The sequence below is a fragment of the Pseudomonas sp. 1152_12 genome, from assembly GCF_052850675.1.
In genome coordinates this window covers 1-52,836 of sequence record NZ_VXCW01000021.1, presented here as the reverse complement: position 1 = coordinate 52,836, position 52,836 = coordinate 1, and the positions used below count along the sequence as shown (strand labels likewise).

At 59.9% G+C, this 52,836-nt stretch carries 47 protein-coding genes and 1 pseudogene; 28 read left to right on the top strand and 20 right to left on the bottom strand.

Annotated elements, in window-relative coordinates:
- The first annotated feature begins 66 nt into the window (after positions 1-66).
- The 4 genes from FW764_RS26415 (at position 67) to codA (ending at position 4,626) form a co-directional block, all read left to right on the top strand.
- Positions 67-690, top strand: a complete 624-nt coding sequence (locus FW764_RS26415) for an NUDIX hydrolase (protein WP_446436454.1) — start codon at positions 67-69, stop codon at positions 688-690.
- Between the two features lie 190 nt (positions 691-880).
- Positions 881-2,149, top strand: coding sequence for a cytosine permease (gene codB / locus FW764_RS26410; protein WP_446436453.1), 1,269 nt, complete (start codon positions 881-883; stop codon positions 2,147-2,149).
- Positions 2,146-3,363, top strand: coding sequence for a PucR family transcriptional regulator (locus FW764_RS26405; protein ID WP_446436452.1), 1,218 nt, complete (start codon positions 2,146-2,148; stop codon positions 3,361-3,363). Before codB ends, FW764_RS26405 begins: the two co-directional genes overlap by 4 nt.
- Before the next feature lie 27 nt (positions 3,364-3,390).
- Positions 3,391-4,626, top strand: a complete 1,236-nt coding sequence (gene codA, locus FW764_RS26400) for a cytosine deaminase (protein ID WP_446436451.1) — start codon at positions 3,391-3,393, stop codon at positions 4,624-4,626.
- A gap of 9 nt (positions 4,627-4,635) precedes the next feature.
- Here codA and FW764_RS26395 read toward each other — a convergent pair whose 3' ends face one another.
- From FW764_RS26395 to FW764_RS26375, 5 genes and pseudogenes are all read right to left on the bottom strand, one after another.
- The gene (locus FW764_RS26395) at positions 4,636-6,792 is read right to left on the bottom strand and encodes a lipase family protein (protein WP_446436450.1); all 2,157 of its coding nucleotides are present in this window, start codon (positions 6,790-6,792) and stop codon (positions 4,636-4,638) included.
- A 14-nt stretch (positions 6,793-6,806) separates the two neighbouring features.
- On the bottom strand, positions 6,807-7,589 hold the full coding sequence (locus FW764_RS26390) for a hypothetical protein (protein ID WP_446436449.1): 783 nt from the start codon (positions 7,587-7,589) through the stop codon (positions 6,807-6,809).
- Complete coding sequence (locus FW764_RS26385; RefSeq protein WP_446436448.1) at positions 7,582-8,418, bottom strand: DUF4123 domain-containing protein; 837 nt, start codon at positions 8,416-8,418, stop codon at positions 7,582-7,584. The genes FW764_RS26390 and FW764_RS26385 overlap by 8 nt, the downstream gene beginning before the upstream one ends.
- A complete protein-coding gene (gene tssI, locus FW764_RS26380) occupies positions 8,418-10,451 on the bottom strand; it encodes a type VI secretion system tip protein TssI/VgrG (RefSeq protein ID WP_446436447.1) in 2,034 nt (677 codons plus the stop codon). The genes FW764_RS26385 and tssI overlap by 1 nt, the downstream gene beginning before the upstream one ends.
- 301 nt (positions 10,452-10,752) lie before the next feature.
- A pseudogene (locus FW764_RS26375) lies at positions 10,753-11,022 on the bottom strand (diaminopimelate epimerase); the annotation flags it as partial.
- A gap of 501 nt (positions 11,023-11,523) precedes the next feature.
- On the opposite strand from FW764_RS26375, the gene FW764_RS26370 reads away from it, so the two are divergent.
- Complete coding sequence (locus tag FW764_RS26370; protein WP_446436446.1) at positions 11,524-12,675, top strand: MFS transporter; 1,152 nt, start codon at positions 11,524-11,526, stop codon at positions 12,673-12,675.
- A 27-nt stretch (positions 12,676-12,702) separates the two neighbouring features.
- Here FW764_RS26370 and FW764_RS26365 read toward each other — a convergent pair whose 3' ends face one another.
- From FW764_RS26365 to FW764_RS26335, 7 genes are all read right to left on the bottom strand, one after another.
- Positions 12,703-13,251, bottom strand: coding sequence for a type III secretion effector protein (locus FW764_RS26365; RefSeq protein ID WP_446436445.1), 549 nt, complete (start codon positions 13,249-13,251; stop codon positions 12,703-12,705).
- Position 13,252: 1 nt separating this feature from the next.
- Positions 13,253-13,615: a hypothetical protein gene (locus FW764_RS26360; protein WP_446436444.1), complete on the bottom strand. Its 363-nt coding sequence runs from the start codon at positions 13,613-13,615 to the stop codon at positions 13,253-13,255.
- A 177-nt stretch (positions 13,616-13,792) separates the two neighbouring features.
- Positions 13,793-13,975: a type III secretion effector protein gene (locus FW764_RS26355; RefSeq protein WP_446436443.1), complete on the bottom strand. Its 183-nt coding sequence runs from the start codon at positions 13,973-13,975 to the stop codon at positions 13,793-13,795.
- A 312-nt stretch (positions 13,976-14,287) separates the two neighbouring features.
- The gene (locus tag FW764_RS26350) at positions 14,288-15,241 is read right to left on the bottom strand and encodes a hypothetical protein (protein WP_446436442.1); all 954 of its coding nucleotides are present in this window, start codon (positions 15,239-15,241) and stop codon (positions 14,288-14,290) included.
- 194 nt (positions 15,242-15,435) lie between these two features.
- Positions 15,436-17,832, bottom strand: coding sequence for a TonB-dependent siderophore receptor (locus FW764_RS26345; protein WP_446436455.1), 2,397 nt, complete (start codon positions 17,830-17,832; stop codon positions 15,436-15,438).
- Between the two features lie 121 nt (positions 17,833-17,953).
- Positions 17,954-18,907 (bottom strand): FecR family protein, encoded by a 954-nt coding sequence (locus FW764_RS26340; protein WP_446436441.1) that lies wholly within the window; start codon positions 18,905-18,907, stop codon positions 17,954-17,956.
- A 26-nt stretch (positions 18,908-18,933) separates the two neighbouring features.
- A complete protein-coding gene (locus tag FW764_RS26335) occupies positions 18,934-19,434 on the bottom strand; it encodes a sigma-70 family RNA polymerase sigma factor (RefSeq protein ID WP_446436440.1) in 501 nt (166 codons plus the stop codon).
- Positions 19,435-19,716: 282 nt separating this feature from the next.
- On the opposite strand from FW764_RS26335, the gene FW764_RS26330 reads away from it, so the two are divergent.
- The 8 genes from FW764_RS26330 to FW764_RS26295 all read left to right on the top strand — a co-directional run bounded on the left by FW764_RS26330 (position 19,717) and on the right by FW764_RS26295 (position 26,057).
- A complete protein-coding gene (locus tag FW764_RS26330) occupies positions 19,717-20,355 on the top strand; it encodes a cytochrome b/b6 domain-containing protein (RefSeq protein WP_446436439.1) in 639 nt (212 codons plus the stop codon).
- Positions 20,352-21,137: a molybdopterin-dependent oxidoreductase gene (locus FW764_RS26325; RefSeq protein ID WP_446436438.1), complete on the top strand. Its 786-nt coding sequence runs from the start codon at positions 20,352-20,354 to the stop codon at positions 21,135-21,137. Before FW764_RS26330 ends, FW764_RS26325 begins: the two co-directional genes overlap by 4 nt.
- A gap of 69 nt (positions 21,138-21,206) precedes the next feature.
- Positions 21,207-21,488, top strand: coding sequence for a pentapeptide MXKDX repeat protein (locus FW764_RS26320; RefSeq protein ID WP_446436437.1), 282 nt, complete (start codon positions 21,207-21,209; stop codon positions 21,486-21,488).
- 242 nt (positions 21,489-21,730) lie between these two features.
- A complete protein-coding gene (locus FW764_RS26315) occupies positions 21,731-22,531 on the top strand; it encodes a glucose 1-dehydrogenase (protein ID WP_446436436.1) in 801 nt (266 codons plus the stop codon).
- Positions 22,524-24,347, top strand: coding sequence for a glycoside hydrolase family 15 protein (locus FW764_RS26310; protein WP_446436435.1), 1,824 nt, complete (start codon positions 22,524-22,526; stop codon positions 24,345-24,347). The genes FW764_RS26315 and FW764_RS26310 overlap by 8 nt, the downstream gene beginning before the upstream one ends.
- A 49-nt stretch (positions 24,348-24,396) precedes the next feature.
- Complete coding sequence (locus FW764_RS26305; RefSeq protein WP_446436434.1) at positions 24,397-24,525, top strand: hypothetical protein; 129 nt, start codon at positions 24,397-24,399, stop codon at positions 24,523-24,525.
- On the top strand, positions 24,522-25,067 hold the full coding sequence (locus FW764_RS26300) for a GNAT family N-acetyltransferase (protein ID WP_446436433.1): 546 nt from the start codon (positions 24,522-24,524) through the stop codon (positions 25,065-25,067). Before FW764_RS26305 ends, FW764_RS26300 begins: the two co-directional genes overlap by 4 nt.
- 84 nt (positions 25,068-25,151) lie before the next feature.
- Positions 25,152-26,057, top strand: coding sequence for an alpha/beta fold hydrolase (locus tag FW764_RS26295; protein ID WP_446436432.1), 906 nt, complete (start codon positions 25,152-25,154; stop codon positions 26,055-26,057).
- Positions 26,058-26,142: 85 nt separating this feature from the next.
- Here FW764_RS26295 and FW764_RS26290 read toward each other — a convergent pair whose 3' ends face one another.
- Entirely contained in the window at positions 26,143-27,111 is a 969-nt protein-coding gene (locus tag FW764_RS26290; protein ID WP_446436431.1) for a GlxA family transcriptional regulator, read from the bottom strand.
- 90 nt (positions 27,112-27,201) lie between these two features.
- Between FW764_RS26290 and inhA the strand changes: the two genes are divergently transcribed.
- Positions 27,202-27,882, top strand: coding sequence for an isonitrile hydratase (inhA, locus tag FW764_RS26285; RefSeq protein ID WP_446436430.1), 681 nt, complete (start codon positions 27,202-27,204; stop codon positions 27,880-27,882).
- Positions 27,883-27,961: 79 nt separating this feature from the next.
- Here inhA and FW764_RS26280 read toward each other — a convergent pair whose 3' ends face one another.
- Positions 27,962-28,591 carry a LysE family translocator gene (locus FW764_RS26280; protein ID WP_446436429.1) on the bottom strand — a complete coding sequence of 210 codons (630 nt, stop codon included), beginning with the start codon at positions 28,589-28,591 and terminating at the stop codon, positions 27,962-27,964.
- Between the two features lie 524 nt (positions 28,592-29,115).
- On the opposite strand from FW764_RS26280, the gene FW764_RS26275 reads away from it, so the two are divergent.
- The 12 genes from FW764_RS26275 to FW764_RS26220 are packed head-to-tail and all read left to right on the top strand — an operon-like array spanning position 29,116 to position 44,494.
- Positions 29,116-30,555 (top strand): undecaprenyl-phosphate glucose phosphotransferase, encoded by a 1,440-nt coding sequence (locus FW764_RS26275; RefSeq protein WP_446436428.1) that lies wholly within the window; start codon positions 29,116-29,118, stop codon positions 30,553-30,555.
- Complete coding sequence (locus FW764_RS26270; protein WP_446436427.1) at positions 30,555-32,018, top strand: mannose-1-phosphate guanylyltransferase/mannose-6-phosphate isomerase; 1,464 nt, start codon at positions 30,555-30,557, stop codon at positions 32,016-32,018. The genes FW764_RS26275 and FW764_RS26270 overlap by 1 nt, the downstream gene beginning before the upstream one ends.
- A 1-nt stretch (position 32,019) precedes the next feature.
- Entirely contained in the window at positions 32,020-32,931 is a 912-nt protein-coding gene (locus tag FW764_RS26265) for a glycosyltransferase family 2 protein (protein ID WP_446436426.1), read from the top strand.
- A 29-nt stretch (positions 32,932-32,960) separates the two neighbouring features.
- Positions 32,961-33,740, top strand: coding sequence for a polysaccharide biosynthesis/export family protein (locus tag FW764_RS26260; protein WP_446436425.1), 780 nt, complete (start codon positions 32,961-32,963; stop codon positions 33,738-33,740).
- Positions 33,741-33,754: 14 nt separating this feature from the next.
- Positions 33,755-35,746 carry a GumC family protein gene (locus FW764_RS26255; RefSeq protein ID WP_446436424.1) on the top strand — a complete coding sequence of 664 codons (1,992 nt, stop codon included), beginning with the start codon at positions 33,755-33,757 and terminating at the stop codon, positions 35,744-35,746.
- Entirely contained in the window at positions 35,746-36,936 is a 1,191-nt protein-coding gene (locus FW764_RS26250) for a glycosyltransferase (protein ID WP_446436423.1), read from the top strand. Before FW764_RS26255 ends, FW764_RS26250 begins: the two co-directional genes overlap by 1 nt.
- Entirely contained in the window at positions 36,926-38,254 is a 1,329-nt protein-coding gene (locus FW764_RS26245; protein ID WP_446436422.1) for a GH39 family glycosyl hydrolase, read from the top strand. Before FW764_RS26250 ends, FW764_RS26245 begins: the two co-directional genes overlap by 11 nt.
- A gap of 8 nt (positions 38,255-38,262) precedes the next feature.
- Positions 38,263-39,480, top strand: coding sequence for a glycosyltransferase family 4 protein (locus FW764_RS26240; RefSeq protein WP_446436421.1), 1,218 nt, complete (start codon positions 38,263-38,265; stop codon positions 39,478-39,480).
- Positions 39,471-40,574 carry a glycosyltransferase family 4 protein gene (locus FW764_RS26235; protein ID WP_446436420.1) on the top strand — a complete coding sequence of 368 codons (1,104 nt, stop codon included), beginning with the start codon at positions 39,471-39,473 and terminating at the stop codon, positions 40,572-40,574. Before FW764_RS26240 ends, FW764_RS26235 begins: the two co-directional genes overlap by 10 nt.
- The gene (locus FW764_RS26230) at positions 40,571-42,004 is read left to right on the top strand and encodes an O-antigen ligase family protein (protein WP_446436419.1); all 1,434 of its coding nucleotides are present in this window, start codon (positions 40,571-40,573) and stop codon (positions 42,002-42,004) included. Before FW764_RS26235 ends, FW764_RS26230 begins: the two co-directional genes overlap by 4 nt.
- A 2-nt stretch (positions 42,005-42,006) precedes the next feature.
- Positions 42,007-43,416: a murein biosynthesis integral membrane protein MurJ gene (gene murJ, locus FW764_RS26225; protein WP_446436418.1), complete on the top strand. Its 1,410-nt coding sequence runs from the start codon at positions 42,007-42,009 to the stop codon at positions 43,414-43,416.
- Between the two features lie 43 nt (positions 43,417-43,459).
- Positions 43,460-44,494, top strand: coding sequence for an acyltransferase family protein (locus FW764_RS26220; protein ID WP_446436417.1), 1,035 nt, complete (start codon positions 43,460-43,462; stop codon positions 44,492-44,494).
- 107 nt (positions 44,495-44,601) lie between these two features.
- On the opposite strand, the gene FW764_RS26215 is transcribed toward FW764_RS26220, so the two are convergent.
- From FW764_RS26215 to FW764_RS26200, 4 genes are all read right to left on the bottom strand, one after another.
- Positions 44,602-45,183: a DUF4174 domain-containing protein gene (locus FW764_RS26215; RefSeq protein ID WP_446436416.1), complete on the bottom strand. Its 582-nt coding sequence runs from the start codon at positions 45,181-45,183 to the stop codon at positions 44,602-44,604.
- Positions 45,184-45,347: 164 nt separating this feature from the next.
- Entirely contained in the window at positions 45,348-45,980 is a 633-nt protein-coding gene (locus FW764_RS26210; RefSeq protein WP_446436415.1) for a glutathione S-transferase N-terminal domain-containing protein, read from the bottom strand.
- A 13-nt stretch (positions 45,981-45,993) separates the two neighbouring features.
- Positions 45,994-46,572, bottom strand: a complete 579-nt coding sequence (locus FW764_RS26205; RefSeq protein ID WP_446436414.1) for a GNAT family N-acetyltransferase — start codon at positions 46,570-46,572, stop codon at positions 45,994-45,996.
- Positions 46,573-46,645: 73 nt separating this feature from the next.
- Entirely contained in the window at positions 46,646-49,003 is a 2,358-nt protein-coding gene (locus tag FW764_RS26200; protein WP_446436413.1) for a DNA polymerase II, read from the bottom strand.
- 115 nt (positions 49,004-49,118) lie between these two features.
- On the opposite strand from FW764_RS26200, the gene FW764_RS26195 reads away from it, so the two are divergent.
- Positions 49,119-49,301 carry a hypothetical protein gene (locus tag FW764_RS26195; RefSeq protein ID WP_446436456.1) on the top strand — a complete coding sequence of 61 codons (183 nt, stop codon included), beginning with the start codon at positions 49,119-49,121 and terminating at the stop codon, positions 49,299-49,301.
- Between the two features lie 118 nt (positions 49,302-49,419).
- On the opposite strand, the gene FW764_RS26190 is transcribed toward FW764_RS26195, so the two are convergent.
- A complete protein-coding gene (locus FW764_RS26190) occupies positions 49,420-49,887 on the bottom strand; it encodes an SRPBCC family protein (protein WP_446436412.1) in 468 nt (155 codons plus the stop codon).
- A 96-nt stretch (positions 49,888-49,983) separates the two neighbouring features.
- Here FW764_RS26190 and FW764_RS26185 point away from each other — a divergent pair, with 96 nt between their 5' ends.
- Positions 49,984-50,385, top strand: a complete 402-nt coding sequence (locus FW764_RS26185) for a GFA family protein (RefSeq protein ID WP_446436411.1) — start codon at positions 49,984-49,986, stop codon at positions 50,383-50,385.
- A 1-nt stretch (position 50,386) separates the two neighbouring features.
- Here FW764_RS26185 and mrdA read toward each other — a convergent pair whose 3' ends face one another.
- Positions 50,387-52,279, bottom strand: a complete 1,893-nt coding sequence (gene mrdA, locus FW764_RS26180; protein WP_446436410.1) for a penicillin-binding protein 2 — start codon at positions 52,277-52,279, stop codon at positions 50,387-50,389.
- Positions 52,280-52,836 lie beyond the last annotated feature (557 nt).

Genomic DNA, 52,836 nt, shown 5'->3' with positions numbered 1-52,836 from the left:
CCCTCGCGGTGGTTTTTTTATGGCTGGCTACCTTAGAATCAGGGCTCCCGGCCGAAACGAGCACGCATGGAAAATATCTGGCTGGCCCAGGCCAAACGCCTGCAAGCATTGGCGTCCACGGGGCTGCACTTTTGCACCGACGCCTTTGAGCGCGAGCGCCTCGAGCAAATCGCCGAAATTGCCCACAGCATGCTGGCGCAACTGGCTGATGTGCCGCTGGCGCGCATCACCGGGCTGGTGCCGGATTTCGCCCAGCGCTATTCAACCCCCATGATTGATGTGCGCGGCGCGGTGATCGAGGGCGACCGTATTCTGCTGGTGCGCGAGTTAACCGATGGCTGCTGGGCGTTGCCGGGTGGTTACGCGGATATCGGTTTGTCGGCGTCGGAAAATATCGTCAAAGAAATCCACGAGGAAGCCGGGCTAAGCGTTACGGTACGGGCGCTGTACAGCGTCACTCACAAGGCCAAGGGTTTGTATCGCCCAGATGTGCGGGACTTCTACAAACTGTACTTCCTGTGTGAACGCGTGGACCAAGTCGCGCCTATGGCAGGGCTCGAAACCACTGAAGTGGGCTTTTTTACTTTGAACGACCTGCCGCCACTGTCCCGTGGGCGCACCATCGAAAGCGATCTTGAAGCGGCGTTTGCGTTCCATCGCGGCGAGACTACCCAGACGCTGTTCGACTGATCCAATTTGTATCACTGCTGCACCGCTATCGTGCCCGACTGGGCACAAAGACCACTTCTTGCGACGACTCGCCCCTCAATGGCTATAAATACTGTGCACGCTGCACAGCGCCCACCGTGCGCCCGTCACTGCCGCTGATTTGGCACGTCCGGTGCAATAGGCTTGCGTCACTCATTCAGGGAGCAGGGCCATGACGCAGCAAGAACCGGGCAACGATTATCCCCTCAGCGAAGTGCCGATGCATGCCCGCAAGGGCCTGGCGTCTACCGCCATGGTGCTGCTGGGATTTACGTTTTTTACCGCGACCATGTTTGCCGGCGGCAAGCTGGGCGTAGCATTCAGTTTCACCGACATGCTCGGCGTCGTGGCCTTGGGTAACTTGCTGCTGGGCATTTACGCCGCAGGCCTGGGTTACATCGCGTTCAAGAGCGGCCTGAACTCGGTGTTGATGGGCCGTTTCTGCTTTGGCGAAGTCGGCAGCAAGCTCAGTGACTTGATCTTAGGTTTCACTCAGATCGGCTGGTACGCCTGGGGCACCGCCACCGCCGCCGTAGTGCTGGGCAAGTATTTCGAGCTGAGCCAGAGCAGCGTGCTGGCATTGATGGTGTTGTTCGGCATGGTGTTCTGCGCCACGGCCTATGTGGGGTATCGCGGGTTGGAAATCTTGTCCTACATCGCCGTGCCGGCCATGGGCATTTTGCTGTTTCTGTCGATGTGGGTGTCCAGCGTAAAAATCGGCGGGCTCGATGGCCTGCTGGCCGTGGTGCCGACGGCAGAGCTGGACCTGTCCACCGCGATCACCCTGGTGTTCGGCACGTTTGTCAGCGGCGCGACCCAGGCGACCAACTGGACGCGGTTTTCCCGCTCGGCCAAAGTCGCGGTGCTGGCCAGCCTGATCGGTTTTTTTATCGGCAATGGCTTGATGGTGTTGATCGGCGCCTATGGCGCCATCGTTTATCAGCAGCCGGACGTCGTGGAAGTATTGCTGCTGCAAGGCTTCGCCATGGCGGCGATGGCCATGTTACTGCTCAATATCTGGAGTACCCAGGACAACACCATCTACAACTTCGCCGTCGCCGGCTGCAATTTGCTGCGCACGCAGCGGCGTAAAACCGTGACCCTGGCCGGGGCGGTGATCGGCACCCTGCTGGCACTGCTCGGCATGTACGACATGTTGGTGCCCTATCTGATTCTGCTGGGCACCGTGATCCCGCCAATTGGCGGGGTGATCATGGCCGACTTCTTCTACCGCTATCGCGGCCAGTACCCGCGCTTGGCCGAGACACGTCTGCCCGCCTTCAATTGCCCAGGGTTGGTGGCCTATACGGTAGGCACCGTGCTGGCGTTCCACTCGCCCTGGGTGGCGCCGTTGGTGGGGATTGTGGCGGCGGCGTTGACCTACATCGTGCTGACGTTAGTGCTGCGCGTACGCGCGCCATCGGCCGACGCCCCGGCATGAGCCTGACAGTCGCGGATGTGCTGGCCTTGCCGGGCCTGGAATCGATACGCCTGCGCGCGGGTGACGCAGGTCTCGATAACACCGTGCGCTGGCCCTATGTCGCGGAAAACAGTGGGATTGCCGAATGGGTACTGGGCGGCGAACTGGTGTTCGTTACCGGTATCAATCACCCACGCGATGACGCCAACTTGCTGCGTTTGCTGGATGAAGCCTGTCAGCGCCAGGTTGCCGGGCTGGTGATCCTCACGGGGCCAGCCTATATCCAGGCGATCCCCCAACGGTTATTGGAGGCCGCCGAAGCCGCCGGCATGCCGTTGATCGAACAGCCCTACTCGCTGAAAATGGTATTGGTGACCCAGACGATTGGCTCGGCGCTGATCCAGTCAGAGCAATTGGGCCGTTCACGGCGTGATGTGCTGGAGCGCTTGCTGGCCGGTGATTATCAATCCCTGGATGTGTTGCTGCACCGGGCGGCGCAGCTGGGGATGCCGCTGGCAGGGCATTGGCAGGTCGTCCATCTCCAACTGGAAGGTGACGAGGCGTTATTTGCGCAAAGTGACACGGCACAGGTGGAAACGCAGCTGGCCCGTCAGCACGACAGCATCGGCCGGCGATTGCGCCAGTTTTCGACACAGCATCGTGCGGTGCTGCCGGTGCTGGGGCGGGCTGGGCAATGGACAGTGTTGCTGCTGGCTACTGACGCGGCTGCGGCGCTGGTCAATCGTCAGCAATTGGCCGCGTGGCTTAACCCGTTGAACCTGCGCCTGGCGCCCTTGAAGCTGTTTATCGGCATGAGCGCCGCCGCGCACCCGCCTTCGCGCCTGGCCCAGGCACACGATGAAGCACGCCAGGCGCTGACGGCTGCGCGACGCTTCAGCGACCGCGCCGGGCTTTGTGTGTATGACGAACTGGGCGTGTTAAAGCTGCTCAGCGGCGTACGTGATCGTGCCCTGCTCGACCAGTTCCTCAACGAACGCCTGGGCCCGCTGCTGCGCCACGACCTGCACCATGGTCCGAGCCTGATGCCGACCCTGGAAGCCTGGTTTCACGAGAATGGTAACCTGGTAGCCGCCGCCCAGCGTCTGGCCGTGCATCGCAACACCCTGACACACCGTGTCCAGCGCATTGAAGCCCTGTGCGGGCTGAGGCTGGACAACTCATATGACCGCCTGGACATCGGCATCGCCCTGATGATCTGGCGGCTGTCTGCCTGACTGTCTTTAGCCAAGAGGAACTTGCCCATGCATATCATCAACGCCCGCCTGCGCAACCGTGAAGGCCTGCATGATCTGCACCTGGAACACGGCCGGATCGCCAGCATCACCCCACAAGCGGTGGTGCCTGTTTTAACGGCCGAAGACCTGGATGCCGCTGGCAACCTGGTCATACCGCCTTTTGTAGAACCGCATATTCACCTCGACGCCACCCTGACCGCCGGCGAACCGCGCTGGAACATGAGCGGCACGCTGTTCGAGGGCATCGAGTGCTGGGGCGAACGTAAAGCCACGATCACCCAGGAAGATACCAAGACCCGCGCCAAGAAAACCATCCAGGCCCTGGCCGCCCACGGTATCCAACATGTGCGCACCCACGTCGACGTCACCGACCCCGACCTCACAGCCCTCAAAGCTATGCTGGAAGTGCGCGAAGAAAGCACGCACCTGATCGACCTGCAAATCGTCGCGTTTCCCCAGGAAGGCATCGAGTCCTACCGCAATGGCCGCGAATTGATGGAAGAAGCCATCCGCCTGGGTGCCGACGTGGTAGGTGGCATTCCCCACTTCGAATACACCCGCGACCAAGGGGTGAGTTCGCTGAAGTTTCTCATGGACCTGGCCGAGCGCACTGGCTGCCTGGTGGACGTGCACTGCGACGAAACCGATGACCCGCACTCGCGCTTTCTCGAGGTGCTCGCCGAAGAAGCCCGCAGCCGCGACATGGGCGCACGAGTTACCGCCAGCCACACCACGGCCATGGGCTCTTACGACAATGCCTACTGCGCCAAACTGTTCCGCCTGTTGGGGCACTCGGGCATCAGCTTCGTCTCTTGCCCCACCGAAAGCATCCACCTGCAAGGGCGTTTCGACAGCTTCCCGAAACGCCGCGGCGTGACCCGCGTCAACGAACTGCTCGAAGCAGGCATGAACGTATGCTTCGGCCAGGACTCGATTGTCGACCCCTGGTATCCACTGGGTAACGGCAATATTCTGCGCGTGCTGGAGGCCGGTCTACACATCTGCCACATGCTCGGCTACCGTAACCTGCAAAGTGCCCTGGACCTGGTCACCGACAACAGCGCCAAGGCCATGGCCCTGGGCGAGCGTTATGGCCTGGAGCCCGGGCGCCCGGCCAACCTGGTGATCTTGTCTGCAGACAGCGACTACGAAGTCATCCGCAGCCAAGGTCTGCCGCTGTACTCGATCCGCAATGGCAAGGTACTGATGAAACGGCAACCGGCGCAGGTGGCATTTCTGTAAGCGCTGCGGTTAAACAATCGAATCGATATCCAGGGGTTGTGCCCTCCCATGGTCACTCTGGGAGGGTGGCGGGATACTGGCGAGTTGGGATATCTCACGATTTTCACGGTGGCTGAACCAACGCTTGAGGCAGGGTTGCAAATCGGTGGACTGGGCTTGGCTGCCGTATACATCACGCACGTCCAGGCGACGCCAGCGTAAGGACTCCAAGCGCTGGCGACTGGTGCGCAAGCGGTCGATTTCAGCGTTCAACGCCTGGGTATGTTCGTGCCCGTAGCTGCGCTGGTTCGTGGGGCGACGCCGATCAAGCTCACGGTTCTTGTCACGCAGTTGCTCGGTCATGGTCTGCAACGCATGGTCAATCAACTCAAACTCCCTGGGTGTGACCAAAGGCCCTTGGCTATCCACGGTCTGTTGCCAGCGACGCAACGTAGCCCACGCCGCAGGAATGTAGCTGGCAGTCATGAAGTGCTGGCTGGCCTGGAACAGTTGTTTGAGCAGGTTGGCGCGGTCAGGCATATCGCCGTGGAGTTGCAACGCACGATTGCAACCGGCCTCGAGGATAGACTCACAACCGGGCTTCCATAACACCGAGGAAAGGCTGCCGTCCGCGAGCTGGATCGGCATGAAGTGCTGCTGTTCGCCGTGATGCTGATAGGGGTTGCCAGCAACGCGTACCAGGCCTGCGGCGAATAACAAGCCGCCCGGAGCGGGAGCGCTGAATAACATCACCGCCCCCGGAACCCAGAGTTTGGTGGTGGTGTTCATCCACGGGGCGGGGACGCTGGGGACTGGGTCGTTGTGATTGACGATGCGGTGATGGACTAGAGACGAGGCGCCTTCAGAGAACTCGGAGTCGGCGGCGCGAGGGGCGCCGTAGGTGTAGACGAGAATGTTGTAGTCAGCGCTGGGGATTCGACGCAGCCCTTCTGCCAGGAGCAAGGCGATGGCGCCACCGAGGCTGTGGCCGCAAATGACAATGCGTTGGCCATCGTGGAATTGCCCGAGGTACTGCAGAACGAAATCGCGCATCGCTCGATACGCCTGGTAAAAGCCCTCATGGGCTTTACCTGCGCCTTCAGCAAAGGGCACTTGGTGGGCATTAGCGTCGCGCAGTGCGTCGATGCCACTGGCGGTGCCTCGCACCGAAATCAGAATGACTTGATCGTGATGAGTGATAAACGCCTGCGTATCAGTGCCGAACTGTTCATCGTCGAAAAAGTGCACGCGAGCAGGATGTTCCTGTTTCTCTGCGAGTTCCGAACGGTTCTGCGGATACAACTCAGGATCGAAGGGCACAATTTCAAAGCGCTGGGAGTATGGAACTTCCTCATAAAGCGGATAAAAGCGTTGAACCTGCTCACCGTCCACCTTCCAGGCTTCCTGATACCCCGACAGTTTTTCGGCGAACACATTCCCCACGCTTGGAGACAGGGGAAAACTGACTTGATCCACGGGACGCGTTGGAGGCTCCTGGCCAAAGTCGCAGTAACTCAAGGTGGACATCAACGCCAGTTGATACAGGTTCAAGGCACAAAACCGATCATCGCCGGAGAGCATCGGGCGCAACGCACGCAGCGGTCGTACTTCCAGTAACGTGTGCAGGTTAGGGAACAGCACAACACCTGACAAGGCTGGCTGAGGCGGACCGAATCCCAGTTCAGCCATCATTCTTAGCGCATGCCTTTGAGGTCGATAAGCCCGAGGCGTCAACGGTGGCAGATGAGCAACATGTCGGACCAGGTCGCGTACTTCAACCTGATAAAACCGGTCCGCTTGGTGCTGGGCAGGGTTACTCTCAGTACGTTGACCATCAGCGGCGACAAAGCGGGTTTGTTCGGCACGAATCTGAAGCTCGGTGATAGGTAGCTTGTAAGTCTCGCGCGTGCTCAATCCAAAATACGGCGCCTCTTTCCCAGAATACAGATCCTCCAGAGCAAGAACGACGGGGCCGCAGTAAAACCCTCGTAGCTTGGCGAACCCCTCTCCAGTCAGTCTTCCGCTGTACTGCTGCCCTGTACTGTCCTGGATCGTGTACGCAAGCCCGCCATATGCCTTACCGCTGCCCGTTTCATCAACTAGACAAAAGCTCGCCCAATGCCCTTTCACCGCGCAAGCAGGCATCTTGCTACTGAAAAAAGGTTGCTTCCATGCTTCCTGGTTCATGACTCAGCTCCTTGTTATTTGCACGTGGGGTAGACATCACAGGTGCGTCCATCCGGCATCGTTATCGGTTTAAAATCAGTTGTATCGCTGTCGCAAGCGCCCTGCAGGTCTTCAAAACTTTTCCCTCGACAGCGTTTCCAACCGCCGGGTACAGCTATCCACCGTCGATCAAAAGCCGGCGCCTCCTCATCGGTAAGTGCCAGCACCAGCCTGAGTGTCTTTCCAGACAGCAGATCTCGTTGTGCAACCCCACCCGCTCGCATTTTTTGCCGCTGCTCCATCGCGTCCAAAGCCTTGCATTTCAGAAGTTTCCTGATCGTATGCAACCGCCCGACCGTCCGAAAAAGCCACATACATTGCCCCGGCAACACCTGTACACCTGAGTCTGGCATCCCTTCCACCCCCTCAGACTCAATAGGATCTGTAAAATAGATACCCCCCAGATCCCCACCGACATCAGTGTCGCGCACGCCCCACTTCGCATAAAAGTTGAACTCCACACTGCGCAGCACCGTGGGGCAGCCCTCAATGGTTTCAGTCAACGGCAGGTCATAGCTGACCCGCCCGGCGACGGGTTTGTAATCAGCAATAATAATTTTCCGCTCAGGCCTTTTGCCGCGTCGCCGCGGCAGGTTGCAGAGTTGCTCTCTGGCGGGACGGTAATTCGCCGCGCCAATAAATCGAAATTGCGCCGGCAAATCCACCTCCAACGTGAAGTGGTCAACCGGCCCTACCGAACACCCCGAAAGCCATCCCATTCCAAGCACAGCTAAAGCGCCACGCATGCACCTATTCATGCTTTTCCCTCAACCCTCGCCACTGCTGCTGCACCCGTTCGAAATGATCGCCGGGCACCTCGTCTTCTATCGGTTGCCAGCGAATCACGCTGGCTCGCGTCGCCTCCTCCAACCTGCGCACGACCAGGAATTCAAGTTGCTGAGGCCCGAGCCATTGCCAGGCTCGGGCTTGTTCCAGCACCTGGGTCAGCCAGATACTGGGGTCTTGAAATTCGACTAGAGCGGCGAGGCCTTCGCTGTGTTCGATCAGCAGGTAGCGCAGGACATTGGCGTGCAAGATGGCCTCAGCCTGCGGGTTGGGTGTGCTCAACCAAGGCGCTGGCACAGGCACCGGGTAATCGCCGGGCGCCGGGTTCTCGCCCTCGCACCAGCGGCCCTCGTGCCAGTAGTACACGTTGATCAGCGGGCCGAGAAAGACCGGCCAATGATCGATCGGCAGGTGGGCCAACGCGCGAGCCAAGGTCCGGTTGTCGTGAAAGCGATACAGGGCTTGGCTTCCTGCAGGGCCGACCAACAGACGCTCGCGCCAGTGTCGAACCACGCCTTCGAGGTCATCATCGGGCAGGCTGCCCAACCAGCCCCAGTTCGTCTGCGGGTGTTGCAGCAACTCGACCAGTGCCGGTTCACCTGGCTGGTCCACTAGCAGGATCACCGGGCCGACAGTGGCCAACTCGGCCACGGCAGTCTCACCGTAGAGACGGCAATACTGCGCAAGATTGCGCACCACCACTAGCGGCTCCCGAATGGCGTGGTTGCCGTCAAGGATCAAGCACACTCGGCGTCCCGCCTGATGTTGCAGAGCCATCCAGCGGCCTGGCATGCTCTCCATCAAGCCGCCCTCCCCGGGGTGTTACACAGGCCTTCGCGGCATTGCTCACACACAGGGCAGTAGTCAGCGTCCAACTGCTGGGCCACCTCCATTATTACGCCCTGCAGCGCTGAAACCTTCGGAGCATTCGTTACAACAAAAGGGCTCGCCGACCTGCCAACAGGCGGAAGGCCACCGACAGTAATGGGCCTGCTGCTGAAAATACCACCCGCCTGGATCAGCAAATGCTCTCCGCCAGCCTGGAGGCTCAGTTGTGCACCGGCATTGATGACCAGGCTGACACCGGCTTTAAGGTGGACCTGCTGCCCGGCTTCGATGACCAGGGTCTCACGCACATGGGTTTCGCTGCGGCCTTGAACATCCAGGCGATCATTCGCCTTCAGTACGACATGGCGATCACCCGCAGTGTGACGGTGCTCTGCGCTTTCCAGGTGAACGGTGCTTAGCCCCCGAATGATTTCACGCCGCTCTCCGGCCACCTCCAAACGACTGTCGTGACCGACCTGCTGCTCCAGATCGCGTTGGGCACGCAGGTAGATGAGCTCCTCGCCGTGGCGGTCTTCAAGGTACAACTCGTTGGCCCCACCGCCGCCCGTGGAACTGCGGCTGCGCAACACGCTACGCGTCTTGTATTGCGGCAAAGGATAGGCAGGCATGTGCAACGCATTGGGCAGGCAGCCATGGATCAAGGGTTGGTCGGGGTCGCCTTCGAGAAAGGTCACCAGTACCTCCATGCCCACTCGAGGAATCATCATCGTGCCAAAGCCATCTCCCGCCCACCCGGAAGCTACGCGCACCCAGCAACTGCTCTTGTCATCGGTGTTGTCCAGGCGGTCCCAGTGAAAACGTACTTTCACTCGACCGTAGGCATCGCAATGCACCTCCTCGCCTGCGGGCCCGGTCACCGTCGCGGTCTGGCTGCCATTGATGGTCGCCTTGGTGTGCTTGAGCGGTGGCCGATGCGCTGCGCGCCAGGGCGTTGCGCTGAATCGGTTGCGATAACCCTGGAATGCATCCACCTCAATCGCCGCCTCCTCCAGCACTTGCGGTTGATAACCCTCATGACACACCGACTTGATCAACCACAGGTCGTTGCAGGCGGGATCGGGGTGATCAAGCAACTCCAGAAAATGACCGCTGTTTAATGCCGGCTGATCGCTTCTACCCAGTGCACGATGGGAATCGCTCTGATGGAGCTCCAGGCCTCGACGTGCCAGTTGCTTGCCACGCGCATGGCCGGTGAAACCGCCGGGGTAGCGGTAATCCTCAAGGCTTCGTACTGATGCAGCACTGGCCTTCTCTTGCAGGCGCAGCGACGGGTGTTCGAAGTCACGATCGCGGCGCACCGTTTGCCGGCTGCGGGTTTCCAGGCGCAGGTCGAAACGCCGGATCGCTCTGGTATCAGCCGCCAGGTCACCCACCGCACGGTAGCGCTGCACAGGCAGGCGTCGAAACACTGTTTGGTCATCACCAAACACCAGCAGATGATTATCGGGGCTGTGACGAAAATGGTAGTGAATCCCCTCCTCCTCACACAGCCGCTGGATAAAGTGCAGGTCGCTTTCTGCGTATTGCACGCAGAACGTACGGGGCGGATAAACCACCGGCCCAAGTTCGAAGGCATAGGCGTCGGCAAGGATGCCGTGATGCTCAAGTACCGCAGCGATGATTTGCGGCACGCTGCGCTGCTGGAAAACCCGCTGGTCACGCCGATGTGCAAGGCACGCCAACCGAGGCGCCAAGGTGAGGTGATAGCGGGTGAGCCGAACACCGGGGCTATCCCGGCCAATGGCGTAGACCTGCCCATGCAGGCCCGCGTCCGCTTCGCCAAAGTCCAGATAGGCGGGCTGGTGGAGCAGCGCCTCCATATCCACACTGGGGTTTTCACTGACTAGCCGCAGGTGAATGAAATAGGGCTGATCCAGGAACTCGCTGCCTTTGAAAGCCAGCACCTGAAAATCACGGGGCGCGTCTGAAAAATTCAACGCTGGAAATATCAACTTAATACGCGGCAAACCCAAATCGCCAACCATCCGTAGTTACCCGTCATCCATGATTTGACTGAAAGGCTTTCTCCCGTTGGATGCTGATTGAACTGCCGGGATAAAGCGCCTGAACGCACTGAAGCTTAGCGATTTCAGGCGAAGTTCGGGCCTCCAAAAATAAAAAAGAAGATTCGTACGGGGTGGTCGGAAGTGTCTTTTACAAGACAAGACAAGCGGCTGATTGAACAACTAGCAGCAACAAGAAAAGTCCCACATACATCTGAAAAACATAATTAATGATTAGAGAAACGGCTGACACTTATCAAGGATATAAGCCGCTCTCACATCTTCAGACTTGCGGTCGTGCCGTCCCGAATAAACTGACGCTCAGCAGTGTTTCACCCTGACTCTGCAACCGTACCGGCGCCGTGCCTCCCGGCATGACCACGGCCACTTCCCCTGCCTCGACCCAACCTGCCCGCCACGCCGCGCAGGCCACTGCACTGGCGCTGGTTCCGAACAACGCCATAGGCCCCTCGCCCAGCTCAAACACCCGCGCGATAACCCGATTAGCCGAAGACCGAGCGGCCCATTGCGGATTGATCGCCGCCAGGCAAGGCACATGGCTGAGTCCGCGATGCTCCTCGTCCATACCCAGGGCTGATCACACCGTAGATAGTGCCGCGGGTATCGTAGAACGGGGTCATGGCGTCATTTATATCCATTGTCGCTGAGTCTCTAAAAGAAAAGAGACTGCGTGATTGTGTGGGAGAGCGTCGTTTGACCCCACCTGCGGCCGTGGCGAAAACCGCTGGCGCGGACATCCGTGTTCAGTCACCTGAGCACTAATCAGAAGTGGCCTGGAAAGTAGCAATCCGCCGCAAGACGCCCGGGGTTCACCAGCGCTCACGGGGATTGCTCACTTTCCAGGCTACCTCCGGCAAACCCCACAAGTCTGGGTGGCTTCCAAGCGCCATCACGTTCCGTATGTGTAGAAATAAAAATATCGACCTTTATGCAGATTCCCAGCGTCAAAGGAACCCAACTCGCCCGTCAGGGCCTGATGTGCAAGGATGTCGCGCCGGACATCGTTCGTTGAACGCAAAACCAAGGATTTTCCATGACTGCCATCCCCACCCCAGCGCCCGTGGTTCCCGGGCGGCTGGAACAAATGTCGACCCGTATCGCCTTTTTCATCGCCGGCTTCGGTATCGCCGCCTGGGCGCCGCTGGTGCCGTACGCCAAAGCACGTGCACAACTCAATGAGGGCACGCTTGGCCTATTGCTGTTGTGCCTGGGCATGGGTTCGATCATCGCCATGCCTGTGGCGGGAGCACTGGCATCTCGCTATGGGTGCCGCCGCGTACTGACAGCCGGAACGATCATGATCTGCCTGGCCCTGCCGATGCTTGCCACAGTCAGTTCGATTCCGTTGCTGATGGCTGGATTGTTCCTGTTTGGCGCAGGCTTGGGCACCGTGGATTCGACCGTCAACCTGCAAGCAGTGATTGTTGAGCGCGCCAGTGGCGAAACCATGATGTCGGGCTTTCATGGCTTGTTCAGCCTGGGCGGTATCGTCGGCGCGGCAGGTGTTGCAGGGCTGCTGGGGCTTGGGCTGTCGCCGTTGCAGGCGACGCTGGTGGTGATTGTCATCATAGCTGCGGCGTTGCTCAAGGCCGGGCCACACCTGTTGCCCTACGGCAGTGAAAGCTCGGGCCCAGCGTTTGCCGTACCGCACGGTGTGGTGATGTTTATCGGCTGCCTGTGCTTCATCGTATTTTTGGCTGAAGGTGCCGTACTGGACTGGAGCGCCGTGTTCCTGAGCTCCGAGCGTGGTCTTGATGAGGCTTACGCCGGCCTTGGCTACGCTGCATTTGCCCTGACCATGACCGCCGGGCGCCTGACGGGTGATGCCATTGTCCGACGTTTGGGCGCGACCCGAGTGATCGTGATCGGTGGCGCGCTGGCCACCATCGGCATGTTGCTCGCCACACTCTTCCCAGCCTGGGAAACGGCACTTCTGGGGTACGCATTGGTGGGGGCCGGTTGTTCGAATATCGTGCCGGTGCTGTACACAGCCGTCGGTAAGCAAAAGGTCATGCCGGAACATATCGCGGTGCCTGCCATCACCACACTGGGTTATGCCGGTATTCTCGCAGGCCCCGCCGTAATCGGTTTTATCGCCCACGGCAGTAGCTTGAGCACAGCCTTTGTACTGATTGCGATGTTGCTGGCGGGTGTCGCCATCAGCGGCAAAATTCTCAACGTGTAAACCGCTCATCTCACTGGGCCAGGGTATTTACCTGGCCTTGTGCGCCTCGTGCAGTTCCAGCCAGCGCTCCAGGCTTCTGCTACACAGCCATCCATCGTGCTTGGGGCGCCCAAACAAGCGCGTATTATTCGCACGCTCCAATGACCGTAATAATCCGGGGCGTTCAATGATGTTTTTTGCCGTGTACACGCAGTGCTCGCTGTACTTCTTTCGGGGAAGCCCGGTGGCGGGCTCCAACATAAGCATGCCCTGTGAATCGGTGGCGTCGGGGTCATTCATCACGGTTTTTAGCAGTGCGATATCCACGTATTCAAGGGCTTCAAAAAAAACCGTGCGGTCCTTGGGCTTATCTCTCAATTGCTTGAAATAGCCTTGCAGGGCCTGAACGACTTCGGCATTGCCTTGACCATGAAAGGGATCCTGGCTGAAGGTGCCGCGTGAGCTGTTACCGCGCAACGCAGAGGCGGCGGCGCCCAGGCTGTCGCGGGTGATATACCCATCGCCATCGATGATCGAGTCGTTCAGTAACGGACGATTGAGAATCTCCCTGGCCACCAGAATGATACGGTCCTGCACGTTACTCTCCTCCCAACGCTTGCGCCGCAATTTGCCGCAGCGACGACTGCGTCAAGCGGCCATCCTTTACAAACGCGTGCAGCTCGCCAAAGTTCTTCTGCAACTCGCCCGCCAATTGGCTATCGGTGGAGTTGGGGCCCGGCGGCATTGTGTTCGCACGCACAGTCGGCGCGTTCTGCAATGCCTGGTAGCGCAACGAAGACAACGTTGCGCGCAACAGAGCAGGCCGCCGCGGCGCTACATCCGGCGCAGCGAATTGATCATCGCAAGGCGACGGAACAATGGGCGCAGGCGAAGCCCAATGTGTCTCTGACACGCCCATGGCCGTTGCCTGTCCGCGCGGTATTGCACCCTCAATTTTCATGTGTCATCTCCCACCTTTTCCGGATCTACGCTTACCTGACAGCTACCACCCGAGGTCCCCCCTGATCGTCGAATCGATTCCAGGGCGGCAAGCAACCGATATGTGGTCGGCTGCGCGCAGTAGTTCCGGGCAAACGTTGAAGACCAATGACTGCATGTAAAAAAGTGCGGCGCGGGGTCAAACGGGCCTTTGCCCGCGCCACCAGGTCGTAACGCCGTTGATCAATGCGGCCCACACGCCCTTGGAGTGCCTCAGCGGCTGGGTGTTCGTGTCGCCTGCATGACCTGGGGCAAGCATGCCGCGAGCGAAATCATCGGCAACCGGTGCCTGGAATTTACGTTGGCCTGCAAAGGCTTTCATGCGCTGCATTTCTGCAGCGTATCCGTTCGCCAAGGCTGCATAGAAGACGTTACTCGATGCATCGTCCCCTTTCACCGATGCTGAGCGATCAACCTCAGGGCCTTTGGAAAAAGCGTCACGGCTGCAGGTTTGGCAGGATTGGAACGACGTTGAAGTCATATCTTGGCCCTGATTCAGTGTCTGAGAAGACGACCGGCTCCGGTAAAGCCGCTGGAGATGTATGCCCTGAGTGGCACATGTGTGGAAATAGTTCCTTGCACAATTCGCAGCACGAGGCGCCGCCAAGTGTTCGCAGCGCCTTATTGCCCTGCGCTATGCCATCATGTACGACGCCAGCATGAGCCCCGCCTGGCTGATTCGGTTGTCTGCGGACCTACTTGCAACGTTATCCAGCATGTCCAGCAAATCCTTGCGATTGGTGGCTGCTTTACTCACATTAAGTAAGTGGTCCAATGAAGAGATCCCCGTCTGTTGAAGACCGGCCAGATATTCAAGGTCGCGGATGTTGATTTGGCGGCCACCAAAGTACTCTGCGAGTTGACCGAAATGGCTGTTCAGCTCTTGAACGACTTGCTTATTGGTGTTGTATTTCAAGGGGTTGGGGTCGCGGTTGAACGCACTGAAATTGCTGATTGAGACCTGATCGCCAATCGCACCTGTACCCGGCTGCCGGAAAAAGGCATCCATCACGTCAGGACGCTTCATAAGCTCGCCAGCCAGCCGAATGTTTTGATTCATCACCGGGTTTCTACCCGTTTTTTGTTGCGCCATTTCTTCAATTGCGTGCTTGCTGATCGTCGAACGGTTACCCGGCGTTGTAAACGCGCGGGCGTTCCTCAGAAGGTCAGTCGCCAGTTGATCGTTGCTTTTCTTCGAGTACATCGGGTCTGGCTTACCCAGCGTAATCGGGTACGGGCCATGCGCGTTAATAAGTGGCTTGGGCCTGCCTATCCAAGGGTTGCCCCATTGCTCAAGTTGCTGCGTGCCCCCGTGGTGTGAGGCATGGTGTGTCATGGTAGAAAAATCCTGGGAATGGGCTGGGCGATTAAAGTAATTGTGATGACTCGCTGCCTGTTGTTGCTGGCCAAACACCGGCCCACCCTGACTTTGCGATACGTGAAAATTGACGCTCCCACCGTTGTGGCTGTGGTAGGGCGCCGCAGTCGCTGGCGCAGCACTGGCCTGGGCTCCGTGGTTGGAATTAACCTGCGTGGTGTCCGCACTGGATGAAATTGATACAGATACAGTGGTAGTCGATACCGACATGAGTGCCTCCAGGGCAAGGGGTGCGATTATCAACCTGTCGCTGCACGCTTATATAGAAGTCGACCAGGTCTGCCTCCTGTGTGGCTTGACTGTCGGAATAGGTTCCTGATCAAACAGAAAGTCGCGTGAAAAGCCGTAGGAAACAGGCAAAAAAATCGCAGCCCTGGGCTGCGATTTTTCCTATCAACGGCCGATCAGAACCCGACGCTCGCCTGTACAAAGAATGTACGTGGCTCACCCAGGTACAACCCGGAATTGTTGTCGCTGGAGCGAGTGTAATGCTGTTGGTCGAAGACGTTTTTCACGCCCACACCCAGTTTCAAGTTTGACAGTTGCGCCCCAAAGTCATAACCGCTGCGCACGTTGACCGAAACATAGCCGGGAATATCGCCGTACTGGCCATCAGCAGTGCCTTGAGTGATGTAGGTGGTGCCGGTGCCTGGCGCACGTTGGCCGGATTGGGCATAAACGTCCAAGTTATGGGTCCAGTGGTTGATGTCATAACGCAGGCCAGCCGTCGCCACTTCACGGGAGTAAAGCGGCAGGTCGCGGCCCTTGAACGGCACATCGCCTTCTGAGGTGGCCTTGGTGTAGGTGAAACCAGCGCTGGCGGTCAGACCTTCAAGGCGCGAATCAAGGTTTGACAGATCATAGTGACCCGAGGCTTCGATGCCCTGGTGCTTGGTGGCGCCCAAGTTGGTCCAGCCCACGTCGTTACTGACATATTGCAACTCATCCGAGAAGTCGATGTAGAACAACGTCACTTCGCCGCCCCACACGCCGTTGTTGTAACGTGTGCCGATCTCGTAGGTCTTGGCCTTTTCCGGGTTCAGGCCGTTGGCCGTCTGGTCGCCGTTGCCGCCCTGACCGAGTTGGAAGTACTGCAGGCTGCCAAACGATGTTTCGTAATTGGCGAACAGTTTCCAGGCATCGGAGACGTGGTACATCACGCTCAGGGCCGGCAGCGGCTCGTTGTTGTTGATCTCGCGGCGTTTCTCCTGAGTACGGGTGCCGTTCAGGGCCACAACCGGGCGGTCGTGCCATTTGGTGCGAATGTCTTCGAAGCGGATGCCCGGGGTGACAGTCCACTTGCCGATATCAATCTTGTTATCGATATAGAAGGCACTGGCCTCAGTGCCACCGGTACGATCCTGGTAGACGTGACCGTCGCTCTGACCGCCCGGCGTCGGCACATTGTTGACCAGGTTCAGGCTGGTGGCCTGCTCATGCATGCCTTCTTTGAGGTAGCGATAACCGAGGCTGACCTCCTGGGTACTCGGGCCCACGTCAAACACATGGGACACCCGTGGCTCGATGCCGAAGGTGTAGTAAGTGCGAGGGTACGAACTGAGGGTTTTCAGGTCACGGTTAGCAATGGTGCTGCCGCGGAAGCTGTCGGAATAGTAGGTCAGCACTTCGGCCTGGGTGCGGTCGTCAATCTGGCGGATGTATTTGAAGGACACGTCCTTGCGGCGGCCGCTGAAATTGTCCCAGTCACGTACTGATTGGTACGGGTTGGCACTGAACTGCTTCTGAGTCAGACCGCCGGGCATATCGGCGCTGGCGTCGTAATAGTGGAAGGTCAGCGCGAAGTCGTCTTGATCGGTCGGCGCCCAGTGGGTCTTGAAGATGACGTCATCAATGTCGTTGGCGTTGTTGCTGTTGCGATAACCGTCGCCTTTCACCCCGGAATACAACAGCGCCGCACCGATTCCATTATCCGCCGTGCCGCCGATGAATGCGTTTTCAAGGTGCTTCCACCCCCCGTGGGCCGAGTTCTCCAGGGTAGTGCCGACCTCACCGGAGAATTTCTCGGGGATAGCGCGAGTCACAAAGTTGATCACGCCGCCGACATTCTGTGGCCCATAACGCACGGAACCCGCGCCGCGCACCACGTCGATGCTGTCCAAGTTGCCAGCGGAAATCGGCGACATCGACAATTGTGGCTGGCCATACGGCGCGAACGCCGCAGGCACACCGTCGATCAGTACGGTGGAGCGCGGCGACAGGCGTGAAGTCAGGCCACGGACGCCCACGCTCAGAGAAATATCACTGCCTCCGGTGCCGTTGGAGTCCTGCACCTGCACGCCAGGAACGCGGCGCAATACGTCGCCCACATTCATAGCGCCCTGCTCCACCATCGCTTCGCGGCGAATCACCGTTCGCGCGCCGGGGTGGTTCTGCACAACGGCGGCATTGGCATCGCCCAGCCAGTCACCGACCACCTTGATATCGGTGACGCCCAGCTCCAGCGGCGAGCCCGCTTCACCGGTGCCGTTGCTTTGCGGGCGCAGCGTCACGGAACCGGCGTCGATCTGGTAATCCAGCCCGCTGCCTTGCAGCAACTGGCGCAGCGCTTGTTCGGGCGAGAGGTTGCCGTCCACCGCAGGCGCGTGCTTGCCGGCGACCATGTCCGGGTTGAAGAACACTTGCAGGGACGTCTGCTGGCCTAACTGACTCAACGCTGCGCCCAAAGGCTGCGCGCGGATATGAATACCGTCGTCAGCATAGGCAGCGGGCAACGCAGCACTGACAGAAAGCGCCAGCGCCAAGGGCGCCCAGCGGGAGATTTTAGTGTGGGAGACGGTCAGTTTTTTCACGTCGAAACTTTTCACGTCGAACCTAGTCCTGTAATCGCAAGAGCATGCGGCCGTTAATGCAAACCAGTTGCAGTTGCAGGAGAAGACGAAGAGCTCGAAAAAAACCTGAATTTCAGCGTGAAATAATTTCCTGGCTGCCGTCCGGCAAGGTGCGTAACGCAACCGGCAGGATATGCGGCAAGGCTTTGAGCAAGGCGTCGGTATCGTTGGATTTGAACACACTGGTCAAGCGTAGATTGCTCACCGCCGCGGTACTGACTCGCAACGGTTGCTCGCGGTAGCGCGACACTTCCCGGGCTACCTCACCGAGGCTGGCGTTGTTGAACACCAGCTTGCCGGTGCGCCAGGCCGTCAGCTCATCGGTGTTCACCGCAAACGCGGCAGCGACTTTACCCAAGGCATCGACTTGCGTACCCCGGCCCGCGGTCAGCGTGACGATCTGGTCCGACGCTCGCCCCTGCACGTTGACCGTGCCGGCTTCGACCACCACGCGGGTCTGGTCTTCATCACGACGTACATCAAAGCGCGTGCCGGTGACCGTCACTTGCCCCGCCCCGGCGGCTACGACAAAGGGTCGGCTGGTGTCATGCTCGACACTGAACATCGCCTCGCCCTGTTTGAGGTCCACGCTGCGTCGGCCTTTTTCATAGCGCACAGCAACGACGCTGCGACTGTTGAGGTCCATCACCGAACCGTCGGGCAACGCCACCTGGCGATGCTCTCCCAGACGCGTGCTGAACTCGGCGCGGTAGGGTTTTGGATGATCAAGCCCACTGAACAAACCCAGCCCCAAGGCAATCGCAACCACACTCGCGGCGACCGCGTAGCGCAAAATGGCCCCGCGCTTGGGACGCTCGACCGGCGCATCACACAACGCCTGCAATCGCGCCTTGGGCAGCCAGTCAGTGGCGCTCCACAAGCCTTGCAACACGTCGAATTCGTATTGGTGCTCAGGCCGTTCTGCGCGCCATGCTTCGAAACGCTGGCGTTCTTCAATGCTCAAGTCGGCATCTTGCAAGCGTACAAACCAATGCGCGGCGTCGTCACGAGCACGGCTATTGATCATGGAAGATCCTGTTTCATCAAAGCGGGTCATGGGGCCATCGCGTCCAGGCGGTCACGCAGATGCCGCAAAGTGCGGATCATATACTTTTCTACCATGTTTTTAGACAGGCCCAGGCGTACGGCGATTTCCTGCTGGGTCAGGCCTTCTATTTTTTGCCAGACAAATACCTTGCGACAGTTGAGCGGCAGCTCGGCCAAGGCCCGCTCGATGGAGTCCGCCAACTGGATTGCGTGCATGAAATGCTCAGGGTCGCCGCTGTGGGGCGAACACTGATCAAAGGCTTCCAGCTCCAGCGCCTCACGCCGGTCTTCACGGCGATAGCCATCAACGGCAATATTGCGCGCCGTTTGGTGCAAATAAGCACGCGGTTGCTCGACCTCACTCGAACGCGACTCGAGCACTCGCACAAAGGTGTCGTGGGCTAGGTCTTCGGCCTGCTGACGGTTTCTCAGGCGGCGTGTCCAGGTTCCGATCAACTCTTCGTAATGCTCGAAAAAGCCTGTTCTGCGGGGCGGCTGAGGGGTCATCGCGTGAGCACTGGGGAGGCGGGGCGTGAATAGTAATGTTTCTTATTAAGCGGGGCAATTGCTTCCCGTCGCCCTGTGGCCGTTGTAGTTTCGCTTGAACACGAGGCCAACAGCCTCGCGTTTGAACTCAGCCGTAAAGGAGCAGCGTTGTAGGGTCAACTGACACCTCAATCAGGCGAACACTCTCGCCTAAATGGGTGTCCGGTTTCATTAGACCACTACAGTTAGCGTCTACACTCGATCAAAAGGTTATGACGTTATTCCTATTTGGAGTCTGCTCCAATGCAAGCCGCACCTGAAACAACCCGTGCTGCTCCTCTGGCCCCACAAAGCAGTCATCCAGCCTGGTTGAGATTGGCCCATTGGCTGAACGCTCTGGCAGTGTTGGTAATGGTCACCAGCGGATGGCGTATATATAACGCCTCTCCCCTTTATGATTTTAACTTCCCCACGTCGATTACCTTGGGTGGTTGGCTGGGGGGCGCGCTGCAATGGCATTTCGCAGCAATGTGGATGTTGGTCGTTGTCAGCCTTTTCTACGTGCTTTTCAATCTTTTCAGCGGCCGTTTGTGGCGACGTTTTTTTCCTGTATCACCCAAAGGCTTCGTTCATGACCTGTGGTCTGCACTCCGTGGGCGGTTGGGGCACGACGATATAAGCCATTACAACCACGTCCAGCGTGTGGCGTATCTGTTTGTGATGCTCGACATTACAGTCCTGGTGATTTCCGGGTTGGTTTTGTGGAAGTCAGTTCAGTTTCCGCTACTACGTGAACTGCTGGGCGGCTACGACAGCGCTCGGCATGTGCACTTCATAGCGATGTCTCTGTTAGTGGCTTTCATCGCAGTGCATTTGGTGATGGTCGCACTGGTTCCAAAGACGTTATTGGCCATGATTGTCGGCCATAAGGAGCGCGCATGAGGAAGCGTGAGCAAAGGCCAGGACTGGACGAGTCGTCCATTTTGAAGGATGCACGGAAAATTATTTCGATCCAGGTCGAAGATCGCTCACGACGCGCCTTCCTGCTGCGTGGCTTGACCTTGGGTGGTGTTGCCATGCTATCCGGCTGCAATATCACCGATAACGATCACGTCGAAACGGCTCTGTCCTCTATATCACGCTTCAATGACAGGGTGCAGGGCTGGCTGTTCAACCCTAACGCCATGGCCCCCACCTATCCTGAGTCGATGATTACACGACCATTTCCCTTCAATGCCTTCTACGGCATCGACGAAGCGCCTACCGTCGATGAAGACACCTACCGATTGGAAGTCACCGGCATGGTCGCCGACACGCACAGCTGGAAGCTGGAGGAACTACGTGCCATGGCCCAGACCGATCAAATCACCCGGCACATCTGTGTCGAGGGCTGGAGCGCGATCGGCCGCTGGGGAGGCATCCGCTTCAGTGATTTCCTCAAGCGTGTTGGCGCCGACACCGACGCAAAGTACGTCGGTTTCAAATGTGCTGACGATTACTACACCAGTATCGACATGGCCACGGCACTGCATGCACAAACGCTACTGACGCTGACCTATGACGGTGCCGTACTGCCACGTGAATATGGCTTCCCAATGAAGCTACGCATGCCCACCAAGCTTGGTTATAAGAACCCAAAGCACATTCAAGCGATATTCGTCACTAATACCTATCCGGGTGGTTACTGGGAAGACCAGGGCTACAACTGGTTCGGTGGTAGCTGACGCCGATGGCAACCCCATTGCGCAGCCCGGCTGCGCTTATTCGCAACCTGAGTCTCAAGGAGCTTCACTATGAAAAGGTTAACTTCTGCACTCCTAGGTATTTGCCTGGCCGCAGGCGTCGCCGTTGTACACGCCGACGATACGATGAGCCACGACACCATGAAAAAAGAGGCTATGACCAAAGACACAATGCATAAGGACACGATGAAAAAGGATGAAATGCATAAAGACTCCATGGGTAAGGACACCATGAAAAAAGACACCATGGGCAAAGACACGATGAAGAAAGATTCCATGTCCAATGACGGCATGAAAAAAGACGACATGAAAAAGAATGACATGTCTCAGTAAAGCAGTGCATCACAGGAAAATAATACTGCGTTTGGAAAACCCGCTTCGGCGGGTTTTCTCATCGCCCAGCGCCTACTTGGGCACGAGGGCCAGGCGATCAGAAAGGCCCTGCTGGCAAGCACCTAGCGTATAACCCTTAACGATTGAAATAGACCGGCATCGTCACATTTGAGACAACCGGTGAACTTCCACTACGCACCGCCAGTCAGCTGAAAAGACTCTGATAAAACGGTGGGTGGGCAATGCAGATTTCGTTGCAGCAACAAGTGGCCCTGGTCACCGGCGCCAGTTCCGGCATCGGTGCAGGCGCCGCCAAGGCGTTGGCCGAGGCCGGTGCGGCGGTGGTGCTCAATTACAACTCGCAGGCGGCGCCAGCCCAAGCCCTCGCCGCGCAGATCAACGCCAACGGCGGCCGGGCGATTGCTGTGCGCGGTGATGTGTCCAAAGAAGCCGACGTAGAACGCCTGTTCGCCCAAACCCTCGACGCCTTCGGCCACCTGGATATTCTGGTGGCCAACTCCGGCCTGCAAAAAGACGCCAGCCTGGTCGACATGACACTCGACGACTGGAACACGGTAATCGGCGTCAACCTCACCGGCCAATTCCTGTGTGCCCGCGCCGCCGTGCGAACTTTCAATCGCCAAGGAGTACGCGATGGCGTGTCGCGTGCGGCCGGAAAAATCATTCACATGAGCTCGGTGCATCAGATCATTCCCTGGGCCGGGCATGTGAATTACGCAGCCTCTAAGGGCGGCGTCGAGATGCTGATGCGCACCCTGGCCCAAGAAGTCAGCGAGCAGCGTATCCGCATCAATGGCATTGCGCCGGGGGCGATTCGTACGGCGATCAACCGTGCTGCCACCGAAGGCGCGGCAGAAAAAGCGCTGTTGAAGTTGATTCCCTACGGCCGGGTCGGCGATGTCGAGGACGTCGCCAACGCGGTGGTCTGGCTGGCCAGCGACGCGTCTGACTACGTGGTGGGCAGCACCCTGTTTATTGACGGCGGCATGAGCCTTTATCCGGAGTTTCGTAGCAATGGTTGATTTCAACGAACCCCAAAGCGCCATTGATGCCCACGGGATCATCGGCGATATGCGCAGCGCAGCCTTGGTGAATGATCGCGGCAGCATCGACTTTTTCTGCTGGCCGGAATTCGACAGCCCGTCGATCTTCTGCTCGCTGCTCGACACGCCCGAGGCCGGTGCTTTCCAACTCACACCCGACCTTGAAAACGCCCGCCGTGAACAAATCTATCTGCCCGATACCAACGTGCTGCAAACCCGCTGGCTAAGCGATGAGGCTGTGGTCGAAATCACCGACCTGCTGGTCATCAGTGAAGAGATCGATGATTTGCCGCTGCTGATTCGTCGCGTGCGGGTGATCAGCGGCACAGCGACGATTCACCTGCGTTGCGCCGTGCGCCACGACTATGCGCGTACGCCGACCCAAGCCAGCATTGAAGACGGCATGGTCTATTTCGCCGCCGACGGCCAACCCGGACTGCGCCTTGCGAGCAGCCACGCAATGCAGATCGAAGGTGACGCCGCCGTGGCCAGCTTCACCCTGGCCCAGGAAGAAGGCGCCGAGTTCGTCCTCGGTGCTCAAGATGATCCTCGCGTCAACAGCGACTGTACTGACGTTGCGCTGGCACGCACATTGAAGTTCTGGCGCGGCTGGATCGCGCAGTCGAATTACCGCGGGCGCTGGCGCGAAATGGTCAACCGCTCGGCCTTGGCGCTGAAGCTTTTGACCTCACGCAAACATGGCGCAATCATCGCCGCCGCGACCTTCGGCCTGCCGGAAACACCAGGCGGCGAGCGCAACTGGGATTACCGCTACACCTGGATCCGCGACGCCTCGTTCACTGTCTATGCGTTCATGCGCCTGGGCTTCATCGAAGAAGCCAACGCTTACATGCGTTGGCTCAAAGGCCGCGTCAGTGACTGCTGCGGCCAGCCGACCAAAATCAATATCCTCTACGGCATTGACGGCCGCCAGGAACTGCCGGAGGCCGAGCTTGATCATCTCAGCGGCCACGGCGGCGCCAAACCCGTGCGCATCGGCAATGAAGCGTTTGACCAGATCCAGCTGGATATCTACGGCGAGCTGATGGACGCAGTGTATTTGGTCAACAAATACGGCGAAGCCATCTCCCACGAAGGCTGGAAGCACACGGTGGAAGTGACTGACCAAGTCTGCGAGATCTGGAACAGCAAGGACGTGGGCATCTGGGAAATGCGTGGTGAGGAGCATCACTTCCTGCATTCACGCCTGATGTGTTGGGTGGCGTTGGACCGCGCCATTCGCCTGGCCTCCAAACGCTCGCTGCCTGCACCGTTCGCGCGCTGGGACCGCACGCGTCAGGCGATCTACGCGGATATCTGGAGCAACTTCTGGAATGAAGAGCGCGGGCACTTCGTGCAACATATCGGCAGCACCGCACTGGATGGTTCGATGTTGCTGATGCCACTGGTGCGCTTCGTCGCAGCCACTGACCCGCGCTGGCTGTCGACACTCGAAGCCATCCAGAAAAGCCTGGTGCGCGACGGCATGGTCTACCGCTACCGCAACGACGACAGCCAGATCGACGGCCTGCAAGGCACCGAAGGCGCATTTGCCGCTTGTTCGTTCTGGTACGTTGAATGCCTGGCACGCGCCGGCCAAGTGGAGAAAGCCCACCTTGAATTCGAACAACTGCTGCGCTACGCCAACCCGCTGGGGTTGTACGCCGAAGAGTTCGACAACCAAGCACATCACTTGGGCAACACGCCCCAGGCATTGAGCCATCTGGCGTTGATCAGCGCGGCGACCTTTCTGGACCGCAAGCTGAGCGGGGAGAAAACCACTTGGCAACCCTGAGGTGGTCTTGTGCACAATGGGCAGCCCCTCTACCGCCATCAGGAACCCCATGCGCCAGGTACTGCTGATCTTCGACGCACAACCCTGCTTCAATCCGCCCGCGTGGCTGGTCGTGTGGCAGCATCATTTCGGCAACGTCGTTGAGCGCGCTCAGGTCATTGCGACGACCGCTTCATGAACGTATTCCCGACGCTGACCACCAGGCGCCTGCGCCTGCGAGAACTGCTGCCAACCGACGCCCCGGCGTTGTTCGCCATCCACGGCGATGGCGCCAACATGCGCTGGTTCGGCGCCGACCCGATGACCGACCTTACCCAGGCACACGCCTTGATCGACACCTTCGCCCAATGGCGCAAGCAACCCAACCCAGGCACACGCTGGGCCCTTGAACAGGATGGTCAACTGATCGGCAGCTGCGGTCTATTCAAATGGAATCGTGGCTGGAACAGCTGTGCCCTCTCCTGTGAACTGGCGGCCCAGGCACGTGGCCAAGGTTTGATGAGCGAAGCGTTACAGGCGATGCTCACCTGGGGTTTTGCGCACATGCAGTTGCATCGCGTCGAAGCCATGGTGCATCCGCACAATGCAGCGTCACAGGCGTTGCTGGAACGTTTGGGCTTCAAAGCCGAGGGGACCTTGCGAGAGGCTGGGTTCTGGAATGGCCAGCGGCATGACCTGGTAGTGTTGGGGTTGTTGGCACGGGAGTGGCTAGACACGTAAGCCCCCAGGTGTCGAATCCCCTCCATTGCGTCACTGCGTTCGACTAGTGTTCAAGGACTTTTGGCCAGCCTCGAGGAACCCATCATGCCCCCTGTCGCCCCGCTACTCTATGTGCGCACGACCCTGCTCGATATTGCCTATGAAGCCCACGGCCGCGAAGACGGTGCACCGGTAATTCTGCTGCACGGGTTCCCCTACGACCCGCGCGTCTACGATGACATCGCGCCGGCCCTGGCCGAGCGCGGCTGCCGGGTATTGGTGCCGTACCTGCGCGGCTATGGCCCGACGCGGTTTATCAACGATCAGGTCATGCGCTCCGGCCAACAGGCGGCGTTGGCCAAGGATCTGCTGGATTTCATGGATGCGCTTTACATCCCGCAAGCCACGCTCGCCGGTTACGACTGGGGCGGTCGCGCCGCATGTATCGTTGCCGCGTTATGGCCGCAGCGGGTGCGCGGGTTGCTGACCGGGGATGGCTACAACATCCAGGACATTGCCAAGTCGCTCAAGCCGCCTGCGCCGCAGACGGAGCATCGGTTGTGGTATCAGTTCTACTTTCACACCCAGCGGGGTGTGGATGGCCTGACGGCCAATCGCCGCGAGTTCTGTGAGTTGCTCTGGCGGCTGTGGTCGCCAACCTGGGCCGAGGGGCCTGGGCTGTATGGCCGCACCGCGCCATCGTTTGATAACCCGGACTTCGTCGAGGTAGTGATTCACTCCTATCGCCACCGCTTCATGTACGCGCCGGGCGACCCGGGCTTGGAAGCGATTGAGCAGGCGCTGGCGCCGCAACCACCGATTTCAGTGCCGACGATTTCGCTGTGCGGCGCCGATGATGGCGTGGGCCCGGCCTCGGCGGTGGATGACGATCGGGAGCACTTCAGCGGTTTTTATCAGCGCGAAGTCTTGGCAGGTGTGGGTCACAACATTCCTCAGGAAGCGCCGCAGGCGACCCTCAAGGCGATCTGCGCGTTGCTGGATCGAGCGTGACGTCAGCGGACACAGCCAAGGCCGTCAGAAATACACCCTGGGGGGGTATCGTCAGGTGGGGGTCAGCGCTTAGGTTTGAGGCGGCTCACGCTGGATCGCAAAACCGCTCGCGATACGCCTGGGGCGTGACCTCCAGGACCCGCAAGAAACTGCGCCGCAGGGTCTCCTCGCAGCCAAAACCGCATTGCACGGCGATACGTTTGATTGACGCTGTGCTGTCCGCCAACTGCCGCCGTGCGGTTTCCACGCGGATCAGCTCGACTGCCCGTGCAGGGGTTTGCCCGGTTTCGGCGCGGTAGTGGCGAACGAAGCTGCGTTCGCTCATGCCGGCCTGGGCGGCCAATGTGAGAATGTTCAGGTCGAGTGTGAGATTTTCGGCCATCCAGGCATGCAAGTCGGCGAAGCGGCTGTTGCCCTTTTGCAGGGACAAGGCCACGCTGAATTGCGACTGGCCCCCAGGACGCTTGAGGAACACCACCAGGTGCCGCGCGGCCTCCAGTGCCACGGCGCGGCCCAAGTCTTCTTCGACCAGGGCCAGGCACAGGTCGATGCCTGCCGTCACGCCAGCGGACGTCCACACTGAACCTTGCTGGATGAAAATCGGATTGGATTCCACCGTCAGCGACGGGAATTTACGCGCCAGCTCTTCACAGCGGGTCCAGTGGGTGGCCACGCGGCAGCCGTCGAGCAAGCCACTGGCGGCAAGCAGAAAAGCGCCGGTGCACACGGATGTCATGCGCCGGGTGTGCTGGGCTTTGTGCCTCACCCATTCGACCAATTCGGCGTCTTCAGCCGCGCCGTAAACCCCCCAGCCGCCAGCGATCACCAAGGTATCGCACGGCGCGTCAGCCGCGGGCAGCGGCTCGGCCACCAGCGCCAGGCCGGCGGAGGTCATCACCGGCGCTGTCTGCGCGGCGATCACTGAAACCGCATAAGGCAACGGCACCCCGCGCTGGCGGGCCAAGTCGTTTGTCGTGGCGAACACCTGTAATGGCCCGGTGACGTCGAGCACCTGTACATTTTGGAAAGCGAGTACGTGGATGATCCGAGGCATATTTGGCGTAATCTGTGGGCTTAATGGCGTATGCGCCAAAGCCTAGGCCTCTAGAGTGAAGCCGTCTACCCCTTTATTGGAGCTTCATTCATGATCTTGCAGATCGGTTTTCTGTTGTTCCCCGGCATCCAGCAACTGGACCTCACCGGCCCTTATGACGTATTGGGCTCGCTGCCGGACGTGAAGCTGCACTTGGTGTGGAAAGACCTGGCGCCCGTCACCTCCAGCACCGCAATGGTGCTTACCCCAACCATGACCTATGCCGACTGCCCGCGCCTTGACGTGATTTGCGTGCCCGGAGGTTCCGGCGTTGGCGCCTTGATGGAAGACCCGCAAACCCTGGATTTCCTCAAGGCCCAAGCCCAGACCGCGCGCTACGTGACCTCGGTGTGCACCGGCTCGCTGGTACTCGGCGCTGCGGGTTTGTTGCGCGGCCGTAAGGCCACCACCCACTGGGCCTACCACGACATGCTCGCCCCGCTCGGCGCGATTGCGGTGCAGGCGCGAGTGGTGCGTGACGGCAACCTGTTCACCGGTGGCGGGATTACTGCCGGGATCGATTTTGCGCTGACCTTGGCAGCCGAGCTCTACAGCGAAGCGCAGGCGCAACAGGTGCAGTTGCAGATCGAATACGCACCAGCGCCGCCGTTCGACGCGGGCAGCCCGGAAACCGCACCCGAGCACGTGCTGGAAGAAGCCAGAAAGCGCACAGCGGAATCACGTCGGGTGCGCGGCGAGATCGTAGCCCGGGCGGCGGCTCGATTGGGCTGATGCAATAACTGTGGCGAGCCCGATGACCACAACAGAGTCACTGGCCACCACAGGCCCGCTCGCCGTATAAGCGTGTGGGTCAGTTGGGCCGAGACATCAGCGCCAACCGCGCGGCCAACAGCATCAGAACCGTCGCCAGGCCCCATTTCTGGAGCCTGGCACTCTGGGCGCGCCCGGCAAAAAACCGGCTGAGCGCACCGCCAAAAACGCCCAGTAGCGCGTGAAACACCCCGGCAATCAGGGTTAGAACGCCGCCCAGCACCAGCAGTTGCAAGGCAATGGACCCGGCCTGCGGCCTGACAAATTGCGGCAAAAACACCAGGAAAAACAGCAACGCCTTAGGGTTGAGCAAACTGTTGAGCATTGCCTGCACAAATACACGGCTCAGGCGCACACGCTTGACCTGGCCAGAGTCCAGCCCCGCGCTTTTCTGCAAGGTCTTGAACACCAGCCACAACAGGTAGATCACGCCAGCATAGCGAATCACATCAAACGACGGCGGCCAACCGGCGACCAACGCCGTCACCCCGGTAGCGGTCAATGCCGTCAGCAGTAGGTCGGCCACGCAGATTCCCAGGCTCGAGGCCACACCGCCGCGCCAGCCATAACTGATGCCATGGCTGATAACAAACGCCATGTTCGGCCCCGGGGATAGCAGCAACAGCAGGACCGCGCCGGAAAACATCAGCAAGCTTGTGAAATCGATCATGCTCACCCCCCCAATATAGAGCCCACAGGTTAAATGGCTGTCCAAAAACTAACAAAAAATTGTTCTGGATACATTTTCATCTGCGTTTAAAACCAACTTCCACTCGCCTGAGCGCCTTATTTTCTGGCACTTGGCGTGTGTTCTTTGTCCCTTGTTACTGCCGCGGTTCAAAAAAGGCTTCCCCACTTGGCAGGAAAATTCTCACATTTGTTTCTACACTCAAAAACACACCCCATTTCCGATTATCCGAACAGGGGAGGTCAATAAAGTGACACCAAAAAATCAATTATCGTGTCTAGCACTGCATCTGCACACCACTGTCAATTCACTGACAACTTAATTCACGGGTATATTCCTTAAGTCACTACCTTCGCAGAAACATTCGTTTGGATAGCTTCAGTTAAAGGAATAGTTGCGTTTTACCCAGCGTAGCCGTCGTTCGTCTTGCCCTCACATAAGCAGCCCGCTGCCTTATGGATCAAACAGCCGAACAGAAAGTCTGGAGTGCAATGAGGGATGTTTTTATGCGAGAGAAGTCGTCAGTCGACAGCCTGTTTCTGACCCGCGCCGGTTTTGTTGAGTTTTTTGTGGTTTTCGTCAAGTTGATCCATGGACTGACGGCCATTTTGCCGCCCCTGGTCCTGGTTCTGTTCCTCGACCCAATGGCCCCTGAGCTGCGCTCCCACTTTCTTGGTCTGCTGCTGTTTTTCGCGATTCTGACCATTATTCTGTTCCAGGCTCTGAGCATCTATTCCGAAGATCTGTTCAGCAATCGGTTGCGCTTGCGGACCAAGACAGTCGCCTGGTCCGCGGCATTTTGCATCTTGCTGTTCATGTACCAGATCCTGCAGTTTTTCCCGCAATTAACCCCACGCAACCTGGTGGCATGGTACTTCGCCAGCCTGGGGCTGTTCTGTGTTGAACGCCTGTTGATGCTGCGCCTGTACCGCAACCTGATGCGCAAGGGAAAATACTTGCAACGCACGGTGATCCTGGGCTTCACCGACACTGCCGTGCACGTCGCCGACCACCTGCAACGTAATGGCGATATCCGCTCCGGCCTGATTGGTTTTATCGATGACCGTACCGAGCGCATTCCCAAGGAACTGAGCAACCTGCCCTTGCTGGGCAACACCCGCGACCTGGAAAAACTGATTCGCGCCGAGCAAGTCAACCAAGTCATGATCTGCCTGCCCTGGGCAGCCGAGCAACGTATCCACGGGCTGGTCAACCGTCTGCGGCAGATGTCGGTGAACGTGATGCTGGTGCCCGATATGGCCGCCCTGCGCTACGGCCATAGCCGCATCACCGACGTGGGCGGCATCTTGATGTTCAACACCTCGCAGTTGCCGCTGCGCGGTTGGTCGCCGGTGATAAAACGCTGTGAAGATGTGCTGCTGGCAAGCCTCGCGCTGGTGGCGCTGTCACCGGTGATGCTGGCGACAGCGATCGCGATCAAGCTCGACTCCAAAGGCCCGGTGCTGTTTCGCCAGAACCGCTTCGGCTACAACGACAACGAGATTCGCGTGTTCAAGTTCCGCTCGATGTTCACCGATCAGAGCGATTTCACCGCAGAGCAACAGACCACGCGCAAAGACCCGCGCATCACCCGCGTGGGCCGGATCATCCGCAAAACCAGCATCGACGAGCTGCCGCAGCTGTTCAACGTGTTGCTGGGCAACATGTCGATGGTGGGCCCGCGCCCCCACGCCACGGCGACCAAGGCGGCCGGTATTCCGTTTGAAGTGGCGGTGAGTGAATACAGCTCGCGACACCGGGTCAAGCCGGGCATCACCGGCTGGGCGCAGATCAACGGCTACCGGGGCGAGACCGACACCCTGTTCAAGATCCAAAAGCGCGTCGAGTACGACCTGGAGTACATCTCCAAATGGTCGGTGTGGTTTGACCTGTACATCATCTTCATGACGGTCCCGGCCGTTCTCTCCACCAAGGAGGTCTATTGATGAACACCCTCAGCGGCTTGATTCCCTGCATTATTTCCGGTGGCTCGGGGACACGGCTGTGGCCGGTATCACGACAGAACATGCCCAAGCCGTTCATGCGCATGCGTGACGGCATGAGCCTGTTGCAAAAGACCTTTCAGCGCGCAGCACGCCTGCCCGGGGTGGAAAGCGTGCTCACGGTGACCAACCGCGACCTGTTGTTTCGCACCCTGGATGACTACCGCGTGGTCAATAAAGCGCACTTGCCGTTGGACCTGTTGCTGGAACCGTTCGGGCGCAACACAGCGGCGGCCATCGCGGTGGCGGCGCTGCATGTGCAGGAGCATTTCGGCGAACAGGCGCATCTGCTGGTAATGCCTGCCGACCACTTGATCAGCGATGAAACCGCGTTCGCCGCCACTGTGACCCAGGCCCGTGAGCTGGCCGAAGCCGGCTACCTGGTGACCTTCGGCATCCAGCCCGACCACCCGGAAACCGGCTTCGGCTATATCGAAAAAGGCGACGCGCTGGGCACCGGCAACCGGGTCAAACGCTTCGTCGAGAAACCCAACCTGGCCACCGCGCAAGGCTACCTCGACGGTGGAAAACACCTATGGAATGCCGGCCTGTTCTGCTTCAAGGCCAGCGCCTTGGTGGACGAACTCGCCGTTCATGCTCCCGACGTACTCGCGGCCGCGAAAGCCGCACTGGAGCACAGCCAGGCCCTGCAGAACAAAACCTCACGCCAGCGTGAATTGAACGCTGAAGGCTTCGGTGCCGCACCGGATATTTCCATCGACGTGGCGTTAATGGAGAAGTCCAAGCAAGTCGCCGTGGTGCCCTGCGACATCGGCTGGAGCGACATCGGTTCTTGGGAAGCCCTGCGCCAGCTCACACCCAGCGACGCGCAGGGTAACCAGGTCAATGGCGAAGCGATTTTGCACGACGTGCACAACTGCTATATCGACTCGCCCAAGCGCGTCCTCGGCGCTGTCGGCGTGCGCGACCTGATCATCGTCGACACCCCCGACGCGCTGCTGATCGCCGACGCCCATCGTAGCCAGGATGTGCGTTACATCGTCGCCGAGCTCAAGCGCCAGGACCATCCGGCGTTTAGCCTGCACCGCACCGTCACCCGGCCATGGGGCACTTACACGGTGCTCGAGGAAAGCAGCCGGTTCAAGATCAAGCGCATCGTGGTCAAGCCCCAAGCATCGTTGTCGTTACAGATGCACCACCACCGCAGCGAGCACTGGGTGGTGGTCAGCGGCGCGGCGCAGATTACCAATGGCGAGCGCGAATTCCTGATCAACGCCAACGAGTCCACCTACATCCCGGCCGGGCACAAACACCGCCTGACCAACCCCGGCATCATCGACCTGGTGATGATCGAGGTGCAGAGCGGCGAGTACCTGGGCGAAGACGACATTGTGCGTTTTGACGACATCTACGGGCGTGCGCCCGCTGCCGACGTGAAAAAGTGATATGCGTACCTCGTTGATCATCCCGACCCGCAACGCGTCCAGCCACCTGGAGCGATTGCTGCCCGCGCTGAAAATGCAGACGCTGCAACCGGACGAGATGCTGGTGGTCGACAGCGCCTCCAGCGATGACACCGTGGCGCGCTTTCGTGAGTTCGGCGCGCGGGTCGAGGTTATCGACGCGCGCGATTTCAACCACGGCGGCACACGGCGCTGGGCCAGTGAGCACGTAAGCGGTGACGCGCTGATCGTGATGACGCAGGACGCAATCCCCGCCGACGCCGAGACGTTCGCCAATCTGCTTGATGAGCTGCAGCAAGACCCCCTCATCGGCGTAGCCTACGGCCGCCAACTGCCGCACCCCGGAGCCGGCGTGCTGGGCGCGCAGTCGCGGCACTTCAATTACCCGGAACACAGCCGTAACAAACGCCTGGCTGATGCCCCGGTGCTTGGGATCAAGACCTGCTTCAGCTCCGACTCTTTCAGCGTCTACCGACGTAGCGCCTTGCAGGCCGTCGACGGCTTCCCCGCCGATGTGATCGGCAGCGAAGACGCCTATGTGGCGGCGCGCCTGCTGCTCCACGGCTACACGGTGCGCTACGCCGCGTCGGCGCGGGTGTACCACTCCCACGATTACCGACTCATGGATGAGTTTCACCGCTACTTCGACATTGGCGTGTTCTACGGTCGCGAGCCGTGGATTCGCCAGGCCTTTGGCGATGCTGGCGGTGAAGGTAAACGCTATGTACTGGCTGAGCTCGCAGCATTGCGTGCAGCCGGTGCATTGCACCGCGTACCCGAAGTCCTGGTGCGCAGCGCGTTCAAGTTGCTCGGCTATCGGCTGGGCCATCTGGAACGCCGGCTCCCCATCGCCCTCAAGCGGCGCATCAGCATGTTCCCCGGTTATTGGAGGTGAGCAGCATGACCTACAGGAAGTCCCCCTTGATGAAAAAAACCGTGCTCCTCCTGGCCATGATGGCCCTGGCCGCTTGTAATACACCGGCACGCATTGTCCCGCCTGATGACAAGACCGTGGAGGACGGCAAACGTGCCCTCGACCAGCTTGCACAGCTACCGCCGGCGGTGGAGCGCATCCGCATCGGTGACCAACTGCGTATCGTGCGCGATGCCGGGGAGATGCCGACGCTGTCGGCGTTCAACGTCAGCACCATCTACGAGCTGACGCTGTACACCGTGCAGACCGACGGCAAGATCAACTACCCCTTCCTGGGGCCGATCCAGGTTGCCGGGCGCCAGCCATCGGAACTGGCCACCGAGCTGAGCAACAAGCTTGCACCGGTGTACCGCGAGCCACGCGTAACGGTGAACATCAACCAGGCACCGGGCAATTCGGTGATCGTCGGCGGCGCGGTGAACAACCCGACCGCGGTCCAGCTCGGCACCGCCAACACCCTGGAGCAAGCCATTGTCGGCGCCGGTGGGGTGAACCCCTCGGGCAATGCCAGCATGGTGGCGCTGCTGCGCGAAGACGCCCAGGGCGCCTACCACGCCTACTTCCTGGACTTCAGCCAATACCTCAAGCCCGGCCCGAACGGGCGCAAACCGGTGCACCTGCAACGCGGTGACGTGGTGTTCGTGCCCAAGTCCAATGTGGGCGAGCGCATCCAAGGGGTGGATACCTACTTGAACCAACTGATCCCATTCACCAAGTCCATTGGGGTTGGCTACAACTACACCCGAACCAGCAGCAGTTCCAGTAACTAAAGGAGCGACATCCCATGATCGAGATCCGTTCTTTTCGTGATCTTCTGCGCCTGTTCTTCATCTTCCGCCAAGAGTTCAAACTGGCGGCCATTGCGGCGCTGGTGATTATTTTGCTGGGAGCATTTTTGCTGCCGGCCAAGTACGAATCCACCGCGCGCCTGCTGGTCAAGCCAGGGCGCGACTCAACCTTGCCGATCGAGATCAGCAACCGCCAGGCGCTGGTCATGCCCAGCACCCAGCGTGACCCGATTGTCGACGAGGAGCGCCTGCTGACCGGGCGCCCGATCGTGCGCGCGGTGGCTGAGCATTACCTGGAAGTCATCGACACACTGCCGCCACCGCAAGGGTTCTGGAAGCGCACCAAGTACTATGTCAAAAGCAGCATCGGCGCCGTGTTCGACGGCCTGCGTGTGGTGTTGGAAACGGTGGGCATTATTGAAAAAACCACACCCGTGGAACGCCTGGCCGCGAGCCTGGAGAAGAACTTCGAAGTGAGCCACGCGGCCGGTTCCACCGTGATGGATATCAGCTTCAAGTGGAGCGACCCGGAAATCGCCCAGGCGGTGGTCAAGAGTTGGGTCGAGACGTACATCAATGAACGCACACAAGCGCTGGGCCGCAAGAGCCTCTACGCGTTCTATGAAGGCCAGGTCAACACCAGCGCGAATGAGATCAAGAGCTACAAGGAGCAAATCCTCAAGCACTTGAATGAGATCGGCGCGGCGAGCATCACCGATCGCCTGGAAGACCTGTCCGAGCGTATCAACGTGCTGCGCGGCGAGACGTTCAACACCACCCGCCTGATCGCCTCGTCCGACAGTGCCATCGACAGCACGCGCACCCAGCTCAAGACCCAGCCCAAGGAAGTGACCACGGTTCGCCAGATTGCACTGAACCCGCAGCAGCAAGACTTGCGTCGCCTGTTGAACCAGAAGCTGCTGGAAAAAGCCGACATGATGCGCACCTACACCGACAACGCGCCGCCGGTCAAAGCCTTGGACGCGTCTATCCGTGCGATGCAGGCCCAAGTCGCGAGTGAAAGCAATACAGTGCAAAGCTCGGAAAACCGGGCGCCGAACACCCTGGAAATCCACTTGCAACGCGTACTGCTGGATGAATCGAGCAACAATCAGGCCTTGCGGACTCAGTTGGTGCAACAACAGAAGCAACTGGTGAACCTCGAAGCGCAACGCAAGCAGGCCCTGGAGATTGAACCGGAGTTGGCGCGCCTTTCCCGCGAGCTGAGCGCCACCGAGCGCAACTACGCGCTGTATGTCGACAACCTGGAAAAATCGCGCATCGACCGTGAGCTGGACAACAGCCAGATCAGCAACATCGCCGTGATCGAGGAAGCCACTCTGAACCCAGGCCGCATCTTCCCCAAAACCCTGGTGATGCTGGTGTTGGCGATTCCGTTTGCCATCGTCGTCGGCCTGCTGGTGATCTACCTCTGCTACCTGCTGGACCAGCGCATTCACGACGGTGGCCTGGTAGAGCGCAAGTTCGGCCTGCCGCTATGGACCACCCTGCCGGAGTTGGATACCAGCACCGCCCAGAGCAGCAACGCCTTCAATGCGAGCATTTACCGGCTGTACGGATTGCTGCAACTGGACCGTATTGCCGAACAAGGCCTGACCCTCGGGCTGACCTCGGCGCGCCACGGCGAAGGCGTGACCTTTGTGGTGGAGCAACTGCGCCAGTTGCTGCAAGAAAACGGGATTACTGTGCGGGTCGGTGGCATCGAACCTGCGGCGCCAGGCGAAGTGGTGCTGCTGGATGCCTCGGCGCTGCTGGACAACCGTGACGCCTTTATCAACCTGCGCCGCGCCGACCTGATCGCCCTAGTGGTGGAAGCGCAAAAAAGCACCGTGCCGGTGGTGGAACACGCGCTCTCGATTCTCAATACCGCGTTCGGCAAAGTGGACGGCATCATCATCAACCGACGCAAATTCGAAGTGCCGGCCAAGGTGCTCGGAACCATCGCCAAATACCGGGGGGCGTACTGATGCGCATCGCCCTGCTTGCCCCTTTGCCGCCGGAAAAAAACGGAATCGCCGATTACGCGAACCATTTCAAGACGGCCCTGGAGCAACTCGGCGTGACGGTGGCGACACCGCTGAGCGGGGTAGAAGGCAACAGCGCTGCCATCAAGCAAGCCATCGCCGCCTTCGACTGGCACAGCGTGGACCTGGTGCACGCCGAACTGGGCGGCGGCCGATTGGGGGAGTTCCTGGCCCTGCGCGAATTGCGCAAGGCTTACCCCAACCTGCCGCTGACGGCCACCGTGCATGACCCGGAACGTCTGGTGTGGCGTCGCGAACACCAGCCCTTTCCGCTGAACCTGCTGGAGCGCCTGCCCAGCCCGCTGCCCCAGGCAGCGGTGGTGTTGGCCGACCCGCTGACGTTGCGCGAAGAACGCCACGTCGCCCAAAGCCTGACGCGGCTGATCACCCTCACCCGCTTGGGTGCCGAGTGCCTCAGGCAACGCATGCAACTGCCAGCTGGCAAAGTCGTGGTCATCAACCACGCCAACCTGGCCATTGCTACCGCGCCGTTACCAGCGCTGGACACCTTGCACCTGCTGTATTTCGGGTTTATCTACCGTGGCAAAGGCATTGAAGACCTGTTGCAGGCTCTGACCGATGTCCTCAAGCAAGCCCCCGAATTGCGTGACCGTGTGCGCCTGACCCTGGCCGGTGGCACTGCCGCCGAAATGGCATTCGGGGCGAGCGGCAATTACCTTGAACAGTTGAACAGCCAGATCGCCGAGCTGGGCCTGGCAAACGTTATCGACTGGCGGCTGAATCTGCCGGCCAGCGAGATTGCACAGACCATCCAGGCGCACCATGTGATGGTGCTGCCATACCGCGAATCGAAAAAACTCGGCCTGCTGGGGCGTCAACGCGGCACCAGTGGCGCGCTGTCCTGGGCCGCGGCGTGCGGGCGCGGGGCGATCACCTCGGATGCACGGGCGTTTGCCGAAGAAGTCGCCAGCGGCAATGGCGCGATCTATCCCCAAGGCGACGTGGCGGCGCTCAGCGACCAGTTGCTGCGCCTGGCGCGCACGCCGACATTGGCCCGCGACTGGGCCGAACGTGCCGGGGAAATTGGCCGCGAACGTCTGTGGCCGTTGACCGCGCAGCAGTTCAAGCGACTCTTTGCGAAGGCGATTGCAGGAGACGCTTATGGCGCGTAAACGGACTTATCTCGCCACCCTTGCGGTAATCGTGGCGCTCGGCCTCACCGCCTTTATGTGGGGGCGCCAGGCCGACGCCGAGAACCACGTGCTCAAAGGCAATAAGGTGGTGGTCTGGAAGGACTTCCTGGGGGTGAACGCGCAGTTTCTGTGGTTCAGCCCCACGCTTTATCAACTGCAGATAGACCGTCTCAAGGCCTTGGGCCTGGAGTGGGTGCGCCTGGATTTGCACTGGGACCGGCTGGAGCCGGCAGAGAACCAGTACCAGATCGCCACCCTGGATCAGTTAGTCAGCAACCTGCAAACCAACCAGCTCAAGTCGGTGTTCTACCTGGTCGGTTCGGCGCCCTTCGCCACCACCGCGCCAGCCGGTGCGCCGTATCAGGACCAGTACCCGCCCAAAGACCCGAACGTGTTCGCCAACCGCATGGCGCTGTTGTCGCAGCGCTACCCCAGCGTCAACGCCTGGCAGGTGTGGAACGAACCTAACCTGCTCGGCTTCTGGCGTCCGGTGGCCGACCCAGCGAGCTATGCCAACCTGCTCACCGCCACCGCGGGCGCACTGCGCGCGGTGGACGCGAACAAACCGGTGGTCGCTGCCGGCATGGCTTTTTTCAGCGAAATGCCGAATGGCCAAACCATGTTCGCCGCCCTTGGCGCGCTCGGTGTGGCCAGCCTGAACACGGTTATTTCCTACCATCCCTACACCCAACTGCCCGAAGGCAATGACCCTTCCAACCTGGATTTTATTGCCAAGACCACTGCGCTCAACCAGTCCCTGCGCAGCGCCGGCGTGCAAACCCTGTGGAGCACCGAGTGGGGCTGGTCAACCTACCCCGGACCGAAAGACGCCCAGGACCTTATCACGCCGCAAGGCCAGGCCGATTACGTGGTGCGCCGTGTGGCGCTGATGAGCGCGATGGATTACGACAAAATCTTCCTGTTCACCTTGAGTGACCTCGACCAGCGCGCCAGCGTGCGTGACCAGTTCTATGGTTTGCTCGACATCGATGCCAACCCCAAGCCGGTCTACACCGCCTTGAAGAACTTCCTCGACGTCAGCGGCCCGCAACTCACCCCCGGCGACCCGCCCACCGCCGACCAATTGCCCGATGGCCTGTTCAGCATCGGCTGGACCCGCGCCGATGGCCACAAGTTATGGTTCTTCTGGTCGGCCGAAGGGGGGAACGCGCACCTGCCTAATCTCGCCAGCGCCACCCTGTACGACCCGCTACGCGGCACGCAAACCCCGGTGAGTGGCACCCATGGGCTGACCGTCCCGGTCAAGTCGAACCTGCAAATTCTGTTATGGGACTGAAGCTCGCCATGCGCATTTTATGGATCCTGCCCTACTCGCCCTGGCCCGCCACCAGCGGCGGCAAAACGCGCCAGTTCCATCTGCTGCGCAGCCTGGCCGCGCGCGGGCATCGCATTACCTTGCTGCTGCATGACAAGCACCCGGTGTCGGTGACCGATCGCCAGGTGCTGGAAGCCTTCCTCGAACAACTGATCGTGCTGCCGCGCCGCCCGCTGCGCAGCCTGAAAACCTTGGTGGCCGGACTGTTTGCGCCCTACCCGCTGCTGGCCAGCGTCAATGGCCTGTCAGGGGCGCTGCAGGACACCTTCAATCAATTGCTTAAAGAACATTGGGACGTGGTGCAGATCGAGCACACCTACACGTTCCAGCCGTACGAAGATGCTTTGGCGCGCAAATCCCAGCCGTTTGTATTGACCGAGCACAACGTTGAATCAGCGCTGGGCGCGGCCACTTATGATCGCTTGCCACGCTGGGCCCTGCCGTTCATTCGCTACGATCAATGGCGCTACGCCCGCTGGGAACATCGCGTGATGCGCCAGGCGGCGCAGACGGTAGCCGTCACCGACAGCGATGCGCAGGTACTGGCAACGATCGCCGGTAAACCGGTATCAGTGGTGGTCAATGGCGTGGACTGCGATCACTTCGCCGCCGCCCATCCTGACCCGTCGACACGACGTATAGTGTTCCTCGGCAACTATGAATACGCGCCCAACGTGGACGCCATCGAGTGGGCCTTGGATGAAATCCTGCCCAAAGTCTGGGAGCGCTGCCCCGCTGCGCGCATGAGCGTGTGCGGTTTTGGCATGCCCGGCAGTTGGCGTGAGCGTTGGAAAGACCCGCGTATTGAGTGGCAAGGGTTTGTGCCGAACCTGTTGAATTTGCAATCAAGCTGTTCGGTGTTTCTGGCGCCGTTGCGCCACGGCGGCGGTTCCAAATTGAAAGTGCTCGAAGCGCTGGCTGCCGGACTGCCCTTAGCGAGTACCGAGCAAGGCGTGTCAGGCCTGGACCTGATCGAAGGCCTGGACTACCTCGGCGGGCAAACCGCTGACAGCCTGGCAGACGCCGTCGTGCGCTTACTGCAATTCCCCGAGGCCGCCGCGCCCATGGGCGAAGCCGGTCGCGCCTATGTACGCCGCGCCCATGATTGGAGCGTCGCGGCCAGCCAGCTCGAGCAGGTGTATGCGACGCTCGCGCCGCTCAACCAAAAGGTGCCTGCATGCGTATAGGCCTGGATTACCGTACCGTTGGGACCTCGCCGCAATCGGGCATCAGCCGCCAGGTGTACGCGCTGGAGAATGCCCTGTGCACCCTGCCGGAGGTGGAACTTACGCGGTTTACCGTGGCGCCCCTGGGTGATGAAGCCCGCTTAAAGGCCCTTTGCCCGGCCTGGGCTTGTGCAAAAACCGCGATGCATCAACCGCAAAATCGCCTGCGCTTTGAGGCAGGGTTTCTACCGCGCGCGTTGCGGGAAGAACAGATCGACCTGTACATCAGCACGTTCAATATGGGCTTGCCATTGCCGCCAAAACCCAAAGGTTTGCGCACCGTGGTGCTACTGCATGACCTGTTCCAGATCACCCTGAACAACTACCACGCCAACCGTTTGAAAGCGCTGATCTACAAGACCAGCGATCGGCTGTCGATTGCCTATGCGGTACACAGCGCCGACCGCATATGGACGCCATCACAGTACAGCTTTGATGAAACCGCGCGGCTGTTTCCCAAGGCGGCAGGCAAGATTCGGGTATTGCCCAATCAAGTGGACAGTTTTGTCGAACGGGCGGCAGACCTCACGGCACGCAACCTGCCCAAGCACTATTGGCTGCTGGTAGGCACCCGTGAACTGCGCAAGAACGTGCCCTTCCTGGTGGACGCCTGGCAGCAGGCCCGCAGCCGATCACTCGGCGTGCCGGAACTGGTGCTGGTGGGCAGCCTCGAACATTTGCCTGAAGCCCAGCGTAACCTGCCTGGAATTCGCGCCTTGAGCGGCGTATCAGATGCCGAGTTACACGCGCTGTACCGTCAGGCCTCGCGCCTGTGGCAACCCTCTTATGCCGAAGGGTTTGGTTTGCCGGTGATCGAAGCCTTGAGCGTGGGCACGCCGGTGGCCGTGGCCAGCGGCACCTCGCTGGATGAGATTACGCCGCCGTCGGCCCCACGCTTTTCGCCCACCGACGGCCCGGCGCTGGTGCGATTGATGCTCGACCTGGTTGATCGCCCAACGGAAGATTCTGCCGAGCAACGCACGCTATGGGCGCTACGCTTCAATCATCAGGCGTATCGCCGGCGCCTGGTCGAACTGATCGAGGAGTTGAAATGAGACTTTCCCTGGCCAGCCTCGTCGCGATCCTGTTCGGCCTAGTGTTTGGCGCACTCGCCTTGCTGTTATCACCGGCCAAGGCCTTCCTCGCCGTGATCGGCCTGGCCGCCGCGGTGACGATCCTGCGCTTCCCGCTGTGGGGCTTGCTGCTGTTCGCCGGCATCGCGACTTTTATGCCCTACTCGACCGTCAACCTGGGCATTCGCAGCACGGTGAGCGAAGCCATCCTGGCGCTGACCTGGGGCGCGGTGCTGTGGCACAGCTTTCTATCGCGCCTGCCCGATACGCCGAGCCTGTCACGCCGCCCCACCGACCAGATGCTGTTATGGCTGATGCTGTTCAGCGTGTTCCCATTCATCGTCGGCCAAGTCACCATCCACGCCGACAGCAGCGGCGTGGCCAACTGGTTGCGCTGGTTACTGAACCTGTCGGGGGTGTTCCTGACCGCCAAGTTGCTGGTGAACCAAAAGCAGCGCGAATCCCTGGTCATCGCCCTGCTGCTGGGCAGCCTGGCGATGCTAGTGCTGTCGATTGCGGTGTTTGTGCGCACTCGCTCGGGAGCCGGCATTGCGCCGATTTTAGCGCTGTTCAATTACGGCAACTTCGACATGTTGAAATTTGGCCTCGAGGCGATGGCGTCGCGCATGGGCTCACCGTGGATGCACCCGAATGCCATCGGCGGGATCATGGCGCTGCTGCTGCCGTTGGCGTTCTGCTACGGCATGACCGAACAAGGCTGCAAGCGCGCACTGGGCTTAAGCGTGGCCTGCCTCGGCGCCGCTGCGCTGCTGTTGGCCAGTAGCCGTGGCGCGATGGTGAGCCTGGCGTTGGTGCTGATCTGGATGGCCACGCGGCGCGTGCCCTATACCGGGCGCTTGTTGATGATCGGTGCAGCGCTGACAGTTGCGCTGGTGATGGCTTACCCGCCGCTGCAGGACCGCCTGGCGACGATTTTTTCGTCGAATAACGCCAGTACCGAAGTCCGTTTCGACGAATACCGCATGTTCCCGCAGGCGGTGGCGGCGTATCCGTTCGGCATCGGCTTCAAGGTCGACCCGCCGGTGCCGGGCACGCATTTGCTGGGGATCTCCAACCTGTGGCTGAACTTCATCTACAAGACCGGCATCATCGGCATGTTGCTGTTTATCGGCGTCACCGTGCGCTGGTGGCGCGAAGCGCGCCCGGAACCAGGCCCGATCCGCCTGACCAAGGACAACGCGCTGTGGCTGGGCACCACCGCCGGGATTCTCTCAGCCTTGGTCAGCGGTTTGTTTGACCATTACTTCAGCTTTGCGGTGGTGATGGTCGCGCTGTTCTGGTTGATGGTCGGCCTCAATGTGCTGGAGGCACGGCGGCTATTCCCGGCGCGCCTGCCGCAGGTCAAGGCCGTGGCTTTTCGCAAGCCGATGCTTGACGGCGCACGGCCTTAATCATGCTTGGCTCCGCCGTCTGGCTGACCCTGGCAACCTTGCTCGGCCTGTGCCTGGGGTTCGCCCGTGAATGGCTGCTGGTGGCGGCCTGGGGCGCGGGTGAGCGCAGTGATGCATTCCTGATCGCGCTGTTCTTACCCGAAGCATTGCGCATGTCGTTGGCCGGTGGCGTACTCAGCGCCGCCGCGCTGCCGCTGTACCTTCAACGCAAGGACGGCGAGCGCCTGGACTGGCTGGCGGTGCTGTTCCCGGCCTTGATGCTGATTGCTTTGGCCACCAGCCTGCTGCTGACGCTGTTGGCGCCGTGGCTGGTGCAGTTGCTCGGCCCGGGGCTCGCGGCCAGCGCCACGGCACTTGCCGGTAGCAACTTGCAGACCGTCGCCTGGTGCGTGCCGGGCTTAATGCTGCATGCGTTGTTCAGCATTCCGCTGCAGGCTAGCGAGCGCTTTGTGCTGGCGGGGTTGGGTTCGTTGTTGTTCAACTTGCCGCCGGTGACGTACCTCGCCGTGGCCGGCACGGCCAGCCAACCCCATGGGTTGGCACTCGCTTGCCTGGCCGGCAGCCTGTTGATGCCCTTGGCGCTGCTGCCGTCGATCTGGCGTCAGGGCTGGCGGCCGTGGCGCTGGCAATTGAGTGTTGCGCCACTGCGCGAGCTGGGCCAGCGCATCGGGCCACTGTTGCTGAGCAATGGCGCCAGCCAAGGGCTGGCGTTGATCGAACGGCTGGTGGCCTCGCTGCTCGGCGAAGGCGCGGTGACCTGGGTCAACCTCGCCCGCAAGCTGATGAACCTGCCGCTGATTGCGTTGATGAGCCTCAACCAGGTGCTGCTGGGCATGATGAGCCGACGCCAGGGCGATGAGCGCCTGGCCCTGCTCAAGCGCGGCCTGGAAACCGCCAGTGTGCTGACATTGCCCGCAGGGGTTGGGCTGGTGGCGGCGGCGCCGAGCCTGGTGGCGCTGCTGCTGCCCAAACAATCGGCGGATTCGCCGCTGCCGCTGCTGCTGGCGTGGTTCGCCGTGCCGCTGGTGTTCGGCGCCTGGAACGCCTTGCTCGCGCGTTATGCCTACGCCGCCGGCGATACACGCCAGCCGCTGCGTTGCGAGTTGCTCGGCAGCCTGGTCAATGTGCTGTTGCTGGGCGCCCTGCCGTTTGTGTTTGGCCTGGCGGGTATCCCGCTGGCCGCGCTGGCGGGGGTGATCTGCACGGCATTGCTGCTGATGCAGCGCCAAAACCTGCTGGGCGCCCTGCCCTGGGCGCGACAATCGTTACTCAGTGCGGCGGTCATGGGGTTGGCCGCGCTGGTGCTGTTTCGGATTCAAGACGTATGGCAGCAACTGGGGCTCAGCACCCTGGCAGGCGTCGTGGTGTTGCTGGGCATGGGGCTGTGGCTGAAGCCGTGGCGCAAGGCGTGAATAATCGATCGGGGGTGGTCAGGTGAAACATCGTTGGATACAGATGGATATTGCCAAAGGCATTGGCATCCTGATGATCGTGTATGGCCACAGTTGGTTCGTCGCCAACTCTGCGGAGTTGATCTATCCGATCATCGCGTCGTTCATATTGCCGTTGTTCTTTTTTCTGTCCGGGGTGTTCTTCAAGCCCGAGCAAGCGTTCGTGGAGATGGCGATACGCAAGGCCGACGGCCTGCTCAAGCCGTTCTTCTTCACCATGCTGGTGTATGTGATCGTACGCAGCGTATTGCGCGGGCAACCGCTGCTGCCGGATGTTGGCGGTGTGCTGTATGCCTCGGTGGACACTATTCCGTGGCAAGCACTGTGGTTTCTGCCGCACTTCTGGGTGGCGATGCTGTTCAGTTGGGTGATGCTGCGGTTGATCCAGCGCCTGAAGCTGTCACTGGCAATCGGCTGCCTGCTGATAGCGGCGCAACTGTTGATCGGTATTTGGGTATTACCCTGGTTCTGGCAAGTGCCGGTGACCGTCGGTGGGCACACCTGGATGTTACCCGGGCTGCCCTTCAGCCTTGAGGTAACGCTGATCAGCAGCACCTACTTCATGTACGGCTACCTGTTGCGCGATTGGCTGCGCAGGCATGAAGGCTCGCTGCTGACGCTGGTGATTTCAGTGGCACTGTTCGCCGTCGTTTTCCTCTACAGCCACGACACCATGGACCTGGCGCAGCGGCGCTACGACCACTGGTTGTGGACTAGCCTACTGGCGGTGATCGGCGTGTACGCATGCTGGGCACTGGCGCAGGTGCTGATGGTCTCGACCGTGATCACGCAGGCGATGACCTACATCGGCCAGTCGACTCTGATCCTGTTGATTTTCCATGGAGAGATCCAGCATAAGAGCGTCAACCTGATGGAGCGCCTGGGCCTGCATCCATTCGTGTCGGCTTGTGTGGGCCTGGTGGTGGCGGTGGTGGTGCCGTTGCTGATCGGGGAAGTGATCAAGCGGGTAGCGTTCTTGCGCTTTTTCTACTTTCCGTTTCCGGTGCGTAAGCCCGCCAAAACTTCAGAAAACCACTGAACCAATGTGGGAACGGGCTCTCTCGAAGGCGGTGTGTCAGTCCATATTTACAGCGACTGGTACACCGCTATCGCGAGCAAGCCCGCTCCCACAGGGGTTATGTAGGTTCAATCATCGAGTTGCGCTGGGGCTGCCTTGCTACCGGCCTTGGCAGGCTTGGCTGCTTTGGCGCCCTTGGCTGGCGCGGCGGCGGGCTCTGGTTCTGCAGGCGCGGCAAGTTCTTTTTCGGCCATGGGCATCTGGTCGATGGCGCTGAAGAACTCTTTCAGGTCGAGGGGATCCGGTGGGACAGTCTTCTCGACTTTCTTCTCGCCGTCCTTACCGACCAGGATCACCTTGGTGCCGCTGCCAGCGCCTAACTTCAGGGCACGGATCAACGCGTTGGTTTCAGGCGGCGTGAGCTTCTTGTTGTCCTTTGCGTCCTTGGCAAACTTTTCCCCTTCGGCACCGATGCTGCCGAACTTCACGGTGTAGAACACCATGTTGCGCTCTTCAAAGGACTGCTTGTTGGCAGGCTCGTCCAGCTGTTTCTTGAGGGTCGCCAATGTTTCGTTGCCGGAATCAAGCTCCACCACCACCAGCGGGCGGGACTTACCCACGTCCTGCTTGAGCGGGTTGATATCATCCGCGGCCAACAGCGGCCCCGTAAAAGCCATCAAGGTAGCCAGGGTCAGCGACCGGATGAGCATGCGCACCTCCTTTGAATTCCATGCAGGGTTCTTGAGTTTCATGTCTGCGACAGTCAATTTCAAGGATGATTCCTACACCTCGTTAAGAAGCGTAGGTCAGGAAGCCCGCCACGCAAGGGGTTGGACAGCCTCAACGGTGATTGTTTCTTCTGATTGCGGAAACATTACGAGACGCCCCACTCCGGCCAATGCCGAGCAAACACGGGCGCCACGACGGAGTCGGCATCCACTTGCGCCAGCGTCTGGGCGAAGCCTGGCGCAAGGTCGCTCAACACATCCCGCGCCGCGTCCCAGCGCGACACCGCTGCGGCCATGATGCCCAGTGCATTCGGCAGATTATTCGGGGTAAACAACTGGTCAGCGAACTGCTGGGCGAACACCACCCAGGCGTGATGCAGACAGCGGCGCGTGCCGGTGGTCAATTGCGTTTGCAGCGCTTCATCGGCGGTGCCGAGCCAGCGTCGCGGGTAGTCGATGATGCCGATGGCCGAGTAGCAGTTCGCGGCGATGTAGACCAGGCCGCGCAGGATCTGCGCGCGGTTGCCGGCGAGCAGGTTCGAGTCGGGAAACTCCAGGCCCAGGTGGATCAGGATCGCGGCGCTTTCGGTCAGCACCTGGCCATCGGGGGTGACCAGCGTGGGGATTTGTTTGAGCGGGTTGATACGCGCAAGGGCTTCACTGCCCTCGCCGTCTTCCCAAGAGCTGGCGTCTATCCGGTGCCACTGCACTGCGCAACGCTGCAGGGCGACTTCGATCATGCAGGAGCCGGATTCATCAATGCCGTAGAGCGTGTACATGGGCGTTGCCTCCTTATCGCAGCAGTTTGGCCTGCAAGCTGGTCTTCACCTGCGGCCATTCCGAATCGATGATGCTAAAGCGCACCGAGTTGCGCTTGCGCCCGTCAGGCATGATGCGTTCGTGACGCACGATGCCTTCTTGCACGGCGCCGAGACGCAGGATCGCGGCGCGGGACTTTTCGTTGAGTTCGTCGGTGGTGAATTGCACGCGCACGCAGTCGAGGACTTCAAAGGCGTAGGTCAGCAGCAACAGTTTGGCCTGCGTGTTGATGGCGGACTTTTGCGCGGATTGCGCCAGGAAGGTGTGGCCGATCTCGAGCTTGCGGTTGACCCGATCGACCTTCCAGAACCGTGTACTGCCGACCACCTGGCCGCTGTCGCGACGTACGATGACGAACGGGATCATGCTGCCGGCCTCACGCCCAGCGAGGGCGATGTCGATATACTTGTCGACAGTCTTGGGGCCGGGCACATGGGTGACGTTAAGATTCCAAAGCTCACCGTCGGAGGCCGCCTCGACCAGGGCGCTCGCGTGGTCACGTTGCAGTGGCAGGAGTTCGACCGAAGTGCCGGTCAGTGTGATCTGAGTCATAGAAAGCTGCGCCGTCTGAGGGTGGTCATCAGAGGCCAAGAGTGCAGGCTCTCATCCCACCCAGGCAAGCGTTTTAGAACAGGCCCATTTGCCCGCCGACCAAGGTGGCGAAGTCGTCATGGACAAACGGTAAAATCGCATCGGCCACTGGCTGTAATTGCCGGGTGACGTAATGATCGTAGTCAATCGGCGCCTGCCGCACTTCCAGCGGTTGCGGGCCGTTGACGCTGATCACATAGCTGATCCAGCCGCCGCGCTGGTACTGGCGCGGGCGCCCCAGGCGATCGTTGTATTCATCGGCCAGGCGCGCGGCGCGTACATGCGGCGGCACGTTGCGTTCGTAGTCGTCCAATTGGCGGCGCAGGCGTTTGCGGTAGATCAGCAGGTCGTCGAGTTCGCCGCTCAAGGTTCGGCGCACGTAGTCGCGCACGTAGTCCTGATGGGGCTGGCGATGGAAGATGCGCTGGTAGAGCTCCTGCTGGAATTGTCGGGCCAGCGGCGACCAGTCGCTGCGCACGGTTTCCAAGCCTTTGTAGATCATGTCTTCAGTGCCATCGGCGTGCACGACCAGGCCGGCATAACGCTTTTTGCTGCCTTCCTCCGCGCCGCGGATGGTCGGCATGAGGAAGCGGCTGAAGTGGGTTTCGTATTGCAGTTCGAGGGCGCTTTGCAGGCCGTATTCGCTGTGCAGATGCGCGCGCCACCAGTCGTTGACGTGCTGCACTAATTCCCGGCCAATGCGGCTGGCGGCATCCGCAGAATGCGCGCTGCCGAGCCAGACGAAAGTGGAGTCGGTGTCGCCGTAGATCACCTCGTAACCTTTGGCTTCAACCAGCTCGCGGGTCTGGCGCATGATCTGGTGCCCGCGCATCGTGATCGAGGATGCCAGCCGCGTGTCGAAAAACCGGCAGCCGCTGGAACCCAGCACACCATAGAAGGCGTTCATGATGATTTTCAGGGCTTGGGACAACGGCGCGTTGTGTTCACGCTTGGCAGCCTCGCGGCCTTCGGAAACACGCGTGACAATTGACGGCAGACAGTGTCGGGTGCGCGAGAAACGCGCGCCGCGAAAGCCTTCAACCGACTCGCTGTCGTCAGGGTGCTTGAGGCCTTCGATCAGGCCCACCGGGTCGATCAGGAAGCTGCGGATGATCGACGGGTAAAGGCTTTTGTAGTCGAGTACCAGCACCGATTCGTACAGGCCGGGACGCGAGTCCATCACAAAACCACCGGGGCTGGCCTGAGGCGGTTTGTCGCCCAGGTTCGGCGCAACGAAGCCCTGGCGGTGCATCAACGGCATGTACAAGTGGGTGAACGCCGCGACCGAACCGCCGTTGCGACCGGCCGGAAGCCCAGTGACGCTGGCGCGCTCGAGCAGGAACTTGAGCAGGTCGGTCTTCTCGAAAATTCGCGTAACCAGCTCACAGTCCTTGAGGTTGTAGCGCGCCAGGGCGGGCTTGTCCTCGGCAAACATGCGGTTGATTTCGTCCATGCGCTGGTACGGCGTAGAAATGTCCTTGCCTTCGCCAAGCAGGGTTTGCGCAACGTTTTCCAGGCTGAAGGATTCGAAACTCCAAGTCGCCGAACGCAGCGCTTCGATGCCATCGATAATCAAGCGCCCCGCTGCGGCTGCGAAGTAGTGATTGCGACTGCCATGTTCGCGCCAGGCCATGGCTTCACCGCCACGGCCCAGCAGCAGCGGCACGTTGAGGCGCTGGGCGTGTTCGTGAAGCACACGCAGGTCGAACTGCACCACATTCCAGCCGATGATCGCGTCGGGGTCATGGGTGGCAAGCCATTGGTTTAGGCGCTCGAGCAGTTGCGCACGGGTGTCGCAGTAATCGAGCTTGAAGTCCACCGCATCGGCCTTGTTTGGTGGGCCGAGCATGTACACCTGGCGCTCGCCGCAGCCTTCGAGGGCAATGGAATAGAGGTCGCCTTGGGCGGTGGTCTCGATGTCCAGGGACACCAGTTTCAGCGGCGGGCGGTAAGCTGGCGCAGGTTTCATCTGCGCGTCAATCAGGGTAGCGCTGGCATCGCGTGTGCCGCCGAACCACACCGGCGCGGTGATGAAGCGCTCCATCATGTAACGCTCGGGCGGGCGTACGTCGCCTTCGTAGACATCGACACCCGCGGCGCGCAAGCGTTTTTCCAAGTCCATCAGTTGGCGGTGCTGGCGGGTATAGAGGCCCATTACCGGGCGGTGATGGAAATCACACAACTGCAGCGGACGCAGTTCGATATTGCGCTCGCCCTTGAGCAACCAGTCCAGCTGTTTGCGATAGGCCTCGGGGATAAACATCACCGAGGTTTGCACGGGTAGGCGCACATAACGTGGGCCTTGGTCGGTCGCCAGCCAGAAACTGACCTCCGTACCCGCCGCCGTGTCACGCCAATGCCGGGTCAGGACAAAACCCTGCTGTAAATCCACCGTACCACACCTCAGGAATCGCTTTCAGGGCGTGATTCTACTCGGCATCCGAGCAAACGCGGCACGTTAACGCGCGCGCAGACCCCAATCTCACAAAATTGTTGCAGAACATTAAGTGGCTCACGGTGGGCAACTGGCTGTGCTGGGCAACCAGGGCATCATGGATGTACCGTTCAGCATGTCCTCCTACACCGAAAGATTGATCCGCGACCAGCAGGCGCAGAACATTGAAGGCCAGGCTTCAGGGCCGACCGCACTTATTACGTTCGACACCGCAATGGTCACCAACGGCAACTAGACCTGGCCAGCTACGGGGCAACATTGGGCGTTTACCGAATTGAGCAACCGACCCAAGGCGATCCGCGAAAGACGACTGAGCGTTTTTATAACGGGCACCATCCAGGTACCCGTTTGGGTCAGACGCGACGGGCTTGACCGAGATAGGTTTCGATATTGCTCATTTGCTCATCCCAGCCACGGGAATTCATCTTGAAGGCTTTCTGGCGTCGGGCTTCAGGCACCGCGTCAAAACCGGACTCAACTACCCGCAGCAAAATGCCTGGGGCCCGATCTTCGATGGTGAACTCCACCAGAGTCGGTGTTTCGCTGTCGTAGTCGACACCTTCCTCGACCGCGTAAGGGTGCCACCAGAACGAGAACAGCGTGCGTGGTAGGACGCGTTCGATCTTGGCCTTCCACACCGCATGCTCGTAGTCAGGATAGGTGATCTGCGCCTCGAGGGTTTGTCCAGGCGCAAAGGTTTTGCCTTGGAGGGCGATGCCGAACCAGTCGCCGAATTGCTCGGCATCGGTAAGTGCTTCCCACACTTGTTTACGTGAAGCGTTAAGCAGTACTTTTCGTTCAATGCGATCTAATACGTGCATAAGTCACCTCCTCCATTGACATTAGGCGGCATCAACCAATGCGCAACTTTGAGTCGTGCGCGATGATGACCCCTCCCTTGATCAGGCAATACGTGTATGACTGACCCGCTGAATGGAAGTTGCTTCTGCAAAACTGTGCGCTATCAAGTGGACAGCCTGGACATGCCGATCAGCCATTGTCACTGCGACAGCTGCCGCAAAGTGCATGCGGCAGCGTTTGTGACTACGGCCGGAGTGATGCGCGAACATTTCCGCTGGACCCAGGGTGAAGCGCTGCTGTCGTCGTTTGAGTCTTCACCGGGCAAAGTCAGGCATTTCTGCTCGCGTTGCGGTTCACACCTGATAGCAGAGCGTGGGCATCAACCCCACGTGATTGTGCGGGTGGCGACGCTGGATGATGATCCGGGCATTCGGCCCACCTCGCACATCTGGACGGCTCATGATGTGCCCTGGGTTGCTTATGAAAGCCTAGAGCACTGGGAAGAGTGGAAGACCTGATTTAGACGTGCGGGTCACCTGGCGCTTTGGCCGGTGTGGCGTATTGCGGCTTCAAGTGGCCGTCTTGGTCGAGCAGCCAGGCGTCCATGATTTGCCGCACGACGGGGCCCGCCACCCGCCCACCGGCCTCGCCGTTTTCGATCATCACCGAGATCACGATTGTCGGGTGTTCGGCTGGCGCGAAGCCGACAAACAAGGCGTTGTCGCGATGGCGCTCGAGGGTCTTGTTTCGGTTGTAACGCTCACCCTGCTTGATCGCAACGACTTGCGCCGTACCACTCTTCCCGGCGATACGGTATTGCGCGCCTGCTGCTGCGGCCCGCGCGATACCACGCGGGTCATGCATGACCAGTTGCATGCCGTGGTTAACCTGCTCCCAATCACGCGGGTCCTTGAGGACTACGTTGGGCATCGGGTTTTCATCCACCGGTGGAACACCGTTAATGGTCTTGGCCAGGTGCGGTCTGTTCCACACGCCTTTGTTGGCAATCAACGCGGTGGCCTGGGCCAGCTGCAACGGCGTGACTTGCATGTAGCCCTGACCGATACCGAGGATCACGGTTTCGCCCGGGAACCACGGCTGGCGCCGTGTCGCGCGCTTCCAGGCCTGGGAAGGCATCAGGCCGGCTGACTCTTCGAACATGTCGAGGGAGACTTTCTGGCCGAGGCCGAATTCGGCCAGGTAATCGTGGAGGCGGTCGATACCCAGTTTGTGGGCTAGGTCGTAGAAGTAGGTGTCGTTGGAACGCATGATGGCAGCGTCCATGTCCACCCAGCCGTCGCCGCTGTGGTTCCAGTTACGGTACTTGTGGTCAAAATCGGGTAACTGGTAGTAACCGGGGTCAAACACGCGGGTTTGCGCGGTGACCACACCACTGTCGAGGCCGGCGATGGCCACTTCGGGCTTGATCGTCGAACCCGGCGCGTAGAGCCCGCGTAGCACGCGGTTGAAAAGCGGACGGTCGATGGAATCGTGCAGTGCGGCGTATTCCTTGAAGCTGATACCGGTGACGAAGAGATTGGGGTCAAAGCTCGGCTTGCTGACCATCGCCAGTACTTCACCGGTTTGCGGATCGAGGGCCACTACCGAGCCACGGCGATCGCCCAAGGCCTCCTCAGCGGCTTCCTGCAATTTGGCGTCGAGACTCAGGACAATGTTTTTACCAGGGATCGGGTCGGTGTGCTTGAGCACGCGCAACACGCGGCCCTGGGCGTTAGTCTCGACCTCTTCATAGCCAACGTGGCCGTGCAGTTCAGACTCGTAAAAGCGCTCGATACCGGTCTTGCCAATGGACTGGGTACCGCGGTACTCCACCGAATCGAGGGTCTTGGATTCTTTTTCGTTGATACGACCTACGTAGCCAACCGAGTGGGCAAAATGCGCGCCCAACGGGTAATGACGGACAAATTGCGGCTCTACGTCTACACCGGGCAAGCGGAACTCGTTAACCGCCAGTACGGCGATCTGTTCTTCGGTCAACTCGTAGAACAACGTCACGGGCACAAAAGGATGGCGGGCCTGCTTCAGTGCCTTGTCGAACACGGCGCGGTCTTCGGTGGGCAAGTGCAACAGGCTGACGATGGCGTCCAACTCACCCTTGAGGTCGGTGGTGCGCTCACGGGTGATGGTCAGGTTGTAGCTGGGACGGTTGTCGGCAAGCACCACACCATTGCGGTCATAGATCAACCCACGTGTCGGTGTAATCGGCAGTACGTGGACCCGGTTGTTTTCAGAAATCGTGGAGTGATAGTCGTACTGCACCACTTGCAGGAAATACATGCGCCCTACCAAGGCGCAACTGATGCCAATGACCAGCAGCGCGCAGGCGAGTAGGCGCTTGTTGACCAAGCGGTTTTCTTTTTCGTGATCCTTGATCGGTATCGGTTCAGGCATTTCTACAGCATCTCGTTGAAGAAGGTCGACGCCGCGTCCTGCGGATGAAAGATCAATCCTTGTGAAAATGTGCTGCACGATACCAAAAATGCAGAAACACTTTGCATCGATTTCCCCAACGGCATGCTGTTCTATCAGGCAAGGGGCGATTTTTTGACTCCATAAAGGCCTCTAAACCGAAGGTGCCATACTCATGGCCGATACCTGACTGTTTAAAACTACCAAAGAGCGCCCGTGGCTCGTGAGCCACCGGTGTTGATCAGCACGCGACCGGCGTCAATACGTGTGGCGAGTGTGTGGGCTTTAACAGAAGACGCTGGTGCATGCTTGTCCATCCACCGAGCACAGGATATGGGTGCACCCTATTCTTTGATGATTGCCTGAGTGAGTTCTGCTTCCACGGACGCAATGACGTCTGCGGGATCGCTGTTATGCGTGCTCGAGGAATGCCCCCCCCTCTTTTAACTTGTTGCGCCTTTACTACACCGGAAGACGCCATGTGCAGGCAGGGTTGAGTTGATCAAAGGCTGGACCTTTGAAAATATCTGTAGACTTTT

Coding starts and splice junctions, on each gene's coding strand:
- FW764_RS26415 (WP_446436454.1), top strand. CDS start 67: ATGGAAAATATCTGGCTGGCCCAGGCCAAACGCCTGCAAGCATTGGCG.
- codB (WP_446436453.1), top strand. CDS start 881: ATGACGCAGCAAGAACCGGGCAACGATTATCCCCTCAGCGAAGTGCCG.
- FW764_RS26405 (WP_446436452.1), top strand. CDS start 2,146: ATGAGCCTGACAGTCGCGGATGTGCTGGCCTTGCCGGGCCTGGAATCG.
- codA (WP_446436451.1), top strand. CDS start 3,391: ATGCATATCATCAACGCCCGCCTGCGCAACCGTGAAGGCCTGCATGAT.
- FW764_RS26395 (WP_446436450.1), bottom strand. CDS start 6,792: ATGAACCAGGAAGCATGGAAGCAACCTTTTTTCAGTAGCAAGATGCCT.
- FW764_RS26390 (WP_446436449.1), bottom strand. CDS start 7,589: ATGAATAGGTGCATGCGTGGCGCTTTAGCTGTGCTTGGAATGGGATGG.
- FW764_RS26385 (WP_446436448.1), bottom strand. CDS start 8,418: ATGGAGAGCATGCCAGGCCGCTGGATGGCTCTGCAACATCAGGCGGGA.
- tssI (WP_446436447.1), bottom strand. CDS start 10,451: ATGGTTGGCGATTTGGGTTTGCCGCGTATTAAGTTGATATTTCCAGCG.
- FW764_RS26370 (WP_446436446.1), top strand. CDS start 11,524: ATGACTGCCATCCCCACCCCAGCGCCCGTGGTTCCCGGGCGGCTGGAA.
- FW764_RS26360 (WP_446436444.1), bottom strand. CDS start 13,615: ATGAAAATTGAGGGTGCAATACCGCGCGGACAGGCAACGGCCATGGGC.
- FW764_RS26355 (WP_446436443.1), bottom strand. CDS start 13,975: ATGAAAGCCTTTGCAGGCCAACGTAAATTCCAGGCACCGGTTGCCGAT.
- FW764_RS26350 (WP_446436442.1), bottom strand. CDS start 15,241: ATGTCGGTATCGACTACCACTGTATCTGTATCAATTTCATCCAGTGCG.
- FW764_RS26340 (WP_446436441.1), bottom strand. CDS start 18,907: ATGATCAATAGCCGTGCTCGTGACGACGCCGCGCATTGGTTTGTACGC.
- FW764_RS26335 (WP_446436440.1), bottom strand. CDS start 19,434: ATGACCCCTCAGCCGCCCCGCAGAACAGGCTTTTTCGAGCATTACGAA.
- FW764_RS26330 (WP_446436439.1), top strand. CDS start 19,717: ATGCAAGCCGCACCTGAAACAACCCGTGCTGCTCCTCTGGCCCCACAA.
- FW764_RS26325 (WP_446436438.1), top strand. CDS start 20,352: ATGAGGAAGCGTGAGCAAAGGCCAGGACTGGACGAGTCGTCCATTTTG.
- FW764_RS26320 (WP_446436437.1), top strand. CDS start 21,207: ATGAAAAGGTTAACTTCTGCACTCCTAGGTATTTGCCTGGCCGCAGGC.
- FW764_RS26315 (WP_446436436.1), top strand. CDS start 21,731: ATGCAGATTTCGTTGCAGCAACAAGTGGCCCTGGTCACCGGCGCCAGT.
- FW764_RS26310 (WP_446436435.1), top strand. CDS start 22,524: ATGGTTGATTTCAACGAACCCCAAAGCGCCATTGATGCCCACGGGATC.
- FW764_RS26305 (WP_446436434.1), top strand. CDS start 24,397: ATGCGCCAGGTACTGCTGATCTTCGACGCACAACCCTGCTTCAATCCG.
- FW764_RS26300 (WP_446436433.1), top strand. CDS start 24,522: ATGAACGTATTCCCGACGCTGACCACCAGGCGCCTGCGCCTGCGAGAA.
- FW764_RS26295 (WP_446436432.1), top strand. CDS start 25,152: ATGCCCCCTGTCGCCCCGCTACTCTATGTGCGCACGACCCTGCTCGAT.
- FW764_RS26290 (WP_446436431.1), bottom strand. CDS start 27,111: ATGCCTCGGATCATCCACGTACTCGCTTTCCAAAATGTACAGGTGCTC.
- inhA (WP_446436430.1), top strand. CDS start 27,202: ATGATCTTGCAGATCGGTTTTCTGTTGTTCCCCGGCATCCAGCAACTG.
- FW764_RS26280 (WP_446436429.1), bottom strand. CDS start 28,591: ATGATCGATTTCACAAGCTTGCTGATGTTTTCCGGCGCGGTCCTGCTG.
- FW764_RS26275 (WP_446436428.1), top strand. CDS start 29,116: ATGCGAGAGAAGTCGTCAGTCGACAGCCTGTTTCTGACCCGCGCCGGT.
- FW764_RS26270 (WP_446436427.1), top strand. CDS start 30,555: ATGAACACCCTCAGCGGCTTGATTCCCTGCATTATTTCCGGTGGCTCG.
- FW764_RS26265 (WP_446436426.1), top strand. CDS start 32,020: ATGCGTACCTCGTTGATCATCCCGACCCGCAACGCGTCCAGCCACCTG.
- FW764_RS26260 (WP_446436425.1), top strand. CDS start 32,961: ATGAAAAAAACCGTGCTCCTCCTGGCCATGATGGCCCTGGCCGCTTGT.
- FW764_RS26255 (WP_446436424.1), top strand. CDS start 33,755: ATGATCGAGATCCGTTCTTTTCGTGATCTTCTGCGCCTGTTCTTCATC.
- FW764_RS26250 (WP_446436423.1), top strand. CDS start 35,746: ATGCGCATCGCCCTGCTTGCCCCTTTGCCGCCGGAAAAAAACGGAATC.
- FW764_RS26245 (WP_446436422.1), top strand. CDS start 36,926: ATGGCGCGTAAACGGACTTATCTCGCCACCCTTGCGGTAATCGTGGCG.
- FW764_RS26240 (WP_446436421.1), top strand. CDS start 38,263: ATGCGCATTTTATGGATCCTGCCCTACTCGCCCTGGCCCGCCACCAGC.
- FW764_RS26235 (WP_446436420.1), top strand. CDS start 39,471: ATGCGTATAGGCCTGGATTACCGTACCGTTGGGACCTCGCCGCAATCG.
- FW764_RS26230 (WP_446436419.1), top strand. CDS start 40,571: ATGAGACTTTCCCTGGCCAGCCTCGTCGCGATCCTGTTCGGCCTAGTG.
- murJ (WP_446436418.1), top strand. CDS start 42,007: ATGCTTGGCTCCGCCGTCTGGCTGACCCTGGCAACCTTGCTCGGCCTG.
- FW764_RS26220 (WP_446436417.1), top strand. CDS start 43,460: ATGGATATTGCCAAAGGCATTGGCATCCTGATGATCGTGTATGGCCAC.
- FW764_RS26215 (WP_446436416.1), bottom strand. CDS start 45,183: ATGCTCATCCGGTCGCTGACCCTGGCTACCTTGATGGCTTTTACGGGG.
- FW764_RS26210 (WP_446436415.1), bottom strand. CDS start 45,980: ATGTACACGCTCTACGGCATTGATGAATCCGGCTCCTGCATGATCGAA.
- FW764_RS26205 (WP_446436414.1), bottom strand. CDS start 46,572: ATGACTCAGATCACACTGACCGGCACTTCGGTCGAACTCCTGCCACTG.
- FW764_RS26190 (WP_446436412.1), bottom strand. CDS start 49,887: ATGCACGTATTAGATCGCATTGAACGAAAAGTACTGCTTAACGCTTCA.
- FW764_RS26185 (WP_446436411.1), top strand. CDS start 49,984: ATGACTGACCCGCTGAATGGAAGTTGCTTCTGCAAAACTGTGCGCTAT.
- mrdA (WP_446436410.1), bottom strand. CDS start 52,279: ATGCCTGAACCGATACCGATCAAGGATCACGAAAAAGAAAACCGCTTG.